Source organism: Vibrio sp. Vb0598 (assembly GCF_033338935.1).
GTDB lineage: Bacteria > Pseudomonadota > Gammaproteobacteria > Enterobacterales > Vibrionaceae > Vibrio > Vibrio alginolyticus.
On record NZ_JAWOTP010000021.1, the window covers coordinates 1 to 57,671 of the forward strand.

Sequence of the window (57,671 nt, forward strand, 5' to 3'; positions counted from 1 at the left end):
CGGATAAATTTGCATCAAAAGCGGTCAAAAGAGCACGTTATTTCTACAGTTCTCTGAATTTATCTGCGAAAAGAGCCACTTTTTCCCAATTGGTGTACTCCACCTCTTTGGTCGTATCAGTTTCGCCACCCGTCATCGACATAATGAACCTAATCATAGTTCTGTCGAACCAGCTGTAACGTGGGTAATAAAGTGCACCAGCAAAAACACCGATTAGCGTTGGTTTCCAAGGCGACTTAATTAGGAACTTGTGAATGTAGGCACTACCTTCAGGTGTATCCTTTCCTTGGTCCTCTTTACGAGCGGTTAGGTTTACGCAGAAAAATGCCACTTTATTTTGCTCCAATTGATTGAGGTTTCGCTCAATAAACTGGTATAGCTTTTTATTAAGATGGCCATAGCGAATAGAGGCGCCTATCAATACTCTGTCGTATTGGCTGAAGTCAATCGTCTCGACATTATGTAAATCCACCAGCTCACAATCGAAATCTGGAAGTTGTTCATCTATATAGTGGAGAATTTTTTTAGTCTGCCCTTCGCGGGAAGAGTATAGAAATAATGCTTTTGCCACGATTTCCCCTTAGCTACGCCAAAACGTCGGCGTAAGTAGAATAAGTAAGGTAAAGATTTCCAAACGACCAAACAGCATAGAAACTATTAATACCCATTTTGCTTTGTCGTTAACATCACCAAAGTGAAGCGCCACTTCTCCCAAGCCAGGACCGAGGTTGTTCAGAGTCGCAGCCACCGCCGAGAACGCACTGAGCTCATCCATTCCTGTTGCAATCAACCCCAACATACAAACCACAAATACCAATGCGTATGCGGAGAAGAAACCCCAAACCGCATCGACAACACGTTGCGGTAGGGCACTGCCACCTACTTTGATGGTGTAAACCGCGCGTGGATGGACTAAACGTTTTAGTTCACGCGCACCTTGTAAGGTAAGAAGCAGGATACGGATCACTTTCATGCCGCCGCCTGTTGAACCAGCACAACCACCTATAAAGGAAGAGAACAATAACAGCACAGGTAAGAAGAGCGGCCAATCCGCAAAACCTGTTGTCGTAAAGCCCGCTGTTGTGGATATTGATACGGTTTGGAACAGAGCCTGATCGAAAGCATCGTATGTCGATGTGTAAGAGTGATGTTTCAGTAATAATAGAAAGCAAATGATAAATAGCAGCACTTGAATAAACAAGAAGGCGCGAAACTCAGGATCTTTCCAGTAATACTTGGGATGTACGCCACCTGATGCAAATGCAGCAAAGTGCAGTGTGTAATTACATGCAGATATAAGCAGAAAAACCACCGTAATCAGGTTAATCGCGTAACTATCAAAGTATCCGATGCTGGCATCGTGGGTAGAGAAGCCACCAATGGCAATGGTGGAAAAGCTGTGACTGATGGCATCAAATGGCGTCATACCAGCTAACCAAAAAGCCGAAGCACAGGCGATAGTCAGGCTCAAATAGATGTACCAAAGCGCCTTAGCAGTTTCTGCTATGCGCGGCGTCACTTTAGTATCCTTGACTGGACCTGGGATCTCGGCGCGGTAAAGCTGCATACCACCGATGCCAAGTACTGGCAAAATCGCCACCGCTAATACGATAATTCCCATACCGCCGAACCACTGCAGTAACTGTCGATAGAATAGAATCGCTTTAGGTAACTCATCCAAACCAACAATAACGGTCGCCCCGGTCGTCGTGAGAGCAGAAAACGATTCAAAAAACGCATCTGTCACTGAGACGTTCGGGTTGTCAGCAATGAGAAAGGGGATCGAGCCTGCACTGCCAAGTACTGTCCAGAATAAGACGACAATAAGAAAGCCATCTCGAGCTTTAAGCTCGTGCTTATACCTGCGGTTTGGGTACCAACAAACGGCCCCACAAAACAGCAGAACAAAAAATGTCGTGACAAAAGGCACACCAGCACCATCTCGATAGATCAGCGCAACGAGTGCTGGCGCAAGCATAGTGACACTAAAGAGTGCGAGCAGTAGCCCGACGATTCGAATAATTGAACGAAATTGCATGGATAAATTGACTAGCGAAGCTGTCCCTGTTGCTTCCTGTTTTTCATTATTGTCCGTCTAGCGGAGTGACAATTGCCTTTGCCCCGCTTTTATTGATGATTGCTTGGGTAAACGCGCTCACTTCTCGAAGCTCAATTTCCACCACTAATACGACCTGATCGCTGTATTCAGCCTCGACTTCTATCGCGCCAAATTGCGGCATGATTGATTGTGCGATAGGCATAAACCCATAGTCTAACGTTAGTCTGAGCTTTGTGGTTATTTTTTTCTCAATAGTTTGAAGCAGCTTGAGCGCTTGTTGAACCCCACCCCCATACGCTTTAACCAAGCCGCCTGTACCTAACTTGATTCCACCAGAGTATCGCGTGACCACAGCCGTGATCTCCCCCACCCCAGATCCAGACAGCTGCGCCAGGATTGGTTTGCCTGCTGTTCCGGACGGCTCCCCATCATCACTAAAGCCCCATTTCATTGAATCTTCCGGGCGACCAGCAACAAAGCCCCAACAGTTATGTCTAGCATCAGCGTGTTTAGCTTTGATTTGATCAACAAATGCTTTTGCAGCTTCGATACTTGGCGTGTGCGCTAAATAAGTAATGAATACGCTCTTTTTAATTTCTTCTTCAAATTGAGCGGGCTCTGCTGGAATCAGATAAGGCTTGTCATTCATAGGATTATGGATTCAGGTCTATTTGCCTGAAGTCTATCACGAGTGTGATTTACCCGTCGCATAAGATCTGCCACAGCGCACAATGTTAAACACTTGTTTAAAAAATGTATTGAAATTAAACAATCCACGATCCAAACTAACTTTACTGGTCAAACCAGAACAAAAATAAAACGACTTCCTCGATACCTATTTGCCGAGGTACACGGCGTCGTTGAAATAGGTATACAGACAATCCACGATTGTATGTCATGGAGATAGACAATGATTTACCAAGCCGAAACCCTACAGGTAAAGGAAATACAAGATGGTATTGCAGAGCTAAGCTTCTGCTCTCCAAAATCCGTCAACAAACTCGACCTAGCGACATTAGAATCGCTAGATAAAGCTCTTGATGCGCTCATTGCCCATCAAGGCCTCAAGGGGTTGTTGCTCACTTCAGATAAAGACGCATTCATTGTAGGCGCAGACATTACCGAGTTTTTAGGTCTGTTTGCTAAAACGGATGCCGAGCTCGACCAATGGCTGCAATTTGCTAATAGCATCTTTAACAAATTAGAAGACTTACCCGTTCCGACCATCTCAGTGATCAAAGGCCACGCTCTTGGTGGCGGTTGTGAATGTGTGCTAGCAACAGACATGCGTATTGGTGACAAAACCACCAGCATCGGCCTACCAGAAACGAAACTGGGAATCATGCCGGGCTTTGGTGGTTGTGTACGCTTACCTCGCGTTATTGGCGCAGACAGCGCAATGGAAATCATCACCCAAGGTAAAGCATGCCGAGCTGATGAAGCATTGAAAATTGGCTTACTCGATGCTGTTGTAGAGACTGATGCTTTATACGAATCAGCACTACAAACTCTTAACTCTGCAATTAATGAGAAACTTGACTGGCAAGCACGCCGAGCACAGAAAACATCTCCGCTAACGCTGAGTAAGCTTGAATCAATGATGAGCTTCTCCATGGCGAAGGGTCTGGTGGCACAAAAAGCAGGTCCTCACTACCCTGCCCCAATGACAGCCGTTATCACGATTGAAGAAGGTGCTCGCTTTGCACGTAATGAAGCGTTAGACATTGAACGTAAGCACTTCGTGAAATTGGCTAAATCGGAAGAAGCAAAATCACTCGTTGGCCTATTCCTTAATGATCAATACATCAAAGGCATTGCGAAAAAAGCAGCGAAGTCAGCAAGTAAAGACACGCAACGTGCAGCCGTATTAGGTGCAGGTATCATGGGTGGCGGCATTGCTTACCAATCAGCGCTAAAAGGTGTGCCAGTCTTAATGAAAGACATCGCGCAAGCGTCGCTCGACCTAGGCATGACTGAAGCATCTAAGCTGCTGAATAAACGCTTATCTCGCGGTCGCATTGATGGCTTTAAGATGGCGGGTATTTTAGCGTCAATCACACCGAGCTTACATTACGCAGGTATTGAAAACTCTGATGTGATTGTTGAAGCTGTCGTTGAAAACCCGAAAGTAAAAGCAGCAGTTTTAAGTGAAGTTGAATCCCATGTCGGTGACGACACCGTTATCACCTCAAACACCTCAACGATTCCTATCAACCTATTGGCAAAATCACTAAAACGCCCAGAAAACTTCTGTGGTATGCACTTCTTCAACCCAGTGCATCGTATGCCTCTTGTTGAGATCATCCGTGGTGAGCACACCTCTGATGAAACCATCAATCGTGTTGTGGCGTATGCTGCGAAAATGGGCAAATCACCAATTGTCGTTAATGACTGCCCAGGGTTCTTCGTTAACCGCGTATTGTTCCCATACTTTGGCGGCTTCAGCATGCTACTTCGTGATGGTGCTGACTTTACGAAAATCGACAAAGTCATGGAGCGTAAGTTTGGCTGGCCGATGGGACCGGCGTACTTGCTTGACGTAGTCGGCATTGATACCGCGCACCACGCACAAGCTGTGATGGCTGACGGTTTCCCTGAGCGTATGGGTAAACAAGGTCGTGATGCGATTGATGCACTGTTCGAAGCAGACAAATATGGTCAGAAAAATGGTAATGGCTTCTACAGCTACACCATAGATAAAAAAGGTAAGCCGAAGAAAACCTTCTCCGAAGCGATCTTACCGGTACTTGCTGACGTTTGTGCCGATAAGCAGGACTTTGACGATCAGACCATCATTCAACGTATGATGATTCCAATGATCAACGAAGTGGTGCTGTGCCTACAAGAAGGCATCATCGCGACTCCGCAGGAAGCAGATATGGCATTGGTTTATGGTCTTGGTTTCCCTCCATTCCGCGGTGGCGTATTCCGCTATCTAGACAGCGTGGGTATTGCTGAATACGTTGAAATGGCAAAACAACATGCCGAGCTAGGTGCGATGTACCAAGTACCGCAAATGCTGATTGATATGGCGGCGAAAGGTGAAAGCTTTTACGGTGCACAACAGCAAGGTTCTATCTGAGGAGGGATTCTAAAATGACTAATCAAACAAGAAACGTTGTCGTAGTCGATTGTCTACGTACTCCAATGGGTCGCTCTAAAGGTGGTGCTTTCCGTCATACACGAGCAGAAGATCTATCTGCGCGCCTAATGACAGGCATTCTTGCGCGTAACCCACAAGTGAACCCAAGCGAGATTGAAGACATCTACTGGGGCTGTGTACAGCAAACACTAGAGCAAGGCTTTAACGTTGCACGTAATGCGGCGCTGCTTGCTGGTCTGCCGATTGAAATTGGCGCCGTGACGGTGAACCGCTTGTGTGGCTCATCAATGCAAGCGCTTCACGATGGTACACGTGCCATCATGACTGGCGATGCTGAAATCTGCCTAATTGGTGGTGTTGAGCACATGGGGCATGTGCCAATGAACCACGGTGTAGACTTTCACCCAGGTATGTCAAAGAACGTAGCAAAAGCTGCGGGCATGATGGGCTTAACGGCTGAAATGCTGGGTAAATTACATGGCATTAGCCGTGAGCAACAAGACGAGTTTGCCGCTCGCTCTCACGCTCGTGCGCACGCAGCAACCGTAGAGGGTCGTTTTAAAAACGAAATTCTACCAATTGAAGGCCACGCAGCAGACGGCACACTGTTCACTCTGGATTACGACGAAGTGATTCGCCCTGAAACATCCGTTGAAGGTCTATCTCAACTTCGCCCAGTGTTCGACCCTGCAAACGGTACAGTAACAGCCGGTACATCATCGGCGCTGTCCGATGGTGCATCAGCGATGTTGATCATGAGTGAAGAGAAAGCCAATGAGCTTGGCTTGAAGATTCGTGCACGCATTAAAGGTATGGCCATTGCGGGCTGCGATCCTTCTATCATGGGTTACGGTCCTGTACCTGCGACGAAAAAAGCGCTCAAGCGTGCCGGTCTTTCAATTGAAGACATGGATGTGGTTGAGCTAAACGAAGCATTTGCCGCGCAGTCTCTGCCGTGTGCTAAAGACTTAGGCCTGCTTGATGTTATGGATGAGAAGGTCAACCTTAACGGTGGTGCGATAGCATTGGGTCATCCACTAGGCTGTTCTGGTTCACGTATCTCAACAACGTTGATCAACCTAATGGAAGCGAAAGACGCGAAATACGGTCTGGCCACCATGTGTATCGGTTTGGGTCAGGGCATTGCGACAGTATTTGAACGACCATAACAGTTCAAGACGTTGTTGTAGTGATCGAGCCAACAATCATAAGCAAATGAACTAGTACTAAAATTTTTAGTATTACACTTAAGGGCGACAATTGATGTCGCCCTTTGTTTTACATCAAACATGCATGAAGAGCATACATTAAATGCTCAAGTTTCATTTTATTCATAGACAAAGAAGACATACACTTAGACCAGTTGATATCTTGCTGCATGTGACCCAGAGTCATGCTACCGCACAATCGGAGAACCTTATGTTTAATGCTCTAGTTCTAAATCAAGAAGACAAACGTACTATCGCTAACATCGAGCAAATCGATGAAACACAACTGCCTGAAGGCGACGTTCTGATTGACGTTGATTACTCATCGTTAAACTACAAAGACGGTCTTGCGATCACAGGTAAAGGTAAAATCATCCGTAACTTCCCGATGGTGCCAGGTATTGACCTAGCAGGTACGGTAGTAAGCTCAGAAGACGACCGCTACCAAGCAGGCGACAAAGTTGTCCTTACTGGCTGGGGCGTGGGTGAAAACCATTGGGGTGGTATGTCTCAGCGTGCTCGTCTAAAAGCGGATTGGCTAGTACCACTACCAAAAGGTCTAGACAGCAAGAAAGCAATGATGGTTGGTACTGCTGGCTTCACTGGTATGCTGTGTGTTCAAGCACTGCTTGATGCAGGCATCAAACCTGAAAATGGCGAAATCCTAGTAACTGGCGCAAGTGGCGGTGTAGGCTCAGTCGCAGTAACGCTTCTAGCACAGCTTGGCTACAAAGTTGCTGCAGTGACAGGTCGTGTAGAGAAAAACGGCCCGCTACTTGAAAAACTAGGTGCTAGCCGCATCATCGACCGTACTGAATTTGAAGAACCAGCACGTCCGCTTGAAAAACAAGTATGGGCAGGTGCGGTTGATACTGTAGGCAGCAAAGTACTAGCAAAAGTATTGGCGCAAATGGATTACAACAGTGCAGTTGCAGCTTGTGGTCTTGCAGGTGGTTTTGATCTACCAACCACAGTGATGCCGTTCATACTACGTAATGTTCGCCTACAAGGTGTGGACTCAGTAATGTGCCCTACAGAGAAACGTATCGCTGCATGGGAAAAGCTGGTCGAGCTACTACCAGACAGCTACTTCGAGCAAGCGTGTACTGAAGTTGCTCTTGCTGAAGCACCGAAATATGCAGAAGACATCACCAACGGTCAAGTAACGGGTCGTGTGGTTATCAAGCTATAAACACTGACTCAGTGTAAACAGACGAAGAGCCGGCATTGCTGGCTCTTTTTTGTTAGCAGTTCAGTCCCATATCTTCGATACGTTTAGCTATCAGACGGCTACACTCTTCACGCACAATCGTTCTTAACCATTCTTGAGCAGGAGAATGCTCGCAACGCGCATGCCAAATCATCGAGTATTCAAACGGCGTGAATTGGAATGGTAACGGCTTCACCACCAAGTCATAACGCTCGGCAACCAGATACGCCAAGTCCGCTGGCACTGTGATGATAATTGGCAAGGTATCCATGATCGCCAATGCGGCTTCTAAATGATAAGCCCGCAGAACCATTTTACGCTTAGGTTTCTCCATCAAAGCTTGTTCGATCAGCGCTTTAACCCCATCACTGATGGCAATCATGGCATGTGGATGACTCAGATAATCATCCAAGCTCATTTCTTTATCCGCTAATGGATGCTGTTTTGAAAGCATACACAGCACCCCCACTCGCCCCAACACTTCACTGCGTAGAGGCTCCACTGGGCCTGTCGGGCGACAAATCGCTAAGTCTGCACCTTCATATGTTAATTGATCAGATAAGCGGTCGTGTTGCAGTGGCAAGAAGTTAAACGACACATTCGGCGCTTCTTGGTAAATTCTCGGCAAAGCGAACGGTAAGATCGTTTGCATGGCATAGTCGGTGGTCACGATGTTGAAAGTCTGCACGCATTGCAATGGGTCAAACTCAACCGGAGATAACAACTGACGTAAAGACTCTAATGGCTCGCCCAATGAGCGATCGATCTCTAACGCTTTCTGAGTTGGGATCAAATGCTGTCCCTGACGAGTAAACAGCGGATCTCCCAATAAGTCACGCAGACGACCAAGCACACGACTCATTGCCGATTGACTCAAGTTCAGACGTGTTGCTGCCTTACTGACACTGTTTTCCTCTATCAGTACTCGCAACGCAACCAGTAAATTTAAATCTCGGCGATAGATATCTTCCAGTTCCACGAATTAGCCACTTATTTTGTATGTGTTTGGGTAAATTGTACTCTTTAGGCAAAAAAAATCCCGCCTTTCAGCGGGGAAGCCCAAGAAAAATGGGGATAGTGTCGGAATGAAGTGTCGGTAAAAAATAGGTGAGCGTTATTAAAAGCATTCTGATCCAAGCAAGAAGCGCTAATTTTCTTGCTCAGATGCGCCAGACCATCTGCGCATCTCGATCCAAATCCCAATAATAGTGGCAACCATGCCTACAAGAGGCGTCAAAGAGGTGTCAGCTGGCGTCCTGAGTACCAATGCACAAAACGAGATAAAACACAGCACTGAGTAAATCGTAAGTCTGTCTAACGCTGTTAACATTGCCTCTCCCTTGCCAGTTGTTACCAAATTGTTAATTTAAGGTAAAACAAAAAATTCGGTTTGCCAAGTGGTTATTGAATATTTTTTCAACGAAAGTAAAATTCAACGCTCAGTTAGTTACGAGAATCACACTATGAGCTTTAATCCTGAACTGGCAAACAAGACATTAGAGGCGGAAGGACTGCGCTGCCCAGAGCCAGTGATGATGGTCAGGAAGACAATTCGCAACATGCAAGATGGTGAGATTTTGCTGGTCAAAGCAGACGATCCATCCACGACTCGAGACATTCCGAGTTTCTGCCGCTTTATGGACCACCAATTAGTTGCGGCACAAACGGAGCAAGTTCCGTATCAGTACCTGATCAAGAAAGGATTGGAATAATCTGGTCGAACTAAAAACGGCAGCCTATATTGGCTGCCGTTTGTTTATTCGTCGTATTCGAGTGTGCGAACTTCTGATTGGAGCTTGTTAAGTTGTTTCTTCATTGCCCGCATCTCTTCATGCATAGGAATGATGTGAGCGACACGAATCCACGCTTCTACTGTCAATCCAGTAAGAACGAACGATCCTGCTACAATCGGTAACCACATATCAGTTAGCACCATCGCTAGTAAACACAGCGCTAAACCAAAAGTGAATAAATAACTCTGACTCTTCGGGGACATCCCCATGTAACGTGTAAGCATAAACTTGCCCTCTCGCTATCATTCACACCATTAAACTACCATGACAAGTATGACACTTATATGTCATCCGTCACGCAACGGAACGATTTAGAGTCAGAGTTTGAACTCGCGCAGCACGCCACTAATGATTGATAACTCACATCATTTCACGTGCAAAAAATCAGAACAGTGCAGCCCCTATTGCCAGAGCAATAAACAAAAATGCGGTGATTTTACGGATCAGCCCTAAAGGCATCTTGTCGGCCGACAATTTACCAATCAGGACCACAGGTACATTCGCCAGCAGCATACCGATTGTGGTACCGATAATCACCAAACTTAACGCATTCGCGTATTGCGCCCCTAAGATGGAAGTGGCGATCTGAGTTTTATCGCCTATCTCCGCAACGAAGAACGCGATAAAGCTGGCAATAAATGGGCCTCGATTAGAAATCTGCTCGTCATCATCCAGTTTGTCCGGGATCAGAACCCAAGCCGCCATCGCGACAAAACTGACCACCAGCACCCACTTTAAAATCTCAGGTGATAGATAGTCTGCGACAACCACACCTAACCATGCAGCCAAAGCGTGGTTGGCAATAGTTGCCAAAAAGATTGCTGCAATAATTGGGATTGGTTTTCGGTAACGACTTGCGAGTAATAGAGATAGCAATTGGGTCTTATCGCCAATTTCTGCTAACGCTACAGTAGTAATTGAAATAGCTAAAACGCTCACGACATGCTCATTGGGGCAGGGATTATTATTTTTAACCGAAGACAAACCTCACGCCCCTACCCCGGTTCGTGATGATTTGTCTAAGGTCTTGCTAAACTTGAAAGGCTCCAAGTCTCGAACGCCATGGTGATTTTGCACCAATTATGTTGACGGACGAACCAGATGAAACAGAAACTTCATCAGGTAAGCTACTCCCCAAAGACAGGCGCAATTCTAGCCACCTTTGTTGCGCTTCTCAAGAGCCAAAGCAGGCAAAAACTCCCTTTTAGGAAAAATACAGCAGATAACGCGGTAAAAATTCATTAAAGGAGAAAATCGCCCACGAATTAATCAAGATTAGCTCTACTCCCATGCTCAATATCTGGTTATACTAGATTGTTAATTTATTCAACCGTAATTACTCTTTATCGCCGTTGTTAGAGTTGAAAAACTCGGCATAGATGACGAATTAACGAGTAACAAGAGAATCGCGCGAACCTGACTTATGCAAAAATACGATATCAAAACCTTCCAGGGAATGATCCTCGCGCTGCAGGATTATTGGGCTCAAAATGGTTGTACCATTGTTCAACCGCTAGATATGGAAGTGGGTGCGGGTACCTCTCACCCAATGACCTGTCTACGAGCGCTTGGCCCAGAGCCAATGTCGACAGCTTATGTACAACCTTCACGTCGTCCTACTGATGGCCGTTACGGTGAAAACCCTAACCGTCTTCAGCACTACTACCAATTCCAAGTAGCGCTAAAACCATCGCCTGACAATATTCAAGAGTTGTACCTTGGCTCCCTTGAAGTTCTTGGTATTGACCCTCTTGTACACGACATCCGTTTCGTAGAAGACAACTGGGAAAACCCAACACTAGGCGCATGGGGTCTAGGCTGGGAAGTTTGGCTAAACGGCATGGAAGTGACTCAGTTTACTTACTTCCAGCAAGTTGGCGGTCTTGAGTGTAAGCCAGTTACTGGTGAGATCACTTACGGTATCGAACGTCTAGCAATGTACATCCAAGAAGTAGACTCTGTTTACGACCTAGTTTGGAACATCGCACCAGACGGCAGCAAAGTGACTTACGGTGACATCTTCCACCAAAACGAAGTAGAGCAATCAACTTACAACTTCGAGCACGCAGACGTTGAATTCCTATTTGGCTTCTTCGAACAGTGTGAAAAAGAGTGTAAAGAGCTACTTGAGCTTGAAAAGCCACTGCCACTACCTGCTTACGAGCGCATCCTAAAAGCCGGTCACGCATTCAACCTACTAGACGCACGTAAAGCGATCTCAGTAACTGAACGCCAACGTTACATCCTACGCATCCGCAACCTGACTAAAGCAGTTGCAGAAGCATACTACGCATCGCGTGAAGCTCTTGGCTTCCCAATGTGTAAGAAAGAACAAGCGTAAGGGGTAGAGTAACATGGCAAAAGAATTTCTAATCGAGCTAGGTACAGAAGAGCTACCACCAACGCAACTTCGCACACTAGCTGAAGCATTCGCAGCAAACTTCGAAGCAGAACTAAAAGGCGCTGAGCTTGCTCACGAGGGCGTGAAATGGTTCGCGGCACCTCGTCGTCTTGCTCTAAAAGTAGCAGCACTAGCAGACAGCCAGTCTGACAAAGTTGTTGAAAAGCGTGGTCCTGCGGTTTCTGCAGCATTTGACGCAGAAGGCAACCCAACAAAAGCGGCTCAAGGCTGGGCACGCGGTTGTGGCATCACGGTTGACCAAGCAGAGCGCATGGTTACAGACAAAGGTGAATGGCTACTGTTCAAACAAGAAGTGAAAGGTCAGCCAACGTCTGAAATCGTCGTTGAACTTGCAGCGAAAGCACTAGCAAACCTACCTATCGCAAAACCAATGCGCTGGGGTAACAAAACGACTCAATTTATCCGTCCAGTTAAGACGCTAACCATGCTAATGGGCAGCGACCTAATCGAAGGCGAGATCCTTGGTGTTGCTTCAGACCGCACTATCCGTGGTCACCGCTTCATGGGTGAGCAAGAGTTCACTATCGATTCTGCTGAACAATACCCTGCGATCCTAGAAGAGCGCGGTAAAGTAATGGCAGATTACGAAGCGCGTAAAGCAATCATCCTAGCTGACGCACAAAAAGCGGCAGCAGCGGTTGGCGGTATCGCTGACCTAGAAGATGACCTAGTAGAAGAAGTAACGTCTCTGGTTGAATGGCCAGTGGTACTAACAGCGAAGTTTGAAGAAGAGTTCCTAAAAGTGCCTTCTGAAGCGTTGGTTTACACCATGAAAGGTGACCAAAAATACTTCCCTGTTTACGACGAAAACAAGAAGCTACTACCTAACTTCATCTTCGTATCGAACATCGAATCAAAAGAGCCTCGTTACGTAATCGAAGGTAACGAGAAAGTGGTTCGTCCTCGCCTTGCAGACGCAGAATTCTTCTTCAACACAGACCGTAAGCGTCCGCTTATCGACCGTCTACCTGAACTAGAGCAAGCGATCTTCCAAAAGCAACTGGGTACGATCAAAGACAAAACAGACCGCATCACTGAACTTGCTGGCTACATTGCTGAGCAAATCGGTGCTGACGTTGAGAAATCAAAGCGTGCTGGTCTACTAGCAAAATGTGACCTAATGACCTCAATGGTATTCGAATTCACCGATACTCAAGGTGTTATGGGTATGCACTATGCTCGTCACGACGGTGAAGCAGAAGAAGTTGCAGTAGCACTGAACGAGCAATACATGCCTCGTTTCGCAGGTGATGAACTGCCATCAAACGGCGTTTCAACTGCAGTTGCAATGGCAGACAAGCTAGACACTATCGTAGGTATCTTCGGTATTGGTCAAGCGCCTAAAGGCAGCGACCCATTCGCACTACGCCGCGCATCTCTAGGTGTACTACGTATCATCGTTGAATACGGCTACAACCTAGATCTTGTTGACCTAGTAGCGAAAGCGAAGTCACTGTTTGGCGATCGCCTAACCAACGACAACGTTGAGCAAGACGTTATCGAGTTCATGCTTGGTCGTTTCCGTGCTTGGTACCAAGACGAAGGCTTCAGCGTAGACATCATTCAAGCGGTTCTAGCTCGTCGTCCGACGAAACCAGCAGACTTCGACCAACGAGTTAAAGCGGTTTCTCACTTCCGTGAACTAGAAGCAGCAGAGTCTCTAGCAGCAGCGAACAAACGTGTAGGTAATATCCTAGCGAAATTCGACGGCGAACTAGCAGCAGACATCGACCTAGCACTTCTACAAGAAGACGCAGAGAAAGCACTAGCAGAAAGCGTTGAAGTAATGACTGAAGCGCTAGAGCCAGCATTTGCTACAGGTAACTACCAAGAAGCCCTAAGCAAGCTAGCTGACCTACGTGAACCAGTTGATGCGTTCTTTGATAACGTAATGGTAATGGCAGACGACGAAGCACTTAAGAAGAACCGTCTGACACTACTGAACAACCTGCGTAACCTGTTCCTACAGATCGCAGACATTTCTTTGCTTCAAAAGTAATTCATTACTCTTCGAAGTGATTAAGAAATAAGTAAAAGGGAAGCAGATGCTTCCCTTTTTTGTTGCCTTCAAACCGATGAAGGTGACGCTTATTATTCATTTTGTGAACAAGACTAAAATTTGTAGGGTGAGACGCGTTTAACTTGTTGGTATAGAGCTCGGATTGTAGAGGCACAGTTTTGCTATAACTGGACTGTTTATTCGGGGGAAGGACACAATGAAAAAAACAATTCTCGCACTCTCTATTGGTCTACTGAGCGCCTGCAGCCAGATTCCAGAAAATGCCATCGTATTAAGCGTTGGTGATGATACCGCTGTTTTTGAGGAAAACTCACAGGGCTTACTTGTCGCCGAGCAAAAACTCGAAAAAGGCAGCTACACCTTTACCATTGCCGACAGTAATCAAAGCTGTGGCAGTAGCTTTGCCCTAGCAGAAGAAGATCGCATCAAGTTCAATCGTCCATTAAAAATGGATAACTGCGCCACTGATGCACAAATGCCGCTGCGCATCTTCAAAGCCAATACCTATCAATTTACGCTCAATCCAACCACCAACGAACTGACGGTAAAAATTAAACCAAAACAGACTCAGGACATCACCTACTCTTGCCCTGTCGCAACTGACACGCCAAAAACCATCAACGTTGCTCAAACCTTTAATGATGGCACTGTCGTTCGTGATGCCTTAACCGAACAAGAAACCACTGTCGCCAATGGCAGCGTCACCATGCAGCCGGGTCCTATGAGCCAAGGTCTATTGCTGCTAGAAGAAGTCGATCAGCAAGCCGATAAACCATTCAGCTGGGATAACGCGACGGTGTACTTCGTCATGACAGACCGCTTCTACAATGGCAACCCAGACAACGACAACAGCTACGGTCGCAGCAAAGATGGAAAATACGAGATTGGCACCTTCCACGGTGGTGACTTAGCGGGTCTAACGAAAAAACTCGATTACATCGAATCACTTGGTGTGAATGCTATCTGGATAACTTCACCACTGGAACAAATCCACGGCTGGGTTGGCGGCGGCGATAAAGGCGACTTTAAGCACTACGGCTACCACGGCTACTACCACCAAGATTGGACCAAGCTCGATGCCAACATGGGTACCGAAGATGAACTCAGAACCTTCGTTGATACCGCCCACAAGAAAGGCATCCGCGTGATTTGGGATGTAGTCATGAACCACACAGGTTATGCGACATTAGCAGACATGCAGGAATTCGGATTTGGTCAGCTTTACCTTGATGACCAAGAAGCTAAAGAAGTCCTTGGTGAAAAATGGACCGACTGGCAGCCAAAATCAGGACAAAGCTGGCACAGCTTCAACGACTACATCAAATACGGTGATAGCGAAGCGTGGGATAAATGGTGGGGCAAAGATTGGATCCGCACCGATATTGGCGACTACGATGCTCCGGGCTACAACGACATCACCATGTCTTTGAACTACCTACCGGATCTCAAAACCGAATCAACTCAGAAAACCGGATTACCAAACTTCTTCCGCAATAAAGACACCAATGCGCAAGATGAGCTGCAAACCCCACGTGAACACCTGATTACCTGGTTATCCGATTGGGTGCGCGACTACGGCATTGATGGCTTCCGTGTCGACACCGCTAAACACGTTGAAATGGAAGCGTGGGCAGAGTTGAAAGCCAGCACCACCCAAGCGCTTGCTCAATGGAAACAAAACAACCCGGACAAAGCCTTGGATGACCTACCTTTCTGGATGACAGGTGAAGTATGGGCACACAGCGTGGTGAAAAGCCCGTATTTCGATAACGGCTTCGACTCCATCATCAACTTCGAGTTCCAATCTGATGTAGCACCAAAAGCGCTGAAGTGTTTCGCTCAACTTGATAATGATTACCGCCGTTATGCAGAACGCATCAATACCGATCCTGAGTTCAACGTGTTGAGCTACCTGTCTTCACACGATACACAACTATTTTGGTCAGCTCGCAGCCGCAGCTTTGATGACCAAGCACGTGCGGCAAATGCTCTGATGCTGGCTCCGGGTGCAGTACAGATCTATTACGGTGATGAGATCGCCCGTGATTTTGGCATTACTGGTTCAGATACTCACCAAGGCACACGCTCAGATATGCCATGGGATAAGATTCATGGCGAACGTGAAGATCTACTGCAACATTGGCAAAAGTTGGGTGAATTCCGTAAACGCCACCCAGCAGTTGCTCAAGGTAAGCACATCACTCGCAATCAAGAAGGTTACTACGCGTTCGAACGCCAATACCAAGACGATAAGGTGCTGATTGTTTACACCGGTGAGTAAATCACACTCTCTCCACCAGCAAGGGAAGCATAAGCTTCCCTTTTTTATTGTTCTTTTTGCCCTTTTGTCTCGTTCCTCTGGTCTGATGACGCACTTTTTTCTTTTTCGGCTTAATTCACACTTTGCGTTAATTACACATTGAGGTAAGGTCAAGGATTACTCGATAAGCCGATAAAACATCGGCATAAACATACACAAAGCAATCACAATGAATTAGGTATAAGTCAGCATGCAGTTCTCAAAGTTTGGTGAAAAATTTAATCAGTATTCAGGTATTACGCAGTTAATGGACGATTTGAATGATGGTCTGCGCACACCAGGTGCCATCATGCTCGGTGGAGGTAATCCTGCCGCCATTCCTGCCATGCTCGATTACTTTCACCAAGCCAGTGAGGAAATGCTCGCCAGTGGGGAGCTCGTCGCCGCCCTCGCCAACTACGATGGCCCGCAGGGTAAAGACGCGTTCGTCAAAGCGCTAGCTCAGTTATTCCGTGAAACTTACGGCTGGGATATTTCCGAAAAAAACATCAGCCTAACTAACGGTAGCCAAAGTGGCTTTTTCTACTTGTTCAACTTGTTGGCAGGTAAACAGCCAGACGGTTCGCACAAGAAAGTGCTACTGCCTATCGCGCCTGAATACATCGGTTATGGTGATTCTGGCATTGATGAAGATATCTTTATCTCTTACCACCCAGAAATCGAGCTGTTAGATAACGGCCTGTTTAAATACCACGTCGATTTTGAGCAACTCGCCGTCGACGACTCTGTTGCGGCAATCTGCGCGTCTCGCCCAACTAACCCAACGGGTAATGTACTGACAGATGAAGAAGTACGTAAGCTGGACAAGCTAGCACGTGAGAACAACATCCCACTGATCATCGATAACGCCTACGGTCTACCTTTCCCGAACATCATCTTTGAAGATGTCGAACCGTTCTGGAATGAAAACACCATCCTATGCATGAGCCTATCTAAGCTTGGTTTACCGGGCGTGCGTTGTGGCATTGTGATTGCGAGTGAAGAAATCACTCAAGCGTTAACCAATATGAACGGCATCATCAGCCTAGCGCCGGGCAGTGTTGGTCCAGCGCTGGCAAACCATATAATTGGCAAAGGTGATCTGCTTAAACTGAGTTCAGAGGTGATTAAGCCGTTCTACAAGCAAAAATCACAACGTGCGGTTGAACTGCTCCAACAAGCAATTACCGATGAGCGATTCCGCATCCACAAGCCGGAAGGCGCTATCTTCTTGTGGTTATGGTTTGATGAACTGCCAATCACAACAATGGAACTGTACCAACGCTTGAAAGCGCGTGGCGTATTGATTGTCCCTGGTGAATATTTCTTTATTGGTCAGCAAGACGAGTGGGATCACGCGCACCAATGCCTGCGTATGAACTACGTTCAAGATGATGAGATGATGCAAAAAGGCATTGCGATTATCGCTGAAGAAGTGGAAAAGGCTTACCGCGAAGGTAAATAGACGGATTGAACTCAGCCGTTCTTCTCTTTGAAATTACGGCTTTGAAATAGCGGATTTGAAAACCCCCAAACTAAAAAGAGCGCCCATATGGCGCTCTTTCTCATTCTATAACCGGGTGGTTAACTGATTAGTTGTTCTCAATCAGGTTGTTGCCACCGATAGCAATCTTACGTGGTTGCATGGCTTCAGGGATTTCACGAACTAAATCGATATGAAGCAGACCGTTTTCCATTGATGCACCCACGACTTTTACGTAATCCGCTAGCTGGAATTTACGTTCAAAATCACGTTCTGCAATACCTTGGTAAACGTAGTTTTTGCCTTCTTCTGCTTTACGTTCGCCCTTCACAATCAACATGTTTTCGTTTTGAGTCAGATCGAGCTGTTCTTCAGCAAAGCCAGCAACGGCCATAGTAATACGGTAGTTGTGCTCGTCTTTTTGCTCAATGTTGTATGGAGGGTAACCGCCAGAAGTATTTTTCGCTGTATTCGCTTCCATCAGGTTTAGCAGACGATCAAAGCCAATTGCATTACGGTATAGTGGTGAGAAATCTACATTACGCATAAATCTATCCTCTTAATTAAGCAATAGTCTTAGTTCAGATGAGTTTCATCCTACTGGCGTGTTTATGCAAAAACCAACGCCGAACTAAGAGATTCTTATCATTCCACTGGCCTTGGTTTGGCTCGGAGACATGATATTGAATCTAAAGGTTTAAGTTGTGTGCTAAAACGCCATATCCTCTTCTGAGCGATCTCGTTTTAGCGATTTAAGAGGGCTGGTCTTCTAGTCTCTAGCAAGCCAGTCACCCTCTTCACAACTAGATATAAGGTCGTCAAAAATGACTTTCAAGGGAAAAAATAAAAAATTTTTAAAGCATCCACTATCCCCTTGAACAGCTTAGTTCCTCATCACTTCACGATCAGTGATAAAAAGCCCGCCGTTCTGGAGGGCTCAATCTACACTTTACTTGCGGGAGGATTTACGCGCTTTTACAACGCCCTTTTCTGCCGCCTTTTCCTGCTTTAGTTTGCGCTTTTCTTTTAGACTCAACTGCGGTTGTTTCTTTTCTTTCTTACTCATGACTTCACCTCTATTTATTGGCACAACAGACAACCACACAGCATTTTCTGAGCTGGTGGCTGCGATTGATGAACAATTTCAGTAATCACAAAGCAGCGTCGCTGATTAAAAATTTCCACTTCGAGCGCATCATTTTTAGCTCGACCTAACAGTCGAGACCCCAAATAAGAATCGACCGCGAGCATACCTGTCATGGGTTGCCCCTTACGCGAGCTGACCAATGTCATGCGATATTGATAGGCGCGTTCAACATCCACTAAGCGAACCGTGTCCCCAACCGCAATACGAGCTCGGTTACGGCAATGGGCTTGTTGCTCGCAGATTTCAAATAGCGATAACAACCTTAGTGGTGATTGATAGGTTAAAAAGCGACTGGTTAACCACCAAGTTCGCAGCGCCAAGCAGTACGCTGAGAACCAGCGTTCAAACATGATTATTTCCTTCTTAATGCCTTGTCTTACAAATAAATTCAGTGCATTGAACCGGAAGTGCATCACTTCCGGCTTAGTTCAGGAAAGTCATCACCATTTTCTTAGTCTCCTTATTCATCAGCTCTTCAGCACTATAGCGAGCAGAAAAAAGAAAGCAAAAACGCTCAAGCGAACAAAATGGCGAGAAAAAAAGAAAACAGAAATAAAATGGCAGGCTTGATCGGGTTGTTGGCAGTTAGTACCAGAAAAACATCCGCTTTAGCAGAAAGTGGCGATTTTAGCTGGTGGTACAACAAAAAAAGCAGCGATTTCTCGCTGCTTTTTACTATCACGAACAGTGTCGTTATACGTCTAGGTTCGCTACTTTCAGTGCGTTCTCTTCGATGAAGTTACGACGAGGTTCTACTTGGTCACCCATTAGCGTAGTGAACAGTTGATCTGCGCCTACCGCATCTTCAATCGTTACCTGCATCATACGACGAGTTTCTGGGTCCATGGTGGTTTCCCAAAGTTGGTCTGGGTTCATCTCACCTAGACCTTTGTAGCGCTGACGGCTTAAGCCACGCATTGACTCTTTCACTAACCAGTCAAGCGCTTCTGCAAAGTTTGCCACTGGCATAGTACGCTCACCACGTTTGATGTACGCGCCTTCTTCCAGAAGTCCATCAAGTGCTTCTGATAGATCAGCCAACTTGCCGTACTCTTTCGAGTTTAGGAAGTCGATGCTAATTGCATGTTCGTGCGTCACGCCGTGAGTACGAACCACAATCTTAGGCAAGTTTAAGCCTAGCTCTTCGTGCTGCTCAACTTCGTAGCTGTACTGGCTTGCACCCACTTCTTTCGCATTCAGCTGTTCAATAAGCTGCTTCGTCCACGCTTCCACAACTGATGCGTCATGGCATTGCTCTGGCGTTAGGCGAGGAGTGTAAATCAACTCGTTTACCAAAGCACTTGGGTAACGACGGCTCATACGTTCCGCCAGTTTAATACCCGCATTGTACTGTTGAACAAGCTTCTCTAGTGCTTCACCAGCCAATGCTGGTGCTTCTGCGTTTACGTGTAGCGATGCATTGTCCAGAGCCAATGATACTTGGTATTGGTTCATCGCTTCTTCATCTTTGATGTACTGCTCTTGTTTGCCTTTTTTCACTTTGTATAGTGGTGGCTGAGCGATGTACACATAGCCACGCTCGATAAGCTCTGGCATTTGACGGTAGAAGAAGGTCAACAGTAGCGTACGGATGTGCGAACCATCGACATCGGCATCGGTCATGATGATGATGTTGTGGTAACGAAGCTTGTCCGGGTTGTACTCGTCACGACCGATACCACAACCTAGTGCGGTGATCAGTGTTGCTACTTCTTGAGAAGATAGCATCTTGTCGAAACGTGCTTTTTCTACGTTAAGAATCTTACCTTTTAGCGGTAGGATCGCTTGGTTCTTACGGTTACGGCCTTGTTTTGCGGAGCCGCCTGCCGAATCACCCTCCACTATGTATAGTTCAGAGAGTGCCGGATCTTTTTCCTGACAGTCTGCAAGTTTACCTGGAAGGCCAGCTAGGTCTAGTGCACCTTTACGGCGCGTCATTTCACGAGCTTTACGCGCTGCTTCACGAGCACGTGCTGCATCGATGATTTTCGAACAAACCATCTTCGCTTCTGTCGGGTTCTCAATCAGGAACTCAGACAGTTTTTCACCCATTGCAGACTCAACAGCTGATTTCACTTCAGAAGAAACCAGTTTGTCTTTTGTTTGGCTTGAGAACTTAGGATCAGGCACTTTCACCGAAACAACCGCAGTTAGACCTTCACGCGCATCGTCGCCTGAAGTCGCTGTTTTCGCTTTCTTCGAGAAACCTTCTTTATCCATAAAGCTGTTCAATGTACGTGTTAGCGCAGCACGGAAACCAGCAAGGTGAGTACCACCATCACGCTGTGGGATATTGTTGGTAAAGCAGAAGATGTTCTCTTGGAAACCATCGTTCCATTGCATCGCCACTTCAACTGAAATGCCGTCTTCACGCTCAGAGTTAAAGTGGAAGATTTTTTCGATGATTGGCGTTTTGTTGGTGTTTAGGTGATCAACGAACGCTTGAATACCACCTTCATACATGAAGTGATCATGTTTGTCCGCTTCACGTTCATCAACCAATTTGATCGACACACCAGAGTTCAGGAATGACAGTTCACGCAGGCGCTTCGCCAGAATGTCATAGTGGAACTCTGTGTTAGAGAACGTCTCGGCACTTGGCCAGAAACGAATTTGTGTACCGGTTTTATCCGTATCACCCACAACGGCTAGTGGCGCTTGAGGCTCACCATGGCGGTAGGTTTGCGTATGGATATGACCACCACGATGAATCGTTAGCTCAACTTTCTCTGATAGTGCGTTTACTACTGAAACACCTACCCCGTGAAGACCACCCGATACTTTGTATGAGTTATCGTCGAACTTACCACCCGCGTGAAGAACCGTCATGATTACTTCTGCTGCAGAGACATTTTCCTCTGAGTGGATTTCTGTTGGAATGCCACGACCATCATCGCTAACGGAAACCGAGTTATCCTCATGAATTGTCACAACGATGTCTTTACAGTGACCTGCCAACGCTTCATCAATTGAGTTATCCACCACCTCGAAAACCATGTGGTGAAGGCCGGTGCCGTCGTCCGTATCGCCGATGTACATTCCTGGACGCTTACGTACCGCATCCAGACCCTTCAGTACCTTAATACTCGATGAATCGTAATTTTCAGACATGAGTTTCTCTCTTCTAGTTTGACTCTATCCTGCCATGTTCCACATGAAACAATTTACCGTTATCGTCCAACATATCGGCGATTTGGCTTTCAGTGATAGAGCTTACAAATACTTGTGCGCCCGTCTCTTTTAAGCAGTCAGCAAGACGCTTGCGACGTTGGCTATCTAATTCCGACGCGAAGTCATCAATTAGGTAAATGCATTGTTTACCGGCCATCTCTGTCAGGTGTTGCCCTTGCGCTACACGCAATGCACACACCATGAGTTTTAATTGACCGCGTGACAGAACATCTTCAACGGGCGTTCCGTTCACTTTAATGCGCAAATCAGCTTTGTTTGGGCCACTAAAGGTGTATCCCAATGCCTGATCACGCTCAAAATTCTTTTCTAGTATCTCGTGGTATGGAGTGTCTTTATCCCAGCCACGATAATACTTCAATTGGATCTCAAATTCTGGCAAAAATGTCTGACAGATAGTTTCTGCGACAGTTTTCATCTGCTCGATGTAACTTGCTCGCCATTGGCTGATGTTTTCAGCCAATCCTGCCATTTCCTGATCCCAATAACTGAGCTCACGATAACTATTGGCGGTTTTCAACAACGCGTTGCGCTGCTTGTTCAGGCGCTTGAACCTTCCCCATGCTTGATAAAAAGCGGGCTCGGTATGAAACACGCCCCAATCAATAAACGCACGACGATGTTTAGGGCCATCTGTCAGTAAATCAAACCCTTCTGGGTGTATCAACTGCAGAGGCAGAACTTGTGCCAACTGCGCTAATTTTTGTCCAGATTGACCGCCTATTTTAACCTCTGTTGAGCCATCACGCTGCTTATTAATGCCGATAGGTAGCTCAAATTGATCCGAGTTCAAAAAACGACCATGAACAAACAGTTCGTCACACTCATTTTGTATCACTCGTCCGGTGAGAGAGCTCTTGAATGAGCGGCCATGCCCGAGCAGATAAACCGCTTCTAAGACACTGGTTTTACCGCTGCCGTTCGGCCCGATAAGAAAGTTAAAGCCTGCTGATAACTCAATATCACAGGCTTTAATGTTTCGAAACTGCTGAATGATGAGACGAGAAAGAGGCATTCAGTTGGCTTATAGACGAATTGGCATCACCACGTACATGGCACTGTCATCGTCGGCATTTTCAATCAACGCGCTAGCGTTAGCATCCGACATCGACACACGTACATTTTCACAACGCAACGTGTTCAGAACATCAAGCACATAGCTTACGTTAAAGCCGATTTCGATGGCGTCACCTTCAAAGGTTACATCAAGCATCTCTTCCGCTTCTTCTTGTTCTGGGTTATTCGCGGTTATGCGCATTTCAGTATCAGCCAGATTCACACGCACGCCACGGAATTTTTCGTTGGAAAGAATCGCAGCACGAGAGAAGGCTTGGCGCAACTCGTCACAACTTGCTATTAGGGTCTTATTGGTGCTCTGAGGCAATACACGGCGGTAGTCAGGGAAACGACCATCAACCAACTTAGAGGTAAAAGTAAAGTTATTCACCTCAGCACGAACATTGGAGCTACCGATCTGAAGTACTACAGGCTGCTCTGGCGCATCCATCAACTTTACTAATTCTTGCACACCTTTGCGTGGCACGATGATTTGCTTCTGCGCAAAGTCTGCACCTAGCTGAGTTTGCGATACCGCCATACGGTGGCCGTCCGTCGCCACGCTGCGTAACGTGGTGCCGTCAATTTCAAACAACATGCCGTTGAGGTAGTAACGAACGTCTTGATTCGCCATCGAGAACTGAGTTTTGTCGATCAGCGTACGTAAATCAGCTTGGCTCAGTGATACTTCCACTTCGCTTTGCCAGTCTTCAATATTAGGGAAATCGTTCGCAGGAAGCGTTGCCAATGAGAAACGGCTGCGACCAGAGCGAACTTGTACGCGATCACCTTCTAATACAAATGTGATGATCGCATCGTCCGGTAAACCACGGCAGATATCGAGAAACTTACGCGAAGGAACGGTAATGCTGCCCGCTTCAAAATCACCTTCTAGCGTCACTTTGCTTACTAACTCTACTTCAAGATCGGTTGCCGTCATCGACAATACGTTCTCTTCTACTTTAAGAAGTAGGTTACCCAGGATTGGCAGAGTTGGTCGGCCACCTAAAGCGCCCGAAACCTGCTGTAGCGGTTTGATTAAATGACTACGTTCAATGGTAAATTTCATGCTTGGCTCTTTACGCTGTCAGCTCAATAAATGATTTGCTTAGAATACCGTTATTCTAACCGATTACGAAGACAGGGTGCGAATCAAGTTAGAGTAATCTTCTTTAATGTCGTGGCTCTCTTCACGCAGCTGCTCAATCTTGCGACAAGCATGAAGTACGGTCGTATGATCGCGGCCCCCAAACGCATCGCCAATTTCAGGCAAGCTATGGTTGGTTAGTTCTTTTGCTAACGCCATAGCCAGCTGACGAGGACGCGCTACAGAACGAGAACGACGCTTAGACAGCAAGTCCGCTACTTTAATCTTGTAGTATTCCGCCACGGTCTTTTGAATGTTATCGATCGTCACCAGCTTCTCTTGTAGAGCAAGCAGATCGCGCAGCGCTTCACGAACAAAATCAATCGTAATTGGACGACCAGTAAAGTTCGCGTTCGCGATAACACGGTTCAGTGCACCTTCGAGCTCACGAACGTTCGAACGCAGACGCTTGGCAATAAAGAATGCCACTTCATCAGCAAGGTGGATTTGGTGATCTTCGGCTTTTTTCATCAAGATCGCCACACGCGTTTCAAGCTCAGGTGGCTCGATCGCAACAGTAAGACCCCAACCAAAGCGAGATTTAAGACGATCTTCAACGCCATTAATTTCTTTAGGATAACGGTCAGACGTTAGAATGATCTGCTGATTACCTTCCAATAGTGCGTTGAAGGTATGGAAGAATTCTTCTTGTGAACGTTCTTTATTAGCAAAGAATTGGATGTCATCGATAAGGAGCGCATCCACGCTGCGGTAGTAGCGTTTGAATTCTTCAATCGCATTGTTTTGCAGCGCTTTTACCATGTCTTGCACAAAACGTTCTGAGTGCATGTAGACCACTTTTGCGTTCGGGTTGTTATCCACAATCGCGTTGCCCACCGCATGCAACAAGTGCGTTTTACCCAAGCCCGTGCCGCCGTATAGGAACAGCGGGTTGTATGCTGCACCAGGATTATCCGATACCTGACGCGCCGCAGCCAAACCCAGTTGGTTCGACTTACCTTCAACAAAGTTATCGAACTTGTGTTTTGGGTTCATGTTTGAGCGGTGATTGATAGCCGCAATCGCTTGAGCGTCGTCATCCCAGGTTTTGTGTACTGGCTTACGCGCCTGTAATTGCGCAGGTGCAGATGACTCGGCAGCCACATCTGCAGGCGTACGTGTCGGCGCTGGTTTTGGTGCAGAGACAGGTCGGCTCCCCACTTCAAAACGTAAGTTAGGAATATCGCCACCGCAGTATTCCTGCAGTAAGCGAGTAATATTGTTCAGATACTTATCACGCACCCAGTCCAACACAAAGCGGTTTGGCGCGAATAGAGTGAGAGTATTGTCATTGAGCTCCGCTTGTAGCGGACGAACCCACATGCTGAATTCTGTAGCTGGTAGCTCTTCTTGAAGCTGCTGCAAACATTGCAGCCAAAGCGAAGATGACACGGTGCCCCCACTGAGTAATTGAATTATCGGAAAAGACTGGCAATTTTACCTGTTGATAACCAAGATCGCCAGCGATTGATCGACGATCCAGTGAATAAGATCCAAGTTATTCACAATTATTTCTGCAAACTTGATGAGATCAACACACCTTGCCCCAAATTTGCCCACACAACGATCCACAATTGGGCAAAATTAACAAGATCGAGCGATTGGTGATAAGTCTGTGTATTATTTTATTCCCAATGCTGATTTTGTCGATCATTTCGCTAGGTTCAGTTCGCATTTTCGTCACATTTAACATTCTTCTTCTATTATCTAATAACTCACAGGTCTAGGTTATTGCTCTTGGTTATTTATTTAATTGAGCTAACTAACAGTAGTATTTCCAACCATAAAATTATGGAGATGTATTATGAAAAACTGGATTAAGGTTGCCGTTGCAGCCATTGCACTGTCGGCAGCAACCGTACAAGCCGCTACTGAAGTCAAAGTTGGTATGTCAGGTCGCTACTTCCCGTTTACTTTTGTAAAGCAAGACAAGCTACAAGGCTTTGAAGTCGACATGTGGGATGAAATCGGTAAACGTAACGATTACAAAATCGAATACGTAACAGCCAACTTCTCTGGTTTATTTGGTCTTTTAGAAACTGGTCGTATCGATACGATCTCCAACCAAATCACCATGACTGATGAGCGTAAAGCTAAATACCTATTTGCTGACCCTTACGTTGTAGATGGCGCACAAATTACCGTGCGTAAAGGCAACGACAGCATCAAAGGTGTTGACGATCTTGCGGGCAAAACCGTTGCGGTGAACCTAGGCTCTAACTTTGAGCAACTGCTGCGTCAATACGACAAAGACGGCAAGATCAACATTAAAACGTACGACACAGGTATCGAACATGACGTGGCGCTCGGTCGTGCAGACGCGTTTGTAATGGATCGTCTTTCTGCGTTAGAGCTGATTAAGAAAACTGGCCTTCCTCTGGAATTGGCAGGCGAACCGTTTGAGACAATTCAAAACGCATGGCCTTTCGTTGACAACGAGAAAGGTCGTAAGCTGCAAGAAGAAGTAAACAAAGCACTGGCTGAGATGCGCGCAGATGGTACAGTAGAGAAAATTTCCGTGAAGTGGTTTGGCGCTGACATCACGAAATAAGAACTCTTTGTACTTTAGGCCGCAAAGTGGTATCACTCTCGGACTAAAATAAACTTACGTAAAGGTGGAACTTGTTTTCCACCTTTTCTTTTCTCTAGCCTTTAGGTAAGCCGTATGGGATTTGACTTTAATTACATGTTGGAACTGCTGCCGATATTGCTGAAATATCTTGGCACAACCATGGAAATGGCGACATGGGGATTGGTGTTTTCGCTGATTTTATCCGTCATTTTAGCCAATATTCGCGTATTTAAACTGCCAGTTCTGGATCAATTAAGCCAACTGTACATCAGCTTCTTCCGTGGCACCCCACTGTTGGTTCAGCTTTTCCTGCTTTACTACGGCTTACCGCAAATTTTTCCATTGATGGTCGGTATCGACGCCTTTTCAGCAGCGGTGATCGGTTTAACGCTGCACTTTGCCGCTTATATGGCGGAAAGTATTCGTGCCGCCATTATTGGCATTGATCGCAGCCAAATGGAAGCGAGCTTATCGGTCGGTATGACGACATCCCAAGCAATGCGCCGAGTGATCTTACCTCAAGCAACGCGTGTCGCACTGCCTTCATTGATGAACTATTTCATCGATATGATCAAGTCAACGTCTCTCGCTTTCACGCTTGGTGTGGCCGAAATCATGGCGAAAGCACAGATGGAAGCCTCATCAAGTTTCCGTTTCTTTGAAGCTTTCCTTGCGGTTGCTCTTATTTACTGGGGCGTGGTGGTAATTCTGACTCGCGTACAAATCTGGGCAGAAGCAAAACTGAATAAGGCGTACGTACGATGATTAAGTTAGAAAATATTCACAAACGTTTTGGTGAGACTGAAGTGCTGAAAGGCATCGACCTCGATATTAAGCAAGGTGAGATCATCGTGATTATCGGCTCAAGTGGTACGGGTAAATCAACCTTGCTGCGTACGGTGAACTTTCTAGAACAAGCAGATGAAGGTCGTATCACGATAGATGACATCTCCGTTGATACTCAAAAACACACTAAAGCCGAAGTATTAGCGCTGCGTCGTCGAACTGGCTTTGTGTTCCAAAACTATGCCCTGTTTGCCCACATGAATGCGCGCCAGAACATTGCCGAAGGTCTAGTGACCGTTCGAGGTTGGAAAAAAGCCGATGCTCTCAAACGAGCGCAACAAATTCTGGATGACATCGGCCTTGGGGATAAAGGCGATAGTTATCCAGCGGCATTATCTGGCGGCCAACAACAACGTGTGGGTATCGGCCGAGCGATGGCGCTGCAACCAGAACTGCTGTTGTTTGACGAACCAACTTCTGCGCTGGATCCTGAATGGGTCGGTGAAGTTCTCTCATTAATGAAGAAGTTAGCTAATCAGCATCAAACCATGCTGGTGGTGACGCACGAGATGCAATTCGCGAAAGAAGTAGCTGATAGAGTGATCTTCATGGCGGAAGGCAATATCGTTGAGCAAGGTTCTCCACAGGATATCTTCGATAATCCACAAGATCCTCGTTTGAAAAAATTCCTTAACCAAGTAGGAATAGAGTAACGATCAAGCATCAGGATCGATTGATCCTTGAGATTTTACTCACACTACGTATAATCGCCCGGCCGGAATTTCGTACTCATTGAGTCATTGACACATTATGTGAGTGTGATTACAATTCCGCCTCTTTGTTGAGAGGCGTCGGTTGTCCTTCTCTATATAAAGAGCTTCTTTATATAAGAAAGCAAATACCCACGCCGGGTTTAACAAGAACCTAAAACTACTGATCAGTAAAGGTAATTATCATGAAACGCACTTTTCAACCTACAGTTCTAAAGCGCAAGCGTACTCACGGCTTCCGTGCTCGCATGGCAACTAAGAACGGTCGTAAAGTTATCAACGCACGTCGTGCAAAAGGCCGTGCGCGCCTATCAAAATAATCGCTAGTTTATTTTGAACACGTACGCGTTTAATCGGGAGTTACGTTTGTTAACTCCCGAGCATTATCAAAACGTCTTCCAGCAAGCTCATCGAGCTGGCTCGCCTCATTTCACCATCATTGCTCGCAATAACAAACTTTCTCACCCACGATTAGGTTTAGCGGTTCCCAAAAAGCAAATCAAAACGGCTGTCGGTCGTAACCGATTTAAGCGTTTGGCTCGTGAAAGCTTTCGTAACAATCAACATCAGCTTCCAAACAAAGATTTTGTTGTGATTGCGAAGAAAAGCGCGCAAGATTTAAGCAATGAGGAAATTTTTAAGTTGTTTGATAAGCTATGGCAACGCCTGTCTCGCCCTTCACGTGGATAGCCATTGGGCTCGTTTATCTGTATCGCTGGTTTATCAGCCCTTTGATTGGTCCTCGTTGCCGGTTCACACCAACCTGTTCCACTTACGCGCTAGAAGCTTTGAGAGCTCACGGTTTTGTAAAAGGATGTTGGTTATCAGGCAAACGTCTATTAAAATGCCACCCTTTGAATGAAGGGGGGTATGACCCCGTTCCACCAGTCCAAAAACAAGACAGAGATAACTAACGATGGATTCTCAACGTAATATCCTGCTCATCGGTTTGGCCCTGGTTTCTTTTTTGCTGTTTCAACAATGGCAAGTTGCAAAGAATCCAGAACCTCAAGCAGTTGAACAGGCTCAATCAAGCAGCACTCTACCTGCACCATCTTTTGCTGATGAACTTGACCCAGTTCCTGGTCAACAGCAAGCTTCTGCAAAAACTATCACAGTAACGACTGATGTTTTAACTCTGTCGATCGACACCGTTGGTGGCGATGTGGTACATGCCAACCTTAACGAATACTCTGCTGAGTTAGATTCATCAGATTCCTTTGTTCTGCTTAAAGACGCTCAAGGTCACCAATTTATCGCTCAAAGCGGTCTAGTGGGCCCTCAAGGTATCGACTTGAGCAGCACAAATCGCCCTCACTACAACGTAAGTGCAGACAGCTTCACAATGGCTGACGGTCAAGATGAACTTCGCGTTCCGATGACATTCACTGCAAACGGCATCGAATACACCAAAACTTACATCTTTAAACGCGGCAGCTACGCGCTTAATGTTGAATACGATGTAGTGAACAACTCAGGCAACAACGCAACATTTGGTATGTACGCTCACCTACGTCAAAACCTAATGGACGATGGTGGTAGCATCACAATGCCTACTTACCGTGGTGGCGCATACTCAACAGAAGATACGCGTTACAAGAAGTACAGCTTTGATGATATGCAGGATCGCAACCTGTCTCTTAACCTAGCCGATGGCCAAGGTTGGGCAGCAATGATTCAGCACTACTTTGCCGCAGCTTGGATCCCACGTAACGAACCAGGTACTAACCTATATACTCGTGTAATTGGCAACCTAGGCGACATCGGCGTTCGTATGCCGAACAAAACTATCGCAACAGGCGATCAGGCTAAGTTTGAAGCAACACTTTGGGTTGGTCCAAAACTGCAAGATGAAATGGCAGAAGTGGCTCCTAACCTAGACCTAGTAGTGGACTACGGCTGGTTATGGTTCATTGCGAAGCCTCTTCATATGTTGCTTTCATTCATCCAGAGCTTTGTTGGTAACTGGGGTGTGGCAATCATCTGTCTGACCTTCATCGTTCGTGGTGCAATGTACCCACTAACAAAAGCGCAATACACATCTATGGCGAAAATGCGCATGCTACAGCCTAAGCTGCAAGCAATGCGTGAGCGTATCGGTGATGACCGTCAGCGCATGAGCCAAGAAATGATGGAACTGTACAAGAAAGAGAAAGTGAACCCACTAGGTGGTTGTCTACCTCTTATCCTACAGATGCCTATTTTCATCGCACTATACTGGGCGCTAATGGAATCGGTAGAGCTACGTCACTCACCATTCTTCGGTTGGATTCATGACCTTTCAGCGCAGGACCCTTACTACATCCTGCCGCTATTGATGGGTGCGTCTATGTTCCTAATCCAGAAGATGAGCCCGACAACGGTAACGGATCCAATGCAGCAGAAGATCATGACCTTTATGCCGGTTATGTTTACCTTCTTCTTCTTGTTCTTCCCATCAGGTCTCGTTCTGTACTGGTTGGTGTCGAACATCGTAACGCTTATCCAGCAAACTCTGATCTACAAAGGATTAGAGAAAAAAGGCTTACACAGCAAGTAACCTTTTAGGAAATGATTGAGAAAGGCGGCCAAAAGGTCGCCTTTTTGTTTTTGGCTGATTACAATTCAGCTAATTAATTGTGATGGCTCCCTAGGTATCTTCCCTATAGCCCAGCTCAAAAGGCAAAATTATGACTACAGATACGATTGTCGCTCAAGCGACCGCGCCTGGTCGTGGCGGTGTCGGTATTATTCGAGTTTCTGGCCCTAAAGCCAACCAAGTGGCGTTAGAAGTCACTGGCAAAACACTAAAGCCCCGCTACGCAGAGTACCTGCCGTTTAAGTCAGAAGATGGCACTGTGCTTGATCAGGGCATCGCACTGTACTTCCCTAACCCACACTCATTTACCGGTGAAGACGTACTTGAGCTGCAAGGCCATGGCGGCCCTGTAGTGATGGATATGCTGATAAAACGCATTCTAGGTATAGATGGTATTCGAGCTGCTCGCCCTGGTGAGTTCTCTGAACGCGCATTTCTGAACGATAAACTCGACCTCGCTCAAGCCGAGGCGATCGCAGACCTCATTGATGCCAGTTCTGAAGAAGCAGCAAAATCGGCACTGCAATCCTTACAGGGCGCATTTTCAGGCCGCATTAATACCTTAGTTGAGTCGCTGATTCATTTGCGTATCTATGTTGAAGCAGCCATCGACTTCCCTGAAGAAGAGATCGACTTTTTGGCCGACGGTAAAGTGGCTGGTGACCTACAAGCCATCATCGACAACCTAGATGCGGTGCGCAAAGAAGCTAACCAAGGCGCTATTATGCGTGAAGGGATGAAAGTCGTGATTGCGGGTCGTCCAAATGCGGGCAAATCAAGCCTACTGAACGCGCTATCGGGTAAAGAATCTGCAATCGTAACCGACATCGCAGGAACCACGCGTGATGTACTGCGTGAGCATATCCATATTGATGGCATGCCACTACACATCATTGATACAGCAGGTTTGCGTGATGCTTCCGATGAAGTAGAGAAAATCGGTATCGAACGCGCGTGGGATGAAATAGCCCAAGCAGACCGCGTGTTGTTCATGGTGGATGGCACGACAACCGATGCCACCGATCCGAAAGATATCTGGCCAGATTTTGTGGATCGCCTACCAGACAACATTGGTATAACTGTGATCCGTAATAAAGCGGATCAAACGGGTGAAGATATGGGGATCTGCCACGTCAATAACCCTACTCTTATCCGTTTGTCAGCGAAGACTGGTGCAGGGGTTGAAGCTCTGCGCGATCATCTCAAGGAGTGTATGGGCTTCTCTGGCAACAGTGAAGGTGGGTTTATGGCTCGTCGTCGTCATCTCGATGCATTAGAACGTGCCGCACAGCACCTTCAAATAGGCCAGGAGCAGCTTGAAGGCTATATGGCTGGTGAAATATTGGCTGAAGAGCTACGCATCACCCAACAACATCTCAATGAGATTACCGGTGAGTTCAGTTCTGACGACTTACTGGGACGAATCTTCTCTTCATTCTGTATCGGGAAGTAAATAATCGAACGCGCGGTGCTGAGCTTAACTCACACCGCGTTTCTTTTTGTACGGCAAGCCATCCATGAGCTTTAGCCGTCGCATTCAATAAGGAAGAAGTATGATCCACATTATTACAGGCAGCACGTTAGGTGGCGCAGAATACGTAGGGGATCACCTGAGTGATCTACTCAACGAGAATGGATTTGAAACAACGATCCACAACCAGCCTTCCCTCAGTGATATCGAAAATCAAGGTACGTGGTTGGTGATCACCTCTACACATGGAGCTGGTGAGTATCCTGATAATATCCAACCTTTTATCGCAGCATTACAAAATACACCGCCAAAAATGACTGATGTAAAATTTGCGGTGATTGCGATTGGTGACTCTAGCTACGATACGTTCTGTGCCGCTGGTCAACACGCTTATGATTTATTAGAGGATATTGGTGCAACCCCTCTCGCAGATTGCTTTAAAATCGATGTACTGAGCCATGATGTGCCAGAAGACGCCGCAGAAATGTGGTTAAAAGAGAATATCGAACGTTTTTAAACTCGCGACTTTCCCTTCAACAGAGTCGAAATTCGGCTCTGTTTTCTCCCATGTGAATAACTCTCCCACCAAATTATTTTGTTTAACCGCTCAAAAACCAACCAAACAGACTGTGGATAACTACAATAAGATCCAGTGATTTTCCTTTAGTTATCCCAATAACAACTTTGATCAATTTCACCCCCTGTGTATAACCACCACTTTTGATCCCAGGTAATCCTCGATCTGATCCAATCATGATCACAAGATATGATCCAAAGAAGATCCATGATCTTGTTGATCATTTTTAAGTTATCCACAGAAACGGTCGATCCTAATAGTAGATCTAATAAAAGATCATATATATAGATCTTATATATATTTATCTTGGAGCTTAAAACGGATAAAACGAGAAAACGTTTTTCTCTCTGGCATAAAGCAGGTAAAATACGGCTCCTTTATCTGTCCATTAAATCCCTTTGAATACCTGAGGTCAGTTCATGCTTTATCACGAAAACTTTGACGTCATTGTTGTCGGTGGCGGACACGCAGGAACGGAAGCCGCGCTCGCATCTGCACGCACAGGACAAAAAACGCTTCTCCTTACCCATAACATCGATACATTAGGCCAGATGTCTTGTAATCCGGCGATCGGTGGTATTGGTAAAGGTCACTTAGTAAAAGAAGTAGATGCTATGGGCGGTTTGATGGCTGAAGCCATCGACCATGCAGGTATTCAGTTTCGTACACTAAATGCCTCCAAAGGTCCTGCAGTACGAGCAACTCGAGCTCAAGCCGATCGCGCTCTGTACAAAGCGTACGTTCGTAATGCATTAGAAAATGCGCCTAACTTAACGTTGTTCCAGCAATCAGTTGATGATCTGATTGTTGAACAAGATCGCGCAGTTGGTGTGGTAACTCAAATGGGACTTCGCTTCCATGCGAAAGCCGTTGTGCTAACCGTGGGTACCTTCCTTGGTGGTAAGATCCACATAGGTATGGAAAGCTCGTCTGGTGGTCGTGCCGGGGATCCACCATCGATCGCATTAGCGGATCGACTGCGTGAACTGCCGTTCCGTGTGGATCGTTTAAAAACAGGTACTCCACCGCGCATTGATGCTCGTACTGTTGATTTTTCAGTGCTAGAAGCTCAGCACGGTGATAACCCAACGCCTGTATTCTCGTTCATGGGCAAACGTGAACAGCATCCGCGTCAGATTCCATGTTTCATCACCCACACCAATGAACAAACTCACGATGTGATCCGTAGTAACTTGGATCGCAGTCCAATGTACGCAGGTGTGATTGAAGGTATTGGTCCTCGTTACTGTCCGTCTATAGAAGACAAAGTGATGCGTTTCGCTGACAAAAACAGCCACCAAATCTTCATTGAGCCAGAAGGCCTAACCACGCACGAGTTATACCCTAATGGTATCTCGACCAGCTTGCCATTTGATGTGCAAGTACAAATCGTGCGCTCAATGAAAGGGTTTGAAAATGCACACATCGTTCGCCCAGGTTATGCGATTGAATATGATTTCTTCGATCCCCGTGATTTGAAGCAAACGTACGAGACGAAGTTCATCCATGGTTTGTTCTTTGCTGGCCAGATTAATGGTACGACTGGCTACGAAGAAGCCGCAGCGCAAGGCTTGATGGCCGGTCTAAACGCAAGCTTGTTTAGCCAAGACAAAGAAGGCTGGAGCCCACGTCGTGACCAAGCTTACATGGGCGTGTTGATTGATGACTTATCGACCATGGGTACCAAAGAGCCGTACCGCATGTTCACTTCTCGTGCGGAATACCGCCTGCTACTTCGTGAAGATAATGCCGATTTGCGTTTAACGGAAAAAGCGCGCGAGCTAGGCTTGATTGATGATGTTCGTTGGGCTCGCTTTAACGAGAAAATCAACAATATGGAAACGGAGCGTCAGCGTTTGAAAGCAACGTGGATGAATCCGAAGTCAGAGGGTGTTGATGAGCTGAACAAGCTGCTGAAAACCCCAATGGCCCGTGAAGCGAGTGGTGAGGATCTTCTGCGTCGTCCAGAGATCACTTATTCGCAACTGACGCAACTTGAAGCGTTTGCTCCTGCACTTGAAGATCTGCAAGCGGCTGAGCAAGTTGAAATTCAAGTGAAATACGATGGTTACATCAAGCGTCAGCAGGAAGAGATCGAAAAATCACTGCGTCACGAAAATACCAAGTTACCTGCTGATTTGGATTACCGCGATGTAAAAGGTTTATCAAACGAAGTCGTTGCTAAACTGAGCGAGGCCAAACCAGAGAGCATCGGTATTGCATCACGCATTTCTGGTATTACGCCTGCTGCAATTTCTATTCTACTTGTTCACTTGAAAAAGCATGGTTTGCTGAAGAAAGGTGAGGAAGAATAATGAGTGCATTGCGAACAAAGCTGGATTCACTGATCGCGAAAACCGATTTGGAAGTGTCAGAACAGCAACGAGAACAGTTAGTTGGTTATGTCGAACTGCTCGATAAATGGAACAAAGCGTACAATTTAACATCGGTACGTGATCCGCTTGATATGTTAGTGAAACATATTCTTGATAGTATCGTTGTAAGCGCACACCTGCCCGGTGAGCGCTTCATTGATGTTGGTACTGGTCCGGGGTTACCGGGCATCCCTTTGGCAATCATGAACCCTGAGAAAACCTTCTTTTTGCTCGACAGTCTTGGCAAACGCATCCGTTTTATCAAGCAAGTCGTGCACACATTAGGGCTGAAAAACGTGACACCAATTCAAAGTCGCGTCGAAGAATTCCAACCTGAAGAAAAATTTGATGGCGTTTTGAGTCGAGCTTTTGCTTCAATGACAGACATGGTGGAATGGTGCCACCATTTGCCGAAACAAGAGCACGGGGTGTTTCTAGCGCTGAAAGGACAGCACCCTAAAGATGAAATGGATCAGCTTCCTGAATGGTGCAGTGTGACAGAGATCATATCTTTGGCTGTTCCTGAGTTGGAAGGTGATCGTCATCTAGTAATCTTATCGCGCAAGGAAAATTAGCGAGGTAATCGTGGGTAAAATTGTAGCAATCGCCAACCAGAAAGGTGGGGTCGGCAAAACAACAACGTGCATTAACTTAGCGGCTTCGATGGCGGCAACAAAGCGCAAGGTTTTGGTGATCGATCTCGACCCGCAAGGCAATGCTACGATGGCGAGTGGTGTGGATAAGTATATGGTCGACGCCACCGCATACGATCTTTTGGTCGAAGATACACCGTTCGATCAAGTCGTTTGTACCCAAACAACAGGGAAGTATGATTTGATCGCGGCGAACGGAGACGTCACCGCGGCAGAAATCAAATTGATGGAAGTTTTCGCTCGTGAAGTGCGTCTAAAAAATGCATTGTCGTCAGTTCGCGATAACTATGATTTCATCTTTATTGATTGTCCTCCTTCTCTAAACCTTCTTACAATCAATGCGATGGCGGCAGCTGACTCTGTGCTGGTGCCGATGCAATGTGAATACTTTGCGTTAGAAGGTTTAACAGCTCTTATGGATACAATCAGCAAGTTAGCGGCTGTTGTGAATGAAAACCTAAAAATCGAAGGTTTATTGCGTACCATGTACGACCCACGCAACCGCTTATCGAATGAAGTATCCGATCAACTTAAAAAACACTTTGGGAATAAAGTTTACCGTACTGTCATTCCGCGTAATGTTCGTTTGGCTGAAGCGCCAAGTCACGGTAAGCCAGCAATGTACTACGATAAGTACTCCGCAGGTGCCAAAGCGTATCTTGCTCTAGCGGGCGAAATGCTCCGCCGCGAAGAAATCCCAGTTTAACTCTAACCTAAGGAATTCAATCCCATGTCTAAGCGTGGTCTCGGAAAAGGACTGGATGCGTTATTGTCGACCAGTTCGTTTGCTCGTGAAAAACAGCATATTGCATCGCATAGCCAAGAATTATCGGCAGACGGTGAGTTAACCGATTTAGCGATTGGTCAATTGCAACCGGGCGTATACCAACCGCGTAAAGATATGGCGCCTGAAGCGCTAGAAGAACTAGCGGCTTCGATTCAATCACAAGGCATTATTCAACCAATCGTGGTTCGCCAGGTCGAAAATGGTCAGTTTGAGATCATCGCAGGTGAGCGCCGCTGGCGTGCTGCAAGGCAGGCGGGTTTAAAACGCGTGCCGTGTTTGGTGAAAAAAGTTGAAGATCGTGCCGCCATCGCCATGGCGTTGATTGAAAACATTCAACGTGAAGACTTGAATGTGATTGAGGAAGCCCAAGCGCTTGAACGTCTACAAGATGAATTCACGCTGACACATCAACAAGTGGCCGATGTGATTGGTAAATCAAGAACGACGGTGAGTAACCTATTACGTCTGAATCAGTTGGAAGTTGATGTAAAAGGTCTGGTTGCAGATAAAAAATTGGAAATGGGTCATGCTCGAGCTCTGTTAGCGTTAGAAGGCGAACAGCAAGTCGAAGTAGCTCAACAAGTGGCTAAGAAGCAAATGACTGTTCGCCAAACCGAACAGTTAGTAAAAAAGTGCTTAGCCCCACAAAATGAGCAAAAAGGGCAACAAGAGGATACCGAAGCCGAGCAAATGTCGCATAAATTGAGTCAGCTGCTTGATGCAAAAGTTTCTCTTACCCGTTCTGCAAACGGAAAAGCGAAATTGACGATAAGTCTTGATGAGCCTCACAAATTGGACCAACTAATTGCCAAGCTTGAGGCCTAGATGAGATAATTGATTTAGGTCAATTAATCTAATTAATCGAATTTTGTGCGAAAGTTGTCGTTTTGTAAACAAAACTGTAAGTTTTTGATGCAATCGAATTGCTTTACGTTGAACTGAACGTATAATTTTCGCCAATTTCCCAGCACAGAGAGTTAAGTGCGAAGTGGATATTACTAGAGGTACGAATACATGGTAGCTGCGTTAGCTAGACCAGGACGAGAGCTCGCAAGGCAATTGTTAATGATCCAGTCTGGCGCGGTTATTTTTGTGGCAGCAGGAATGGCGGTAGCCATAAATCCTGACTGGGGATTTTCAGCGCTGATTGGCGGAGGCATTTTTGTTGTTGCCAATGCAGTATTCGCGCTGTGTGCTTTCATGTTTAGTGGAGCTCGCGCTGCCAAGCGCATCGCTGCTTCCTTCTATACGGGTGAAGTACTGAAAATTCTCATCACGGTTGCACTGTTCTATGTTGCCTACATGTATATGCAGGTGGAACTTGTTCCCCTCAAACTAACCTATTTGCTGGTACTAGGTATTAATATCTGTGCACCAGTGCTATTCATTAACAACAAAAAATAGGATGAGTTATGGCTGCGCCAGGTGAAGCGCTAACATCGTCCGGTTACATTGCCCACCACCTTTCTAACCTATCGCTATACAAGTTGGGTTTAGTAGGGTCGGAGACAAGTTTCTGGAACGTACATATCGATAGCCTGTTTTTTTCTTGGTTTACTGGTTTAATCTTCCTAGGAATTTTTTACAAAGTAGCAAAGAGAACAACAGCGGGTGTACCGGGTAAGCTTCAGTGTGCTGTAGAAATGATCGTTGAATTTGTCGCCGATAACGTCAAAGACACGTTCCATGGACGCAACCCACTGATCGCGCCTTTAGCACTGACTATCTTTTGTTGGGTATTTTTGATGAACGTGATGGACTTAGTTCCTATCGACTTCTTACCATACCCAGCAGAGCATTGGCTAGGTATTCCTTACCTTAAGGTTGTACCGTCTGCTGATGTGAATATCACCATGGCTATGGCTCTAGGCGTTTTTGCATTGATGATTTACTACAGCATCAAAGTAAAAGGTCTAGGTGGATTCGCAAAAGAACTTGCACTACATCCATTCAATCACCCACTGATGATTCCGTTTAACCTACTAATTGAAGTGGTATCGCTATTAGCGAAACCTCTATCACTTGGTATGCGTCTATTCGGTAACATGTTCGCGGGTGAGGTTGTATTCATTCTTTGTGCGGCAATGCTACCATGGTACTTACAATGGATGGGTTCACTACCGTGGGCAATCTTCCATATCTTGGTTATTACGATTCAAGCCTTCGTATTCATGATGTTGACAATTGTTTACCTGTCAATGGCACACGAAGATCCTGATCATTAATTTTTTTAAAGCTTTTTATTTGGGCACTAAGCCAACAACTATAAATTGGAGATAGTAATGGAAACTTTACTGAGCTTTTCTGCAATCGCCGTAGGTATTATCGTCGGTCTTGCTTCTCTTGGTACAGCGATTGGTTTCGCACTGCTAGGTGGTAAATTCCTAGAAGGTGCTGCACGTCAACCAGAAATGGCTCCTATGCTACAAGTTAAGATGTTCATCATCGCGGGTCTACTTGATGCGGTTCCAATGATCGGTATCGTAATCGCGCTACTATTCACTTTCGCAAACCCATTCGTTGGTCAACTAGGTTAATCACCTTTAACTCGGGACGGGCGATTATCGCTTGTCACTGATTAACACTAAGTCCAAATAGAGGGGTAGCTGTTGTGAACATAAACGCAACTCTGCTAGGTCAAGCAATCTCGTTCGCACTATTTGTGTGGTTCTGCATGAAGTATGTATGGCCACCATTGATGCAAGCGATCGAAGAGCGTCAGAAGAAAATTGCTGATGGTCTTCAAGCAGCAGAACGTGCTGCGAAAGACTTGGATCTAGCACAAGCCAACGCTTCTGATCAATTGAAAGAAGCGAAGCGCACAGCAACTGAGATCATCGAACAAGCGAACAAACGTAAGTCTCAAATTCTTGATGAAGCTCGCGAGGAAGCTCAGGCAGAACGCCAGAAAATCCTAGCGCAAGCAGAAGCAGAACTTGAAGCTGAACGCAATCGTGCACGCGATGAGCTGCGCAAACAAGTTGCTACTCTGGCTGTAGCTGGTGCTGAGAAAATCCTTGAGCGTTCTATCGATAAAGATGCGCAAAAAGATATTCTCGACAACATTACTGCAAAACTTTAAGTCTGGGGGCGCATATGTCTGATTTGACTACTATCGCACGCCCCTATGCTAAAGCAGCCTTCGACTTTGCTTTAGAGAAAGACCAGTTGGACCAATGGGGCCAAATGTTATCTTTTGCTGCTGAAGTGGCCAAAAACGAACAAATGAACGAACTACTAACGGGTTCGGTTTCTGCTGACAAAATGGCAGAAATTTTTGTTGCAGTTTGCGGCGAACAAGTTGATGCGCACGGTCAAAACCTTTTGAAGGTAATGGCTGAGAATGGTCGTTTAGCGGCCCTTCCTGATGTTTGCACGGAGTTTTTTACTCTGAAAAAAGAACATGAGAAAGAAATTGATGTTGAAGTAATTTCAGCAACAGAGCTTTCTGATGAACAACTTGCAAACATTGGCAGCAAACTTGAAAAGCGTCTTGAACGCAAAGTGAAGCTGAATTGCAGTGTAGATGAGACCCTACTTGGTGGGGTTATTATTCGAGCCGGAGACCTAGTCATCGATGACTCAGCGCGTGGTCGTTTGAACCGCCTGAGCGATGCATTGCAGTCTTAATGGGGATTGGAGCATGCAACTTAATTCCACGGAAATTAGCGATCTGATCAAACAACGTATCGAATCTTTCGAAGTTGTTAGTGAAGCTCGCAACGAGGGTACTATCGTATCGGTAAGCGATGGTATCATCCGCATCCACGGCCTAGCGGACGTGATGCAAGGTGAAATGATTGAATTACCGGGTGGCCGTTATGCACTGGCACTTAACCTTGAGCGTGACTCGGTTGGTGCGGTTGTAATGGGCCCATATGCTGACCTTAAGGAAGGCATGAAAGTTACAGGTACTGGCCGCATTCTTGAAGTGCCAGTTGGTCCAGAACTACTAGGCCGCGTAGTAAACACGCTGGGTGAGCCTATCGATGGTAAAGGTCCAATCGAAGCGAAAATGACTTCGCCTGTAGAAGTGATCGCACCAGGTGTAATCGACCGTAAATCGGTAGACCAACCTGTGCAAACTGGTTATAAGTCAGTTGACTCAATGATCCCAATCGGTCGTGGTCAGCGTGAGCTTATCATCGGTGACCGTCAGATTGGTAAAACAGCACTGGCGATCGACGCGATCATCAACCAGAAAGACTCTGGTATTTTCTCTATCTACGTAGCAATCGGTCAGAAAGCATCGACTATCGCTAACGTTGTTCGCAAACTAGAAGAGCACGGCGCACTACAAAATACTATCGTTGTAGTTGCATCAGCTTCTGAATCTGCAGCGCTTCAATACCTAGCGCCTTACGCAGGTTGTGCGATGGGTGAATACTTCCGCGATCGCGGTGAAGACGCACTGATTGTTTACGATGATCTATCTAAGCAAGCGGTAGCTTACCGTCAGATCTCTCTACTACTTAAACGTCCACCAGGCCGTGAGGCATTCCCAGGTGACGTATTCTACTTACACTCGCGTCTACTAGAGCGTGCAGCTCGTGTAAACGAAGAGTACGTAGAGCGTTTCACTAACGGTGAAGTGAAAGGTAAGACTGGTTCTTTGACTGCTCTTCCTATCATCGAAACTCAAGCAGGTGACGTTTCAGCATTCGTACCGACTAACGTAATCTCGATTACCGATGGTCAGATCTTCCTACAAACTGAGCTATTCAACGCTGGTGTTCGTCCTGCTGTTGACCCTGGTATCTCAGTATCTCGTGTAGGTGGTTCAGCTCAGACGAAAATCATCAAGAAACTATCAGGTGGTATCCGTACAGCACTAGCTGCATACCGTGAACTAGCGGCATTTGCTCAGTTCTCTTCTGACCTTGATGACGCAACGAAGAAACAGCTAGACCATGGTCAAAAAGTTACAGAACTAATGAAGCAGAAGCAGTACGCTCCAATGTCTGTATTTGACCAAGCTCTAACTATCTTCGCGGCAGAGCGCGGTTACCTTGATGATGTAGAACTTAACAAAGTTCTAGATTTCGAGGCGGCTCTACTATCGTACGCTCGCGGTCAATACGCTGAACTAGCAGCTGAGATCGACAAGTCTGGCGCTTACAACGATGAAATCGAAGCTCAGTTGAAGAAACTGACTGACGACTTCAAAGCAACCCAAACTTGGTAATTAGGTCGGTGGCAGTTTCTGCCACCAACTAACGGAGAGTAACGATGGCCGGCGCAAAAGAGATACGTAATAAAATCGGTAGTGTTAAAAGCACTCAGAAAATTACGAAAGCGATGGAAATGGTAGCAGCTTCAAAAATGCGTCGTTCTCAAGATGCAATGGAAGCTTCTCGTCCATACGCTGAAACAATGCGTAAAGTGATCGGTCATGTGGCTAACGCAAACCTAGAGTACCGTCATCCGTACCTAGAAGAGCGTGAAGCTAAACGTGTTGGTTACATCATCGTTTCGACAGACCGTGGTCTGTGTGGTGGTTTGAACATTAACGTGTTCAAAAAAGCCGTTACAGACATGCAAGCATGGAGAGAGAAAGGTGCTGAGATTGAGCTAGCCGTTGTTGGCTCAAAAGCAACAGCTTTCTTTAAACATGGTGGCGCAAAAGTTGCGGCACAGGTTTCTGGTCTTGGAGATAATCCAAGCCTACAAGACCTAATCGGCTCTGTTGGCGTAATGCTGAAGAAATACGATGAAGGTGAACTGGACCGTCTATATGTAGTATTCAACAAGTTTGTAAATACTATGGTTCAGCAACCAACGATCGATCAATTGCTACCTTTGCCTAAATCGGACAGCGAAGAGATGCAGCGTGAGCATTCATGGGACTACATCTATGAGCCTGAACCAAAACCTCTACTGGATACGCTATTAGTGCGTTACGTAGAGTCTCAGGTATACCAAGGTGTGGTTGAGAACCTTGCTTGTGAGCAAGCGGCTCGAATGATTGCGATGAAGGCTGCAACGGATAACGCAACCAGTTTGATTGACGATTTGGAACTTGTGTACAACAAAGCCCGTCAGGCTGCGATTACACAAGAACTATCAGAAATCGTTGGTGGTGCAGCTGCGGTTTAAGCTTAGGTAAAACGAAATAGTTTAGAGGATTAACGATGGCTACAGGTAAGATCGTACAGATCATCGGTGCGGTAGTCGACGTAGAGTTCCCACAGAGCAATGTACCTAGTGTATATGACGCTCTAAACGTAACGGACTCAAAAGAGCGTCTAGTTCTTGAAGTTCAACAACAGCTAGGCGGTGGCGTAGTTCGTTGTATCGTAATGGGTAGCTCTGATGGTTTACGTCGTGGAGTTGAAGTGGTTAACACTGGCGCTCCAATTTCAGTACCAGTAGGTACTAAAACTCTAGGTCGTATCATGAACGTCCTAGGTGACGCGATTGACGAGCGTGGTGAAGTGGGTGCGGAAGAGGTTTACTCTATCCACCGTAGTGCACCAAGCTACGAAGAGCAATCAAACGAAATTGCACTTCTAGAAACGGGCGTTAAAGTAATCGACCTAATTTGTCCATTCGCTAAGGGTGGTAAAATCGGTCTATTCGGTGGTGCAGGTGTAGGTAAGACCGTTAACATGATGGAACTTATCAACAACATCGCACTACAGCACTCAGGTCTATCAGTATTTGCTGGTGTTGGTGAGCGTACTCGTGAAGGTAACGATTTCTACTACGAGATGCAGGAAGCGGGCGTTGTAAACGTTGAGAAGCCTGAAGAATCAAAAGTAGCGATGGTTTACGGTCAGATGAACGAGCCACCAGGTAACCGTCTACGTGTTGCACTGACTGGTCTAACAATGGCAGAGCGTTTCCGTGACGAAGGTCGTGACGTACTACTGTTCATTGATAACATCTACCGTTACACACTTGCAGGTACAGAGGTATCAGCACTACTAGGTCGTATGCCTTCTGCGGTAGGTTACCAGCCAACTCTTGCAGAAGAGATGGGTGTACTTCAGGAGCGTATCACGTCAACGAAATCAGGTTCTATCACGTCTGTACAGGCGGTATACGTACCAGCGGATGACTTGACTGACCCGTCTCCAGCAACAACGTTCGCGCACTTGGATGCAACGGTTGTACTTAACCGTAACATCGCTGCAATGGGTCTATACCCTGCGATCGACCCGCTAGATTCAACATCTCGTATGCTTGATCCACTAGTCGTTGGTCAAGATCACTACGAAGTTGCTCGTGGTGTTCAGCAGACTCTTCAGCGCTACAAAGAGCTGAAAGATATCATTGCTATCCTAGGTATGGACGAGCTATCTGAAGAAGATAAGCAAGTTGTATCTCGTGCACGTAAGATTGAGCGTTTCCTAACTCAGCCTTACCACGTAGCAGAAGTATTTACAGGTGACCCTGGTATTTACGTACCTCTAAAAGAGACTCTACGTGGCTTTAAAGGTCTACTAGCTGGTGAATACGACGACATTCCTGAGCAGGCATTTATGTACTGCGGTAGCATCGACGATGCTATTGAGAATGCGAAGAAGCTATAAGGCTAACTAGGAGGCGATATGGCAGCAATAACCTTTCACCTAGACGTAGTAAGCGCTGAGAAGAAAATCTTCTCTGGTCGTGTTGAAACGTTTCAGGTGACCGGTAGCGAAGGTGAACTTGGTATTTTCCATGGTCACACACCGCTGCTGACCGCTATCAAGCCTGGTATGGTGCGTATTGTGAAACAGCACGGCCACGAAGAAATTATTTATGTTTCTGGTGGTATGGTAGAGATTCAGCCTGGTACAGCGACTGTACTAGCTGATACAGCTATCCGTGGTGAAGAGCTAGACGCAGCGAAGGCAGAAGAAGCCAAACGCCGAGCTGAGGAGCAAATCCAGAATCAGCATGGTGACATGGACTTCGCACAAGCGGCCAGTGAACTGGCTAAAGCCATTGCTCAGCTACGAGTTATCGAGCTGACAAAAAAGCGTCGCTAAGCTCAATTAGCAACGTTGCATGAAAAAAGGCGGCCAATTGGTCGCCTTTTTGATTAATTTTAGTTGGAAATTTACCTTACTCCATTAACTAATCCTTCCAAGGTGTTTAAAATAACGCCCAATTAAAATAGAACGTCAATAGGTTATTAATGAAATTCAGTGCTGTGATCCTTGCTGCGGGTAAAGGTACCCGTATGCATTCGAACATGCCTAAGGTGCTACACACTTTGGCAGGTAAGCCAATGGCAAAACATGTGATTGATACATGTACAGGTCTAGGTGCACAAAATATCCACTTGGTCTTTGGCCACGGTGGTGATCAAATGCAAACCACTCTTGCAGAAGAGCCTGTAAATTGGGTGCTTCAAGCGGAGCAGTTAGGGACAGGTCATGCGGTTGATCAAGCGTCTCCGAAGTTTGAAGACGATGAAAAAGTACTGGTGCTTTACGGTGATGTTCCACTGATTTCAGCTGAAACGATTGAAAACCTATTAGATGCACAGCCAACAGGCGGTATTGCACTACTAACAGTGATTCTAGATAACCCGACAGGCTACGGTCGTATTATCCGTAAGAATGGTCCTGTTGTGGCGATCGTTGAGCAAAAAGATGCAACAGAAGAACAAAAACAAATTAAAGAGATCAACACTGGCGTGATGGTTGCGACTGGTGGGGATCTTAAGCGTTGGTTGTCTGGCTTAAACAACAACAACGCACAAGGCGAATACTACCTAACTGACGTTATTGCAGCTGCACACGATGAAGGTCGTGCCGTTGAGGCTGTACACCCAGTCAATGCCATTGAGGTGGAAGGGGTCAATGACCGCGCACAGCTTGCTCGTCTAGAGCGTGCTTTCCAGTCAATGCAAGCTCAGAAGCTACTAGAGCAAGGTGTCATGCTACGCGATCCAGCACGCTTTGATTTGCGTGGTGAGTTACAGTGCGGTATGGACTGTGAAATCGACGTGAATGTTATCGTCGAAGGTAAAGTTTCACTCGGTGATAACGTGGTTATCGGTGCGGGTTGTGTACTGAAAGATTGTGAAATCGACGACAACACCATCGTTCGCCCTTACAGTGTGATTGAAGGTGCAACGGTTGGTGAAGAATGTACCGTTGGTCCATTTACTCGCCTTCGTCCTGGTGCTGAAATGCGTAACGATTCCCATGTGGGTAACTTCGTTGAAGTGAAAAATGCGCGCATCGGAGAAGGTTCAAAAGCGAACCACCTAACTTACTTAGGTGATGCAGAGATCGGTCAACGTACTAACATCGGTGCAGGTACTATCACTTGTAACTACGATGGTGCGAACAAGTTTAAAACCATCATCGGTAATGATGTTTTTGTTGGTTCTGATAGCCAGCTGGTGGCGCCTGTCACTATCGCTGATGGCGCAACCATCGGTGCAGGCACGACACTAACAAAAGATGTTGAAGAAGGTGAGTTAGTAATTACTCGCGTCAAAGAGCGCAAAATTACTGGCTGGCAGCGTCCTGTAAAACAGAAATAAGCATTACCTACACTCTGTCTCTATATTGTCAAAGCCGCTCAACAAGAGCGGCTTTGTTGTTTCTAGCTAAGGCTTCATCGCTAGTAGCTAGGAATGGCAATACGTTTTTCGAGCCAACGAACGGCTTGAGATACAAATAGGATGAGCAACAAGTACTCCAAAACGAGGAAGGTATAAATTTCTAGGGGTAAGTACTCATTCACCACCAGCTCATTAGCACGGCGAGTGAGATCGCTTAAACCAATCACACTGACTAAAGAACTCATCTTGAGGATGTAGACGAATTGATTGCCCAGTGGTGGGAGAATTTGCCGAAACGCTTGGGGAAGAATTACCAAGCGCATCTTTTGCCAATAGCTTAAGCCCAAAGATTCAGCCGCTTCATGCTGGCCACGGCTGATAGCTTGTATTCCACCGCGAAACACCTCCGCCATAAACGCACTCTCAGCAATGGTCAGTGCAATAACACCCGCCCAAAAGTGATTGAGTGAGACATCCAACAGCGTTGGCATGCCGTAATACACCCAAAGTAGTAAGACTAAAACAGGCACTGAACGGACTACCTCGACATAAATACGGTTTATCCACTTCAGAGAGGCAGAGTCCGACAGAGCGGGTAACGCAACGATCAGGCCCAAGCTCATCGCAAATAACATACTGAGGAGTGATACCTGAATGGTGTCATTAAACCCAGCGATTAAAAACTTTAGATTGGTGAGCCCTTGATCCGTCGAAGGGTCAAGTACATACCAGCCCCATTGATAATCTGAACAACCAGTGAGTAATAGCAGTGAAAACAGCCATAGAGTTCGAAACGTCACATTTACTCCCTGAATTAACTAAAAAACTTCCTTTGTTGCTGCTATGTTATCAGTAGAGCTCTAATAAAGGTTAATTATTAAACCGTATAAGGTCATTATTTTTAAGGGAATAAAAATGAGAAAGATTTTACTAGTGCTAGGAATGTGTTTGCTTGCTGCGACTCGAGTCGCTTACGCTGAAAGCCGTCTTCAATCCATTTTAGACAATGGCGTACTCCGAGTTGGAACGACGGGAGATTGGAATCCGATGACGATGAAAGACCCCGCGACAAACAGTTATCGTGGCTTCGATATCGATGTAACAACAGAACTTGCTAAAGATCTCGGTGTAAAAGTAGAGTATGTAGCCACGGATTGGAAGACGCTAGTTAATGGCATTACCGCCAACAAATACGATATTACTGGCAGCGCATCTCTGAACATGTCGCGCGCGAAAGTAGCTGGATACAGCCAGCCGTATTTCTACCTTGCCTTTGTACCTGTGGTGCAAAAGAAAGATCTCGCCAAATTCTCTGATTGGGCAGATTTTAATAAACCAGAAGTAAAAGTCGCGGCGACGTTAGGTACGGTACAAGAAAAAATGGTGAAAGAGTTCTTCCCGTCTGCTCAGCATATTGTTATTGAAGCGCCAGCGCGCGACTTCCAAGAACTACTAGCTCGCAGGGCCGATGTATCGGTGACGTCCAATGTGGAAGCAGCGACGTTGGTGGATAAGTTTAAACAGTTGGCGATAGTGCCAGTGACCGCACCGCGTAAACCAACCCCAATTGCTATGTTGTTGCCGCAAGACGATCAAGTATGGATTAATTACATCAATCACTGGGTAGAGTTGAAAAAGACTCAAGGCTTTTTTAAGCAGACTGCCAAGAAATGGGGGTTGAAAAGCTTATAAACAGAAAGAGCCGCATTGCGCGGCTCTTTTTATTATCAGAACGATTAAAGTTCGTCTTCACTCACGACTCGGGCGTTGTCAGGAGTCGTAAAGTGCTTGGATAATTCGCGATTCGACAGAATGTATCCCATCCACAGCCCACCCATACAGATGATGATTGCGATGCCAGTAACCATCTGAGCTTGGCTTGCCATTGCGGCTACCAATGCACTTGAGAAGCTACTTACACAGATTTGCAGGCTGTTTTGCAGACCTGCTGCTGTTGCAGGGCTCTGTTGTGCGCTGGCCAGTGCACGGTTTACCACGATTGGGTACAGTGCGCCGTTAGCAACGGCAATCAAACAGAATGGCGCAAGAATAGGCCAAATCGATGACAGCTCCCACTGTGAAGCAATGAAAATCATTAATGCCGCGACACTAAATAGGCCAATCAGTTGGCGCAGAACCTTTTCATCACCAAATTTTCGAACGCCTACTTTACCTAAGTAGCCACCAGCCATAAACGCGATGGTTTGTGGGATAAAGCTCAAACCAATATCTTTTGCTTCGTAGCCCAGTTGCGCCATGATTTCTGGCATCCCAGTTAGGTAAGCAAAGAATGCAGCTGAAGCCGTCGCAAACATAAACACGTTGCCAAGGTATTTTTTAGAACTCAGCAGCGCTTTGATGTCGGCAGACATACTGGTTTGTTTGATTTCTGCTTTCTCGTCTTTTTGTGCCATGGTCGCAAAGACCAAAAAGACACCAACCAGTGTTAGCGTAATAAAGATACTGTGCCAGCCGAAGTTATCTGCCAACACAACCCCTAATTGAGGTGCTAGTGCTGGTGATAGCGCGACGAGTGGCATTATTGTCGCAAAAATTTGTTGGCTACTGCTTGAGTAGCGCTTAATGACCATAGCCTGCCAGATCACGGCTGGTGCACACACACCGATAGCTTGGATAAAGCGCAGTGTGAGTAGTTGCCATACTTGATCACAGAAAGCCAAACCGAATGACGCGATAGTAAATAGCACCAACCCGGCTGCGAGTGTATTACGATGGCCAAATTTATCGGATGCCAATCCCCACATTAGTTGGCCAATCGCCATACCAACGAGGAATACCGTTAAAGAGAGCGCAATTTGCTCAGGGCCTGTTGCAAAGTCGATTTCCATCGCTTTGAATGCTGGCAGATACATATCGGTAGCAACGAAGCCAAGCATCGATAATGCTGCCAGATAAATGAGCTGTAGTTTTGAGATTTTCATGATTCAACCAGTCAAATTATTTAATCATTTTTTAATCAACATCAGTTGGCGCCAACCCTGATTTATTTACCTTATTATTCTATTTTTCGATTTTGAGAAAATAAAACGCTAAAATTGTTGGTTATCAATCAAATTTTTTGAAAGGTTAAATCATGTTCTCTAAAGCGTCTTTGGAAATGCTGGATACGGTTGCCCGTTTAGGCAGTTTCACCGCTGCGGCTGAGGTATTGCATAAAGTCCCCTCAGCCATCAGCTATGGAGTAAGGCAGGTCGAGCAAGATTTAGATGTGGTGCTGTTTCGACGTTTACCAAGGAAAGTCGAGCTAACTCCAGCGGGTGAACTTTTTATGGCCGAGGCGCGCTCTTTGCTGCGTCAAATGGAAGAGGTGAAAGCACAAACGCGGCGAGCGGCTCAAGGATGGAAAAGCACGTTAAAGCTGACCTTAGATAACGTGGTGAAGTTAGAAAAACTCAAACCTTTGGTGGAAGATTTTTATCGCGAGTTTGAATTTGCTGAATTGCAGATCAATATGGAGGTCTTCAATGGTTCTTGGGAAGCCATAGCACAAGGTCGAGCCGACATTGTCGTTGGCGCGACATCTGCGGTTCCCGTTGGGGGAGATTTTGAAGTCAAAGATATGGGCGTATTAGATTGGGCATTTGTAATGTCACCCGCTCATCCTTGCGTTCGACAACAAGTGCTTACTGAAGCATTTGTGAGTCAATTTCCGGCGATCTGTCTTGATGATACTTCGAACGTGCTGCCAAAACGCCATACTGGCCATTATCCGCAACAGCGCCGATTATTATTGCCCAATTGGTATAGTGCGATTGAATGTTTAAAAAATGGGGTGGGCGTGGGTTACATGCCACGTCATATTGCAACACCCTTAATCAATGATGGTGTGCTGGTGGAGAAGGTCATGCCGGATGATAAACCGCTCAGTCACTGCTGCTTAGTATGGCGCAAAGATGATAATCATAAATTGATCCAGTGGATGGTGGACTATCTTGGGTCGCCTAATCAGCTACATAAAGATTGGTTACAGTCATAAAAAACACCTCGCTAATGCGAGGTGTTGTCTTTGATATATTTGAAATGTGGCGTTTTATGACAAGAAAAACTTATACGATGGGTTGTCTGTCTCATCTTTGCATTGATAGCCAAGTTCACGTAAATGTGCAGAAAACTGAGCTAAATCGCTTTCATCTAACTCGAAACCACATAAAACACGTCCGTAGTCAGCGCCGTGGTTACGGTAGTTGAACAAGCTGATATTCCAATGAGTACCGAGTGTGCTTAAGAAGTTGAGTAGCGCTCCCGGATATTCTGGGAATTCAAAGCTGTATAGGCGCTCTTTAAGCGGCTTAGACGGCTTACCACCAATCATGTAGCGCACGTGCAGCTTCGCCATTTCATCATCAGACAAATCAACCACTGGGTAGCCACCATCACGTAAGTCGTGAATGATATGTTCTAGCTCTTCCTGACCGCCTTGCAAACGCACACCGACAAAGATATTTGCCAATGCGTCATCGTTGTAGCGGTAGTTAAACTCCGTTACGGCGCGGCCGCCAATGAGGTTACAGAACTCAAAGAAGGCACCTTGACGCTCAGGAATGGTGACGGCAAGCAAACCTTCACGTTTCTCACCAAGCTCGCAACGCTCAGAAACATAACGTAAGCCATGGAAGTTAGTGTTGGCACCAGACAGCACAGTACCTAAATTCTTACCTTGCAGTTTGTTTTGCTCAGCAAACTTCTTCAAACCCGCCAGAGCAAGCGCGCCAGAAGGCTCTGCAATCGCACGGGTGTCTTCAAAGATGTCTTTTACTGCTGCGCAGATTTCATCGCTAGAGACTGCAATATGGCCATCAATGTACTTTTGGCATAGACGAAACGTCTCTTCACCAATGCGTTTTACTGCAACGCCATCGGCAAACATGCTGACCTGGTCTAATACTACTGGTTCACCTGCATCCAAAGCAGCTTTGAGGCATGACGAATCTTCTGGCTCAACTGCAATCACTTTGATTTCTGGCATGAGCTGCTTCACAAGTACCGCAACACCCGCAGCCAAACCGCCACCACCGACAGGGACGAAAATGTAATCAAGGTGACCATTTTGCTGCAGCATTTCCATGCCTATGGTGCCTTGACCTGCAATCACCAGTGGGTGATCGAAAGGAGGGACAAATGTGTACCCATGCAGATCAGAAAGGCGTTCCGCTTCCGCTTTTGCCTCATCGAAGTTGCTGCCGTGCAGCACTACATTGCCACCGAAGCCACGTACCGCATCGACTTTGATGTCTGGTGTGGTTTTAGGCATCACGATGGTGGTTTTGATGCCTAGCTTAGTACCAGAGAGCGCCATGCCTTGAGCGTGGTTACCTGCCGATGCTGCAATGACACCAGCGGCTTTTTGTGCTTCAGATAAACTCGCCACCATGTTGTATGCACCGCGCAATTTGAACGAGTGTACGGGTTGGCGATCTTCACGCTTGATCTGCACGTTATTCCCGATACGTGCAGATAAACGAGGCATTTCTTGCAGTGGCGTCACTGTTGCTACTTCATAAACAGGTGCGCGAAGGATTTGGCGCAGATAATCTGCGCCAGTTTGGTTCACTTGTTTTTCGGGTTGAGCTTCCATCATTGCTAGCCCTCTAGCTTCGACTTGTCTCGTACTGCACCCTTGTCAGCACTGGTTGCCATACTCGCGTACGCTTTGAGTGCAAATGAAACTTCACGTTGGCGGTCAACTGGTTTCCAGCCTAGTTCGTCTTGTTTTGCACGGCGCTCAGCAAGTTCTTGTTCAGACACTTGGAGTGAAATTGAACGGTTTGGAATATCAATTGCAATCATATCGCCTTCTTTTACCAGGCCAATTGCACCGCCGTTTGCTGCTTCAGGAGAGGCGTGGCCGATAGAAAGACCTGATGTGCCGCCAGAGAAACGGCCGTCAGTCAGAAGTGCACACTCTTTGCCAAGGCCCATCGATTTTAGATAAGTGGTTGGGTAAAGCATTTCTTGCATGCCCGGACCACCTTTAGGGCCTTCGTAACGGATAACAACCACGTCGCCAGCTTTTACTTTGCCGCCTAAGATGCCTTCTACGGCGTCTTCTTGGCTTTCGAAAACTACGGCTGGGCCAGTGAATTTATGAATGCTCTCATCCACACCAGCAGTCTTAACGATACAACCATCTAATGCGATGTTGCCTGATAGAACGGCTAGGCCACCTTCTTGGCTAAAGGCATGATCGATAGTACGAATACAGCCTTCCGCACGGTCGTCATCAAGGCGATCCCAGCGGCAATCTTGTGAGAACGCTTGAGTAGTACGAATTCCCGCAGGACCTGCGCGGTAGAACTTAAGTACTTCTTCGTCTTCAGTTTGGATGATGTCGTATTTCGCCAGCTGCTCTTTCATCGAAAGGCCAAGCACGGTGCGCGCATCATTGTGTAGAAGACCTGCACGATCTAACTCACCAAGAATTGCCATGACGCCACCAGCGCGGTGTACATCTTCCATGTGATATTTCTGGGTAGATGGTGCCACTTTACATAGGTGTGGTACTTGGCGTGATAGGCGATCGATATCTTCCATATCGAAATCCACTTCACCTTCTTGCGCTGCAGCCAACAGGTGCAAAATGGTGTTGGTTGAGCCACCCATTGCAATATCCAGTGCCATCGCATTTTCGAACGCATCAAACGTAGCGATGTTGCGTGGCAGTGCTGATTCGTCATCTTGCTCGTAGTAACGACGAGTCAGTTCAACGATGCGACGACCTGCATTAAGGAACAGTTGTTCACGGTCAGCGTGCGTTGCCAGCATAGAACCGTTACCTGGTTGAGAAAGACCCAGTGCTTCCGTTAGACAGTTCATTGAGTTTGCAGTGAACATGCCTGAACACGATCCACACGTTGGACATGCGCTGCGTTCGATCTGCTCGCTTTGCTCATCAGACACTTTTGGATCCGCGCCTTGGATCATCGCATCTACAAGGTCTAGTTTGATGATCTGATCAGAAAGCTTGGTTTTACCCGCTTCCATTGGACCACCAGAAACAAAGATAACCGGGATGTTGAGACGCATAGATGCCATCAACATTCCCGGAGTGATTTTGTCACAGTTAGAGATACATACCATGGCATCGGCACAGTGCGCGTTGACCATGTACTCCACAGAGTCTGCGATCAGTTCGCGTGAAGGCAGTGAGTACAGCATGCCGCCGTGACCCATTGCGATACCATCATCAACCGCGATGGTGTTGAATTCTTTCGCAATACCGCCAGCTTTTTCGATTTCGCGTGCTACAAGCTGACCCATGTCTTTCAGGTGTACGTGACCCGGAACAAATTGAGTAAACGAGTTTACAACGGCGATGATTGGTTTACCGAAGTCTTCTTCTTTCACACCCGTTGCACGCCACAGTGCTCGTGCACCCGCCATGTTACGACCATGTGTGGTGGTAGCTGATCTATATTTTGGCATTTCCTAATCCTTCTTACTTCTGTTCTGGGTACACATAGTCTAACCAGCCCCACTTATCTTCCGTGGTGCCGTCAAATAGGCCAAAGTAGGCTGCTTGTAGTTCTTTAGTGATAGGGCCGCGCTTACCAGTGCCCACTTCAATCTTGTCGATGGTTGCCACTGGTACAATCTCAGCCGCAGTACCTGTCATGAAGACTTCATCGGCAAGGTAAAGGGCTTCACGAGCAATGTTCGCTTCACGTACTTCGTAGCCTTTATCGCGTGCAATTGTCATGATCGAGTCACGAGTGATGCCCGGTAGAATCGCGCTAGTTGCTGGTGGTGTGGTGATTACGCCATCTTTGATAACGAAGATGTTTTCACCAGCCCCTTCCGATAGGTAACCATCTACGCTTAGCGCAATACCTTCGTCGTAACCGTGACGACGCGCTTCACCACCAACCAGTAGTGAAGATAGGTAGTTACCGCCTGCTTTAGCCGCAGTTGGGATGGTGTTTGGCGCAGCGCGGTTCCAGCTTGAAATCATCGCGTCGACACCTTTTTCTAGCGCTTCTTCGCCTAAGTAAGAGCCCCAAGGAAATGCTGCAATGATTAGATCCATCTCAGTGCCAACTGGTGGACATACGCCTAAGCCAACATTACCGACAAAACCCAATGGACGAATGTAAGCGCTGTCGAGTTTGTTTTGGCGCAGCGTTTCGCGGGTCGCTTCCATGATTTCTTCTACAGAGAAAGGGATCGGAAAGCGGTAAATCTTGGCAGAATCTTTTAGACGTTGTGCATGCTCACGGTGACGGAAGACAATTGGGCCTTTTGGTGTGTTGTAACAGCGCACGCCTTCAAACACGGATGTACCATAGTGCATTGCGTGAGTCAGAACGTGAACGTTCGCCTCTGCCCATGGAACCATCTCACCATTAAACCAAATGAAATCTGCAGTTTTCGTTGCCATTTGTTGCCTTCCTTATGCACTTACGTGTTGTTGTAAGTTGTGATTTGGCAGTTCATCGTTGCGGATTTTTAGCACCTCAACCTTACGAACGTCCCACAACTTCTCTATTTGATTGATCAAAAACGAGATTGGTCGATCGCTGTCGACGATGATCTCGACGCTGGCTACTTTGCTTTCGTGGTTTTGCGTAGCAGCGACTTGTTTGATCACGAAGCCTCGGTGACGAATCACACGTAGAACGCGCTCCAACAGTACCGGTTTGTCATCGGCTTTGATGTCGAGTAAATATCTGTCCATGCGATTGTCTCCTATGTATTTTCCAACATATCACTGTTTGATGCGCCAGGTGGCACCAATGGCCACACGTTTTCTTCTTCATCAATCAAAACGTGAAGCATGTAAGAAGTTTCACTCGCTAGCATCTCTTTGAGAGCAGGTTCGACTTCTTCTTTCTTGGTGATGGTTTTGCCCGGGATATCGAACGCTTTTGCTAACATCACGAAATCTGGGTTGTCATCAAGAATGGTTTCACTGTGGCGACCGTCAAAGAACAATGACTGCCATTGGCGAACCATGCCAAGACGTTGGTTATTAAGAAGGACAATCTTCACTGGAATCTGCCGACGCTTCAGCGTGCCCAATTCCTGAACGTTCATCATAAATGAACCGTCACCTGTAATAAGGATAGACTGATCATCAGGACGTGCGACTGCAGCGCCCATCGCTGCTGGCAAGCCAAAGCCCATGGTGCCAAGGCCAGCAGAAGTGATAAAATTTTGTGGTTCGCGTGGCTGGATATGTTGCGCTGCCCACATCTGATGCTGACCGACGTCGGTCGAGACAATTGAGCTATCTGGCATCATGTCAGACAGTTGTTTAAGCAGTAGCGGTGCGTAGATTAACTCGCCTGGGTGGTCGTAACGCCACTTAAAGCCGCTGCGCAGACTTTCACTGTGATGAACCCACGGTGAGATATCTTGAGTCAGCTCTAGCTGAGGAAGAATGGTGTTGATGTCGCCACGTAATGGTGCGTTGGCGTGGCGCAGTTTATGAATCTCCGCAGCATCAATGTCGATGTGAATCACTTTCGCATTTGGTGCAAACGTATCGAGCTTACCCGTCACACGGTCATCAAAACGCGCGCCAACCACGATCAATAGATCGGCTTCTTGAACCACTAGGTTGGCGGCTTTGGTGCCATGCATACCCAACATACCAAGATAGTGAGGATCATGGCGTTCAATGGTACCGAGGCCTTTTAATGTGCTAACTGCAGGCATTGGGTTTAAGCGAAGAAATTCGCGTACTGCATCGGTTGCTTTCGCAAGTTGCACGCCACCACCAACATACAACACTGGGCGAGTAGATGCTGCCAGCACATCTTGCGCACGTTTGATATCTTCAGCGCTGACATCTTCGATTGCTGGTGCTATGTATGGAGGAAGAAGGTCTGTAGGTGCTTGAGCGAGTTGAACGTCTTTGGCGATATCGACAATGACAGGACCCGGACGACCGGTTTTTGCGACCTCAAAGGCTTCGGCAAGTGTCGGAGCTAGATCTTCAATTTCGGTCACGAGATAGCTGTGCTTAGTACAGGCTAGGGACATTCCGATCACATCCATTTCTTGGAATGCATCGGTACCGATATGAGAGCTAGCTACCTGGCCTGTGATGGCAACTAGAGGTACGGAGTCAAGGAAAGCGTCGGCAAGGCCGGTAACAAGGTTAGTGGCTCCTGGGCCGGAAGTTGCCATGCACACAGCAACGTCTTGAGTGGAACGAGCCATCCCGATAGCAGCCATAGCGGCCCCTTGCTCGTGACGGCATAGGATGTGTTCCACCCCACCGTCATACAAAGCATCATAGATTGGCATGATGGCCCCGCCGGGGTAGCCAAAAACGGTTTCGATGCCTTGCTGTCTTAAAGCGGCTACGACAAGTTGTGCACCAGTCATCGTAAACCTCCTTTGCTACGTTGTGGCTCGTAGCGATTGCCATATTTATTGCACTTCATGTGCACTCCCATTCTTCCCGTTAAACTGTCCGAGGGTTAGACAGATGACAACTTGTAGTTGTAAAAAAACCCCCGGACTTTTCAGTGCGGGGGTTTTTTGTAATTTGTGGTTACCTTTCGCCCACAATACCCCGCGCGGTGCCAATAATGACCACGATAATCAGGGCTAGCAGTGCGTTGATATGAGCGAAAAGGTTCATCTGTCTGTCGTTCTTTTTTCGTTAAAAAATGTTGTGTAATGTTCTACGAAATTGTTTGCGTCATTAGTGGTATCACACAATTCCGCTGCATGACAAGCAAAAAGTCATTCTTTTTTCACATTAACTCTCAATTGGGACGCGGTATATAACATAACCAACTAGATAAAACATTTGTTTACAGAGTGTTCAAAAAAATTGAGGAACGTATGGGGCTGGCAATCATTCATAGTCGAGCAAGCGTCGGGGTGCAAGCGCCATCGGTTAGTGTAGAAGTTCATATCAGCAACGGCATGCCAGGGTTTACCTTAGTAGGCTTGCCAGAGACAACGGTAAAAGAGTCCAAAGATCGCGTACGCAGTGCGATCATTAATTCTAACTTTCAATTTCCTGCTAAGCGGATCACCGTGAACTTGGCTCCGGCAGATCTACCCAAGGAGGGAGGACGTTTTGATCTTCCTATTGCATTGGGAATTTTGGCCGCTTCGGAGCAAATCGCGACAGATAAGCTCAAAAACTACGAATTTGTGGGTGAGTTAGCACTATCTGGTGGTCTGAGACCTGTAAAAGGTGTGCTACCTGCTGCGCTGGAAGCCAGTAAGATTCAACGTCATTTGGTCGTCCCACATGTGAATGGCGATCAGGCGGCGCTGGTGGGGAAGGAACAACATAAATCGGCCCAATCATTACTGGAAGTATGTGCCGAGCTTTGTGGTCAACATCGACTGAATCTTTTTCAAACGCCTAAGCGAAAAACGATCGAAAAACATGGTCGAGACTTACAAGATATTATTGGCCAACAACAAGGTAAGCGAGCACTGGAGATTGCTGCCGCTGGAAACCACAACTTAC

The 57,671-nt window shown here is 46.5% G+C and carries 53 protein-coding genes and 1 pseudogene (1 of these 54 running past the window's edge); 34 read left to right on the top strand and 20 right to left on the bottom strand.

What is annotated here, in order from left to right:
* Positions 1–43: 43 nt before the first annotated feature.
* From hemG to R7Q38_RS18370, 3 genes are read right to left on the bottom strand one after another with little or no spacing between them, the layout of a single operon-like run.
* Positions 44–571 (bottom strand): menaquinone-dependent protoporphyrinogen IX dehydrogenase, encoded by a 528-nt coding sequence (gene hemG, locus R7Q38_RS18360; RefSeq protein WP_054577148.1) that lies wholly within the window; start codon positions 569–571, stop codon positions 44–46.
* Positions 572–580: 9 nt separating this feature from the next.
* Positions 581–2,038, bottom strand: coding sequence for a TrkH family potassium uptake protein (locus R7Q38_RS18365; protein WP_005378893.1), 1,458 nt, complete (start codon positions 2,036–2,038; stop codon positions 581–583).
* Between the two features lie 46 nt (positions 2,039–2,084).
* The gene (locus R7Q38_RS18370; RefSeq protein ID WP_005378891.1) at positions 2,085–2,708 is read right to left on the bottom strand and encodes a YigZ family protein; all 624 of its coding nucleotides are present in this window, start codon (positions 2,706–2,708) and stop codon (positions 2,085–2,087) included.
* Between the two features lie 261 nt (positions 2,709–2,969).
* Here R7Q38_RS18370 and fadB point away from each other — a divergent pair, with 261 nt between their 5' ends.
* The 3 genes from fadB (at position 2,970) to R7Q38_RS18385 (ending at position 7,562) form a co-directional block, all read left to right on the top strand.
* Positions 2,970–5,141, top strand: a complete 2,172-nt coding sequence (gene fadB, locus R7Q38_RS18375) for a fatty acid oxidation complex subunit alpha FadB (RefSeq protein ID WP_239939007.1) — start codon at positions 2,970–2,972, stop codon at positions 5,139–5,141.
* Positions 5,142–5,155: 14 nt separating this feature from the next.
* Positions 5,156–6,331 carry an acetyl-CoA C-acyltransferase FadA gene (gene fadA / locus R7Q38_RS18380; protein WP_005378883.1) on the top strand — a complete coding sequence of 392 codons (1,176 nt, stop codon included), beginning with the start codon at positions 5,156–5,158 and terminating at the stop codon, positions 6,329–6,331.
* Positions 6,332–6,581: 250 nt separating this feature from the next.
* Positions 6,582–7,562, top strand: a complete 981-nt coding sequence (locus R7Q38_RS18385) for an MDR family oxidoreductase (protein ID WP_005378882.1) — start codon at positions 6,582–6,584, stop codon at positions 7,560–7,562.
* 52 nt (positions 7,563–7,614) lie between these two features.
* Here the strand turns inward: R7Q38_RS18385 and R7Q38_RS18390 are convergent, their stop codons facing one another.
* Positions 7,615–8,559 (bottom strand): LysR family transcriptional regulator, encoded by a 945-nt coding sequence (locus tag R7Q38_RS18390; protein ID WP_005378881.1) that lies wholly within the window; start codon positions 8,557–8,559, stop codon positions 7,615–7,617.
* Between the two features lie 168 nt (positions 8,560–8,727).
* Entirely contained in the window at positions 8,728–8,910 is a 183-nt protein-coding gene (locus R7Q38_RS18395) for a hypothetical protein (RefSeq protein WP_005378880.1), read from the bottom strand.
* 133 nt (positions 8,911–9,043) lie between these two features.
* Here R7Q38_RS18395 and tusA point away from each other — a divergent pair, with 133 nt between their 5' ends.
* Entirely contained in the window at positions 9,044–9,292 is a 249-nt protein-coding gene (gene tusA, locus R7Q38_RS18400; protein ID WP_005378879.1) for a sulfurtransferase TusA, read from the top strand.
* 44 nt (positions 9,293–9,336) lie between these two features.
* Here tusA and R7Q38_RS18405 read toward each other — a convergent pair whose 3' ends face one another.
* Both R7Q38_RS18405 and R7Q38_RS18410 read right to left on the bottom strand, forming a co-directional pair.
* Positions 9,337–9,597: a hypothetical protein gene (locus tag R7Q38_RS18405; RefSeq protein ID WP_005378878.1), complete on the bottom strand. Its 261-nt coding sequence runs from the start codon at positions 9,595–9,597 to the stop codon at positions 9,337–9,339.
* Between the two features lie 160 nt (positions 9,598–9,757).
* The gene (locus R7Q38_RS18410) at positions 9,758–10,312 is read right to left on the bottom strand and encodes a TMEM165/GDT1 family protein (protein WP_017821922.1); all 555 of its coding nucleotides are present in this window, start codon (positions 10,310–10,312) and stop codon (positions 9,758–9,760) included.
* A 484-nt stretch (positions 10,313–10,796) separates the two neighbouring features.
* On the opposite strand from R7Q38_RS18410, the gene glyQ reads away from it, so the two are divergent.
* The 4 genes from glyQ (at position 10,797) to R7Q38_RS18430 (ending at position 17,579) form a co-directional block, all read left to right on the top strand.
* Positions 10,797–11,714 (top strand): glycine--tRNA ligase subunit alpha, encoded by a 918-nt coding sequence (gene glyQ, locus R7Q38_RS18415; RefSeq protein WP_005383818.1) that lies wholly within the window; start codon positions 10,797–10,799, stop codon positions 11,712–11,714.
* A 13-nt stretch (positions 11,715–11,727) separates the two neighbouring features.
* Positions 11,728–13,794 (top strand): glycine--tRNA ligase subunit beta, encoded by a 2,067-nt coding sequence (gene glyS / locus R7Q38_RS18420; RefSeq protein ID WP_005378875.1) that lies wholly within the window; start codon positions 11,728–11,730, stop codon positions 13,792–13,794.
* Positions 13,795–14,011: 217 nt separating this feature from the next.
* Positions 14,012–16,096, top strand: coding sequence for an alpha-amylase (locus R7Q38_RS18425; RefSeq protein WP_239939009.1), 2,085 nt, complete (start codon positions 14,012–14,014; stop codon positions 16,094–16,096).
* Positions 16,097–16,325: 229 nt separating this feature from the next.
* The gene (locus R7Q38_RS18430; protein WP_239939010.1) at positions 16,326–17,579 is read left to right on the top strand and encodes a valine--pyruvate transaminase; all 1,254 of its coding nucleotides are present in this window, start codon (positions 16,326–16,328) and stop codon (positions 17,577–17,579) included.
* Positions 17,580–17,706: 127 nt separating this feature from the next.
* Here R7Q38_RS18430 and R7Q38_RS18435 read toward each other — a convergent pair whose 3' ends face one another.
* The 6 genes from R7Q38_RS18435 to dnaA form a co-directional block, all read right to left on the bottom strand.
* Entirely contained in the window at positions 17,707–18,144 is a 438-nt protein-coding gene (locus R7Q38_RS18435) for an Hsp20 family protein (protein WP_005378857.1), read from the bottom strand.
* Positions 18,145–18,677: 533 nt separating this feature from the next.
* On the bottom strand, positions 18,678–19,094 hold the full coding sequence (locus R7Q38_RS18440; protein ID WP_017635594.1) for a GreA/GreB family elongation factor: 417 nt from the start codon (positions 19,092–19,094) through the stop codon (positions 18,678–18,680).
* Between the two features lie 343 nt (positions 19,095–19,437).
* The gene (gene gyrB / locus R7Q38_RS18445) at positions 19,438–21,855 is read right to left on the bottom strand and encodes a DNA topoisomerase (ATP-hydrolyzing) subunit B (RefSeq protein ID WP_005378841.1); all 2,418 of its coding nucleotides are present in this window, start codon (positions 21,853–21,855) and stop codon (positions 19,438–19,440) included.
* A gap of 13 nt (positions 21,856–21,868) precedes the next feature.
* On the bottom strand, positions 21,869–22,948 hold the full coding sequence (gene recF / locus R7Q38_RS18450) for a DNA replication/repair protein RecF (protein ID WP_005378839.1): 1,080 nt from the start codon (positions 22,946–22,948) through the stop codon (positions 21,869–21,871).
* Between the two features lie 9 nt (positions 22,949–22,957).
* Complete coding sequence (gene dnaN, locus R7Q38_RS18455) at positions 22,958–24,058, bottom strand: DNA polymerase III subunit beta (RefSeq protein ID WP_005394106.1); 1,101 nt, start codon at positions 24,056–24,058, stop codon at positions 22,958–22,960.
* A gap of 63 nt (positions 24,059–24,121) precedes the next feature.
* On the bottom strand, positions 24,122–25,528 hold the full coding sequence (gene dnaA / locus R7Q38_RS18460; protein ID WP_005378835.1) for a chromosomal replication initiator protein DnaA: 1,407 nt from the start codon (positions 25,526–25,528) through the stop codon (positions 24,122–24,124).
* A 412-nt stretch (positions 25,529–25,940) separates the two neighbouring features.
* Here dnaA and R7Q38_RS18465 point away from each other — a divergent pair, with 412 nt between their 5' ends.
* The 23 genes from R7Q38_RS18465 (at position 25,941) to glmU (ending at position 46,192) form a co-directional block, all read left to right on the top strand.
* Positions 25,941–26,687: an amino acid ABC transporter substrate-binding protein gene (locus R7Q38_RS18465; protein WP_005378831.1), complete on the top strand. Its 747-nt coding sequence runs from the start codon at positions 25,941–25,943 to the stop codon at positions 26,685–26,687.
* Positions 26,688–26,801: 114 nt separating this feature from the next.
* The gene (locus tag R7Q38_RS18470; RefSeq protein WP_005378829.1) at positions 26,802–27,473 is read left to right on the top strand and encodes an amino acid ABC transporter permease; all 672 of its coding nucleotides are present in this window, start codon (positions 26,802–26,804) and stop codon (positions 27,471–27,473) included.
* The gene (locus tag R7Q38_RS18475; RefSeq protein WP_005378827.1) at positions 27,470–28,207 is read left to right on the top strand and encodes an amino acid ABC transporter ATP-binding protein; all 738 of its coding nucleotides are present in this window, start codon (positions 27,470–27,472) and stop codon (positions 28,205–28,207) included. The genes R7Q38_RS18470 and R7Q38_RS18475 overlap by 4 nt, the downstream gene beginning before the upstream one ends.
* Before the next feature lie 242 nt (positions 28,208–28,449).
* Entirely contained in the window at positions 28,450–28,584 is a 135-nt protein-coding gene (gene rpmH, locus R7Q38_RS18480; protein WP_005378825.1) for a 50S ribosomal protein L34, read from the top strand.
* Positions 28,585–28,630: 46 nt separating this feature from the next.
* Entirely contained in the window at positions 28,631–28,954 is a 324-nt protein-coding gene (rnpA, locus tag R7Q38_RS18485; RefSeq protein WP_005394102.1) for a ribonuclease P protein component, read from the top strand.
* Entirely contained in the window at positions 28,921–29,178 is a 258-nt protein-coding gene (gene yidD, locus R7Q38_RS18490) for a membrane protein insertion efficiency factor YidD (RefSeq protein ID WP_005378822.1), read from the top strand. Before rnpA ends, yidD begins: the two co-directional genes overlap by 34 nt.
* A 2-nt stretch (positions 29,179–29,180) precedes the next feature.
* On the top strand, positions 29,181–30,803 hold the full coding sequence (gene yidC / locus R7Q38_RS18495) for a membrane protein insertase YidC (RefSeq protein WP_005383834.1): 1,623 nt from the start codon (positions 29,181–29,183) through the stop codon (positions 30,801–30,803).
* Positions 30,804–30,933: 130 nt separating this feature from the next.
* Positions 30,934–32,295, top strand: coding sequence for a tRNA uridine-5-carboxymethylaminomethyl(34) synthesis GTPase MnmE (gene mnmE / locus R7Q38_RS18500; protein WP_005383836.1), 1,362 nt, complete (start codon positions 30,934–30,936; stop codon positions 32,293–32,295).
* Positions 32,296–32,395: 100 nt separating this feature from the next.
* Positions 32,396–32,830, top strand: coding sequence for an FMN-binding protein MioC (gene mioC, locus R7Q38_RS18505; RefSeq protein ID WP_005378900.1), 435 nt, complete (start codon positions 32,396–32,398; stop codon positions 32,828–32,830).
* A 479-nt stretch (positions 32,831–33,309) separates the two neighbouring features.
* Complete coding sequence (mnmG, locus tag R7Q38_RS18510; protein WP_239938715.1) at positions 33,310–35,205, top strand: tRNA uridine-5-carboxymethylaminomethyl(34) synthesis enzyme MnmG; 1,896 nt, start codon at positions 33,310–33,312, stop codon at positions 35,203–35,205.
* On the top strand, positions 35,205–35,840 hold the full coding sequence (gene rsmG / locus R7Q38_RS18515; RefSeq protein ID WP_005378902.1) for a 16S rRNA (guanine(527)-N(7))-methyltransferase RsmG: 636 nt from the start codon (positions 35,205–35,207) through the stop codon (positions 35,838–35,840). The genes mnmG and rsmG overlap by 1 nt, the downstream gene beginning before the upstream one ends.
* A 10-nt stretch (positions 35,841–35,850) precedes the next feature.
* Positions 35,851–36,624 carry a ParA family protein gene (locus R7Q38_RS18520; protein WP_005383838.1) on the top strand — a complete coding sequence of 258 codons (774 nt, stop codon included), beginning with the start codon at positions 35,851–35,853 and terminating at the stop codon, positions 36,622–36,624.
* A 24-nt stretch (positions 36,625–36,648) separates the two neighbouring features.
* A complete protein-coding gene (locus R7Q38_RS18525; protein ID WP_005383840.1) occupies positions 36,649–37,530 on the top strand; it encodes a ParB/RepB/Spo0J family partition protein in 882 nt (293 codons plus the stop codon).
* A 189-nt stretch (positions 37,531–37,719) separates the two neighbouring features.
* A complete protein-coding gene (locus tag R7Q38_RS18530; RefSeq protein ID WP_005378921.1) occupies positions 37,720–38,109 on the top strand; it encodes a F0F1 ATP synthase subunit I in 390 nt (129 codons plus the stop codon).
* A gap of 8 nt (positions 38,110–38,117) precedes the next feature.
* Positions 38,118–38,930, top strand: a complete 813-nt coding sequence (gene atpB, locus R7Q38_RS18535) for a F0F1 ATP synthase subunit A (RefSeq protein ID WP_005378922.1) — start codon at positions 38,118–38,120, stop codon at positions 38,928–38,930.
* Between the two features lie 57 nt (positions 38,931–38,987).
* Positions 38,988–39,242, top strand: coding sequence for a F0F1 ATP synthase subunit C (gene atpE / locus R7Q38_RS18540; RefSeq protein ID WP_002540812.1), 255 nt, complete (start codon positions 38,988–38,990; stop codon positions 39,240–39,242).
* 74 nt (positions 39,243–39,316) lie between these two features.
* Positions 39,317–39,787, top strand: a complete 471-nt coding sequence (gene atpF / locus R7Q38_RS18545; protein ID WP_005378929.1) for a F0F1 ATP synthase subunit B — start codon at positions 39,317–39,319, stop codon at positions 39,785–39,787.
* Positions 39,788–39,801: 14 nt separating this feature from the next.
* Positions 39,802–40,335, top strand: coding sequence for a F0F1 ATP synthase subunit delta (gene atpH, locus R7Q38_RS18550; RefSeq protein ID WP_017635596.1), 534 nt, complete (start codon positions 39,802–39,804; stop codon positions 40,333–40,335).
* 13 nt (positions 40,336–40,348) lie between these two features.
* Complete coding sequence (atpA, locus tag R7Q38_RS18555) at positions 40,349–41,890, top strand: F0F1 ATP synthase subunit alpha (RefSeq protein ID WP_005378931.1); 1,542 nt, start codon at positions 40,349–40,351, stop codon at positions 41,888–41,890.
* Between the two features lie 44 nt (positions 41,891–41,934).
* Positions 41,935–42,801: a F0F1 ATP synthase subunit gamma gene (gene atpG, locus R7Q38_RS18560; protein WP_005378932.1), complete on the top strand. Its 867-nt coding sequence runs from the start codon at positions 41,935–41,937 to the stop codon at positions 42,799–42,801.
* Between the two features lie 35 nt (positions 42,802–42,836).
* Positions 42,837–44,240, top strand: a complete 1,404-nt coding sequence (gene atpD / locus R7Q38_RS18565) for a F0F1 ATP synthase subunit beta (protein WP_005383849.1) — start codon at positions 42,837–42,839, stop codon at positions 44,238–44,240.
* Positions 44,241–44,258: 18 nt separating this feature from the next.
* Entirely contained in the window at positions 44,259–44,681 is a 423-nt protein-coding gene (locus R7Q38_RS18570) for a F0F1 ATP synthase subunit epsilon (RefSeq protein WP_005378937.1), read from the top strand.
* 149 nt (positions 44,682–44,830) lie between these two features.
* Positions 44,831–46,192, top strand: coding sequence for a bifunctional UDP-N-acetylglucosamine diphosphorylase/glucosamine-1-phosphate N-acetyltransferase GlmU (gene glmU / locus R7Q38_RS18575; RefSeq protein WP_047102566.1), 1,362 nt, complete (start codon positions 44,831–44,833; stop codon positions 46,190–46,192).
* An 80-nt stretch (positions 46,193–46,272) separates the two neighbouring features.
* On the opposite strand, the gene R7Q38_RS18580 is transcribed toward glmU, so the two are convergent.
* A complete protein-coding gene (locus R7Q38_RS18580; RefSeq protein WP_213969042.1) occupies positions 46,273–47,013 on the bottom strand; it encodes an amino acid ABC transporter permease in 741 nt (246 codons plus the stop codon).
* A gap of 115 nt (positions 47,014–47,128) precedes the next feature.
* Here R7Q38_RS18580 and R7Q38_RS18585 point away from each other — a divergent pair, with 115 nt between their 5' ends.
* Positions 47,129–47,905, top strand: a complete 777-nt coding sequence (locus tag R7Q38_RS18585) for a transporter substrate-binding domain-containing protein (protein ID WP_239938713.1) — start codon at positions 47,129–47,131, stop codon at positions 47,903–47,905.
* Positions 47,906–47,949: 44 nt separating this feature from the next.
* Here the strand turns inward: R7Q38_RS18585 and punC are convergent, their stop codons facing one another.
* Positions 47,950–49,155, bottom strand: a complete 1,206-nt coding sequence (punC, locus tag R7Q38_RS18590; protein ID WP_005378946.1) for a purine nucleoside transporter PunC — start codon at positions 49,153–49,155, stop codon at positions 47,950–47,952.
* Between the two features lie 152 nt (positions 49,156–49,307).
* Here punC and punR point away from each other — a divergent pair, with 152 nt between their 5' ends.
* A complete protein-coding gene (punR, locus tag R7Q38_RS18595; protein ID WP_005378948.1) occupies positions 49,308–50,210 on the top strand; it encodes a DNA-binding transcriptional activator PunR in 903 nt (300 codons plus the stop codon).
* Positions 50,211–50,264: 54 nt separating this feature from the next.
* On the opposite strand, the gene ilvA is transcribed toward punR, so the two are convergent.
* Genes ilvA through ilvG form a run of 5 tightly spaced genes read right to left on the bottom strand, consistent with a single transcriptional unit; the run spans position 50,265 to position 56,563 of the window.
* Positions 50,265–51,812, bottom strand: a complete 1,548-nt coding sequence (gene ilvA, locus R7Q38_RS18600) for a threonine ammonia-lyase, biosynthetic (protein ID WP_239938711.1) — start codon at positions 51,810–51,812, stop codon at positions 50,265–50,267.
* Between the two features lie 2 nt (positions 51,813–51,814).
* Complete coding sequence (gene ilvD / locus R7Q38_RS18605) at positions 51,815–53,656, bottom strand: dihydroxy-acid dehydratase (RefSeq protein WP_005383859.1); 1,842 nt, start codon at positions 53,654–53,656, stop codon at positions 51,815–51,817.
* Between the two features lie 13 nt (positions 53,657–53,669).
* Complete coding sequence (ilvE, locus tag R7Q38_RS18610) at positions 53,670–54,608, bottom strand: branched-chain-amino-acid transaminase (RefSeq protein ID WP_005378953.1); 939 nt, start codon at positions 54,606–54,608, stop codon at positions 53,670–53,672.
* 12 nt (positions 54,609–54,620) lie between these two features.
* A complete protein-coding gene (ilvM, locus tag R7Q38_RS18615) occupies positions 54,621–54,905 on the bottom strand; it encodes an acetolactate synthase 2 small subunit (RefSeq protein WP_005378958.1) in 285 nt (94 codons plus the stop codon).
* A gap of 11 nt (positions 54,906–54,916) precedes the next feature.
* Positions 54,917–56,563, bottom strand: a complete 1,647-nt coding sequence (gene ilvG / locus R7Q38_RS18620; RefSeq protein WP_005378960.1) for an acetolactate synthase 2 catalytic subunit — start codon at positions 56,561–56,563, stop codon at positions 54,917–54,919.
* Between the two features lie 465 nt (positions 56,564–57,028).
* On the opposite strand from ilvG, the pseudogene R7Q38_RS18625 reads away from it, so the two are divergent.
* A pseudogene (locus R7Q38_RS18625) lies at positions 57,029–57,671 on the top strand (magnesium chelatase domain-containing protein) (its annotated part continues 14 nt past the right edge of the window); the annotation flags it as partial.

What these genes read in the sequence shown, in the direction of transcription:
- ilvE (WP_005378953.1), bottom strand. Translation starts at nt 54,608, where the DNA reads ATGGCAACGAAAACTGCAGATTTCATTTGGTTTAATGGTGAGATGGTT.
- R7Q38_RS18525 (WP_005383840.1), top strand. Translation starts at nt 36,649, where the DNA reads ATGTCTAAGCGTGGTCTCGGAAAAGGACTGGATGCGTTATTGTCGACC.
- fadA (WP_005378883.1), top strand. Translation starts at nt 5,156, where the DNA reads ATGACTAATCAAACAAGAAACGTTGTCGTAGTCGATTGTCTACGTACT.
- atpA (WP_005378931.1), top strand. Translation starts at nt 40,349, where the DNA reads ATGCAACTTAATTCCACGGAAATTAGCGATCTGATCAAACAACGTATC.
- R7Q38_RS18370 (WP_005378891.1), bottom strand. Translation starts at nt 2,708, where the DNA reads ATGAATGACAAGCCTTATCTGATTCCAGCAGAGCCCGCTCAATTTGAA.
- mnmG (WP_239938715.1), top strand. Translation starts at nt 33,310, where the DNA reads ATGCTTTATCACGAAAACTTTGACGTCATTGTTGTCGGTGGCGGACAC.
- R7Q38_RS18435 (WP_005378857.1), bottom strand. Translation starts at nt 18,144, where the DNA reads ATGCGTAATGTAGATTTCTCACCACTATACCGTAATGCAATTGGCTTT.
- atpB (WP_005378922.1), top strand. Translation starts at nt 38,118, where the DNA reads ATGGCTGCGCCAGGTGAAGCGCTAACATCGTCCGGTTACATTGCCCAC.
- mioC (WP_005378900.1), top strand. Translation starts at nt 32,396, where the DNA reads ATGATCCACATTATTACAGGCAGCACGTTAGGTGGCGCAGAATACGTA.
- mnmE (WP_005383836.1), top strand. Translation starts at nt 30,934, where the DNA reads ATGACTACAGATACGATTGTCGCTCAAGCGACCGCGCCTGGTCGTGGC.
- R7Q38_RS18395 (WP_005378880.1), bottom strand. Translation starts at nt 8,910, where the DNA reads ATGTTAACAGCGTTAGACAGACTTACGATTTACTCAGTGCTGTGTTTT.
- ilvG (WP_005378960.1), bottom strand. Translation starts at nt 56,563, where the DNA reads ATGACTGGTGCACAACTTGTCGTAGCCGCTTTAAGACAGCAAGGCATC.
- tusA (WP_005378879.1), top strand. Translation starts at nt 9,044, where the DNA reads ATGAGCTTTAATCCTGAACTGGCAAACAAGACATTAGAGGCGGAAGGA.
- glyQ (WP_005383818.1), top strand. Translation starts at nt 10,797, where the DNA reads ATGCAAAAATACGATATCAAAACCTTCCAGGGAATGATCCTCGCGCTG.
- atpD (WP_005383849.1), top strand. Translation starts at nt 42,837, where the DNA reads ATGGCTACAGGTAAGATCGTACAGATCATCGGTGCGGTAGTCGACGTA.
- punR (WP_005378948.1), top strand. Translation starts at nt 49,308, where the DNA reads ATGTTCTCTAAAGCGTCTTTGGAAATGCTGGATACGGTTGCCCGTTTA.
- R7Q38_RS18385 (WP_005378882.1), top strand. Translation starts at nt 6,582, where the DNA reads ATGTTTAATGCTCTAGTTCTAAATCAAGAAGACAAACGTACTATCGCT.
- R7Q38_RS18570 (WP_005378937.1), top strand. Translation starts at nt 44,259, where the DNA reads ATGGCAGCAATAACCTTTCACCTAGACGTAGTAAGCGCTGAGAAGAAA.
- R7Q38_RS18425 (WP_239939009.1), top strand. Translation starts at nt 14,012, where the DNA reads ATGAAAAAAACAATTCTCGCACTCTCTATTGGTCTACTGAGCGCCTGC.
- gyrB (WP_005378841.1), bottom strand. Translation starts at nt 21,855, where the DNA reads ATGTCTGAAAATTACGATTCATCGAGTATTAAGGTACTGAAGGGTCTG.
- R7Q38_RS18405 (WP_005378878.1), bottom strand. Translation starts at nt 9,597, where the DNA reads ATGCTTACACGTTACATGGGGATGTCCCCGAAGAGTCAGAGTTATTTA.
- atpE (WP_002540812.1), top strand. Translation starts at nt 38,988, where the DNA reads ATGGAAACTTTACTGAGCTTTTCTGCAATCGCCGTAGGTATTATCGTC.
- punC (WP_005378946.1), bottom strand. Translation starts at nt 49,155, where the DNA reads ATGAAAATCTCAAAACTACAGCTCATTTATCTGGCAGCATTATCGATG.
- R7Q38_RS18475 (WP_005378827.1), top strand. Translation starts at nt 27,470, where the DNA reads ATGATTAAGTTAGAAAATATTCACAAACGTTTTGGTGAGACTGAAGTG.
- R7Q38_RS18530 (WP_005378921.1), top strand. Translation starts at nt 37,720, where the DNA reads ATGGTAGCTGCGTTAGCTAGACCAGGACGAGAGCTCGCAAGGCAATTG.
- R7Q38_RS18440 (WP_017635594.1), bottom strand. Translation starts at nt 19,094, where the DNA reads ATGTTTGAACGCTGGTTCTCAGCGTACTGCTTGGCGCTGCGAACTTGG.
- rsmG (WP_005378902.1), top strand. Translation starts at nt 35,205, where the DNA reads ATGAGTGCATTGCGAACAAAGCTGGATTCACTGATCGCGAAAACCGAT.
- ilvM (WP_005378958.1), bottom strand. Translation starts at nt 54,905, where the DNA reads ATGGACAGATATTTACTCGACATCAAAGCCGATGACAAACCGGTACTG.
- rpmH (WP_005378825.1), top strand. Translation starts at nt 28,450, where the DNA reads ATGAAACGCACTTTTCAACCTACAGTTCTAAAGCGCAAGCGTACTCAC.
- atpG (WP_005378932.1), top strand. Translation starts at nt 41,935, where the DNA reads ATGGCCGGCGCAAAAGAGATACGTAATAAAATCGGTAGTGTTAAAAGC.
- dnaN (WP_005394106.1), bottom strand. Translation starts at nt 24,058, where the DNA reads ATGAAATTTACCATTGAACGTAGTCATTTAATCAAACCGCTACAGCAG.
- fadB (WP_239939007.1), top strand. Translation starts at nt 2,970, where the DNA reads ATGATTTACCAAGCCGAAACCCTACAGGTAAAGGAAATACAAGATGGT.
- recF (WP_005378839.1), bottom strand. Translation starts at nt 22,948, where the DNA reads ATGCCTCTTTCTCGTCTCATCATTCAGCAGTTTCGAAACATTAAAGCC.
- R7Q38_RS18470 (WP_005378829.1), top strand. Translation starts at nt 26,802, where the DNA reads ATGGGATTTGACTTTAATTACATGTTGGAACTGCTGCCGATATTGCTG.
- yidC (WP_005383834.1), top strand. Translation starts at nt 29,181, where the DNA reads ATGGATTCTCAACGTAATATCCTGCTCATCGGTTTGGCCCTGGTTTCT.
- R7Q38_RS18585 (WP_239938713.1), top strand. Translation starts at nt 47,129, where the DNA reads ATGAGAAAGATTTTACTAGTGCTAGGAATGTGTTTGCTTGCTGCGACT.
- R7Q38_RS18365 (WP_005378893.1), bottom strand. Translation starts at nt 2,038, where the DNA reads ATGCAATTTCGTTCAATTATTCGAATCGTCGGGCTACTGCTCGCACTC.
- ilvA (WP_239938711.1), bottom strand. Translation starts at nt 51,812, where the DNA reads ATGATGGAAGCTCAACCCGAAAAACAAGTGAACCAAACTGGCGCAGAT.
- glmU (WP_047102566.1), top strand. Translation starts at nt 44,831, where the DNA reads ATGAAATTCAGTGCTGTGATCCTTGCTGCGGGTAAAGGTACCCGTATG.
- R7Q38_RS18465 (WP_005378831.1), top strand. Translation starts at nt 25,941, where the DNA reads ATGAAAAACTGGATTAAGGTTGCCGTTGCAGCCATTGCACTGTCGGCA.
- yidD (WP_005378822.1), top strand. Translation starts at nt 28,921, where the DNA reads ATGGCAACGCCTGTCTCGCCCTTCACGTGGATAGCCATTGGGCTCGTT.
- atpH (WP_017635596.1), top strand. Translation starts at nt 39,802, where the DNA reads ATGTCTGATTTGACTACTATCGCACGCCCCTATGCTAAAGCAGCCTTC.
- ilvD (WP_005383859.1), bottom strand. Translation starts at nt 53,656, where the DNA reads ATGCCAAAATATAGATCAGCTACCACCACACATGGTCGTAACATGGCG.
- R7Q38_RS18430 (WP_239939010.1), top strand. Translation starts at nt 16,326, where the DNA reads ATGCAGTTCTCAAAGTTTGGTGAAAAATTTAATCAGTATTCAGGTATT.
- glyS (WP_005378875.1), top strand. Translation starts at nt 11,728, where the DNA reads ATGGCAAAAGAATTTCTAATCGAGCTAGGTACAGAAGAGCTACCACCA.